The 57,671-nt window shown below is 42.7% G+C and carries 37 protein-coding genes (2 of these 37 only partly in view); 17 read left to right on the forward strand and 20 right to left on the reverse strand.

The genetic code is table 11. The features are described from left to right. The 3 genes from FHW89_RS08330 to FHW89_RS08340 form a co-directional block, all read right to left on the reverse strand. Positions 1-708, reverse strand: partial view of a TonB-dependent receptor gene (locus tag FHW89_RS08330; protein ID WP_172334574.1) — the 5' end (the start) only. 2,733 nt of this gene lie to the left of the window's left edge; the window shows 708 of its 3,441 coding nt (coding positions 1-708); its start codon is at positions 706-708; its stop codon lies off the left edge, out of view. 285 nt (positions 709-993) lie between these two features. Beyond that, positions 994-2,130, reverse strand: a complete 1,137-nt coding sequence (locus tag FHW89_RS08335) for a FecR family protein (RefSeq protein ID WP_172334575.1) — start codon at positions 2,128-2,130, stop codon at positions 994-996. A 778-nt stretch (positions 2,131-2,908) separates the two neighbouring features. Then, a complete protein-coding gene (locus FHW89_RS08340; protein ID WP_172334576.1) occupies positions 2,909-3,487 on the reverse strand; it encodes an RNA polymerase sigma factor in 579 nt (192 codons plus the stop codon). 450 nt (positions 3,488-3,937) lie between these two features. Between FHW89_RS08340 and FHW89_RS08345 the strand changes: the two genes are divergently transcribed. From FHW89_RS08345 to FHW89_RS08390, 10 genes are all read left to right on the forward strand, one after another. Then, positions 3,938-4,480 (forward strand): RNA polymerase sigma factor, encoded by a 543-nt coding sequence (locus tag FHW89_RS08345; protein ID WP_371742436.1) that lies wholly within the window; start codon positions 3,938-3,940, stop codon positions 4,478-4,480. Between the two features lie 113 nt (positions 4,481-4,593). Further along, on the forward strand, positions 4,594-5,730 hold the full coding sequence (locus tag FHW89_RS08350; protein ID WP_172334578.1) for a FecR family protein: 1,137 nt from the start codon (positions 4,594-4,596) through the stop codon (positions 5,728-5,730). 275 nt (positions 5,731-6,005) lie between these two features. Beyond that, positions 6,006-9,617: a SusC/RagA family TonB-linked outer membrane protein gene (locus FHW89_RS08355; protein WP_172334579.1), complete on the forward strand. Its 3,612-nt coding sequence runs from the start codon at positions 6,006-6,008 to the stop codon at positions 9,615-9,617. 19 nt (positions 9,618-9,636) lie between these two features. After that, a complete protein-coding gene (locus tag FHW89_RS08360; protein WP_172334580.1) occupies positions 9,637-11,151 on the forward strand; it encodes a RagB/SusD family nutrient uptake outer membrane protein in 1,515 nt (504 codons plus the stop codon). A 93-nt stretch (positions 11,152-11,244) separates the two neighbouring features. After that, positions 11,245-12,174: an ABC transporter ATP-binding protein gene (locus FHW89_RS08365; protein WP_172334581.1), complete on the forward strand. Its 930-nt coding sequence runs from the start codon at positions 11,245-11,247 to the stop codon at positions 12,172-12,174. An 8-nt stretch (positions 12,175-12,182) separates the two neighbouring features. Then, positions 12,183-14,666, forward strand: coding sequence for a Gldg family protein (locus FHW89_RS08370; RefSeq protein WP_172334582.1), 2,484 nt, complete (start codon positions 12,183-12,185; stop codon positions 14,664-14,666). An 82-nt stretch (positions 14,667-14,748) separates the two neighbouring features. After that, positions 14,749-16,086 carry a DNA mismatch repair protein gene (locus tag FHW89_RS08375; RefSeq protein ID WP_172334583.1) on the forward strand — a complete coding sequence of 446 codons (1,338 nt, stop codon included), beginning with the start codon at positions 14,749-14,751 and terminating at the stop codon, positions 16,084-16,086. Between the two features lie 11 nt (positions 16,087-16,097). Next, positions 16,098-17,432, forward strand: coding sequence for a DNA mismatch repair protein (locus FHW89_RS08380; protein WP_172334584.1), 1,335 nt, complete (start codon positions 16,098-16,100; stop codon positions 17,430-17,432). Between the two features lie 26 nt (positions 17,433-17,458). Then, positions 17,459-18,613, forward strand: a complete 1,155-nt coding sequence (locus FHW89_RS08385) for a TlpA disulfide reductase family protein (protein ID WP_253952198.1) — start codon at positions 17,459-17,461, stop codon at positions 18,611-18,613. A gap of 17 nt (positions 18,614-18,630) precedes the next feature. Then, positions 18,631-21,417 carry a pitrilysin family protein gene (locus tag FHW89_RS08390; RefSeq protein WP_172334585.1) on the forward strand — a complete coding sequence of 929 codons (2,787 nt, stop codon included), beginning with the start codon at positions 18,631-18,633 and terminating at the stop codon, positions 21,415-21,417. 618 nt (positions 21,418-22,035) lie between these two features. Here FHW89_RS08390 and FHW89_RS08395 read toward each other — a convergent pair. Continuing rightward, positions 22,036-22,914, reverse strand: coding sequence for a helix-turn-helix transcriptional regulator (locus FHW89_RS08395; RefSeq protein WP_172334586.1), 879 nt, complete (start codon positions 22,912-22,914; stop codon positions 22,036-22,038). Between the two features lie 359 nt (positions 22,915-23,273). On the opposite strand from FHW89_RS08395, the gene FHW89_RS29115 reads away from it, so the two are divergent. Next, on the forward strand, positions 23,274-23,384 hold the full coding sequence (locus FHW89_RS29115; RefSeq protein WP_172334587.1) for an AbiH family protein: 111 nt from the start codon (positions 23,274-23,276) through the stop codon (positions 23,382-23,384). Here FHW89_RS29115 and FHW89_RS08405 read toward each other — a convergent pair. Next, positions 23,333-23,545 (reverse strand): hypothetical protein, encoded by a 213-nt coding sequence (locus FHW89_RS08405; protein ID WP_172334454.1) that lies wholly within the window; start codon positions 23,543-23,545, stop codon positions 23,333-23,335. The two genes, FHW89_RS29115 and FHW89_RS08405, sit on opposite strands and share 52 nt — an antisense overlap. Before the next feature lie 913 nt (positions 23,546-24,458). Then, on the reverse strand, positions 24,459-25,859 hold the full coding sequence (gene mnmE, locus FHW89_RS08410) for a tRNA uridine-5-carboxymethylaminomethyl(34) synthesis GTPase MnmE (protein ID WP_172334588.1): 1,401 nt from the start codon (positions 25,857-25,859) through the stop codon (positions 24,459-24,461). 594 nt (positions 25,860-26,453) lie between these two features. Between mnmE and FHW89_RS08415 the strand changes: the two genes are divergently transcribed. Together FHW89_RS08415 and FHW89_RS08420 are read left to right on the forward strand one after the other, a co-directional pair. Continuing rightward, positions 26,454-27,512 (forward strand): nucleoid-associated protein, encoded by a 1,059-nt coding sequence (locus FHW89_RS08415; protein WP_172334875.1) that lies wholly within the window; start codon positions 26,454-26,456, stop codon positions 27,510-27,512. A gap of 558 nt (positions 27,513-28,070) precedes the next feature. Continuing rightward, entirely contained in the window at positions 28,071-28,688 is a 618-nt protein-coding gene (locus FHW89_RS08420) for a bifunctional 2-polyprenyl-6-hydroxyphenol methylase/3-demethylubiquinol 3-O-methyltransferase UbiG (RefSeq protein ID WP_172334589.1), read from the forward strand. Between the two features lie 488 nt (positions 28,689-29,176). Here the strand turns inward: FHW89_RS08420 and FHW89_RS08425 are convergent, their stop codons facing one another. The 5 genes from FHW89_RS08425 to proS form a co-directional block, all read right to left on the reverse strand. After that, positions 29,177-31,174: a KUP/HAK/KT family potassium transporter gene (locus tag FHW89_RS08425; RefSeq protein WP_172334590.1), complete on the reverse strand. Its 1,998-nt coding sequence runs from the start codon at positions 31,172-31,174 to the stop codon at positions 29,177-29,179. Continuing rightward, positions 31,158-31,286 (reverse strand): hypothetical protein, encoded by a 129-nt coding sequence (locus FHW89_RS28950; RefSeq protein ID WP_256367770.1) that lies wholly within the window; start codon positions 31,284-31,286, stop codon positions 31,158-31,160. Before FHW89_RS28950 ends, FHW89_RS08425 begins: the two co-directional genes overlap by 17 nt. A gap of 338 nt (positions 31,287-31,624) precedes the next feature. Next, complete coding sequence (locus FHW89_RS08430; RefSeq protein ID WP_172334591.1) at positions 31,625-32,482, reverse strand: TIGR02757 family protein; 858 nt, start codon at positions 32,480-32,482, stop codon at positions 31,625-31,627. A gap of 100 nt (positions 32,483-32,582) precedes the next feature. Next, positions 32,583-33,746, reverse strand: coding sequence for a cystathionine gamma-synthase (locus tag FHW89_RS08435; RefSeq protein ID WP_256367771.1), 1,164 nt, complete (start codon positions 33,744-33,746; stop codon positions 32,583-32,585). 81 nt (positions 33,747-33,827) lie between these two features. Beyond that, the gene (gene proS / locus FHW89_RS08440) at positions 33,828-35,300 is read right to left on the reverse strand and encodes a proline--tRNA ligase (RefSeq protein ID WP_172334593.1); all 1,473 of its coding nucleotides are present in this window, start codon (positions 35,298-35,300) and stop codon (positions 33,828-33,830) included. Between the two features lie 103 nt (positions 35,301-35,403). On the opposite strand from proS, the gene FHW89_RS28630 reads away from it, so the two are divergent. Continuing rightward, positions 35,404-36,279 (forward strand): hypothetical protein, encoded by an 876-nt coding sequence (locus FHW89_RS28630; protein WP_216650517.1) that lies wholly within the window; start codon positions 35,404-35,406, stop codon positions 36,277-36,279. A 103-nt stretch (positions 36,280-36,382) separates the two neighbouring features. Continuing rightward, positions 36,383-37,879 carry an OmpP1/FadL family transporter gene (locus tag FHW89_RS08450; RefSeq protein ID WP_172334594.1) on the forward strand — a complete coding sequence of 499 codons (1,497 nt, stop codon included), beginning with the start codon at positions 36,383-36,385 and terminating at the stop codon, positions 37,877-37,879. Positions 37,880-38,201: 322 nt separating this feature from the next. Here the strand turns inward: FHW89_RS08450 and FHW89_RS08455 are convergent, their stop codons facing one another. The 3 genes from FHW89_RS08455 to FHW89_RS08465 form a co-directional block, all read right to left on the reverse strand. Next, on the reverse strand, positions 38,202-40,871 hold the full coding sequence (locus FHW89_RS08455; protein WP_172334595.1) for a TonB-dependent receptor: 2,670 nt from the start codon (positions 40,869-40,871) through the stop codon (positions 38,202-38,204). 41 nt (positions 40,872-40,912) lie between these two features. Next, positions 40,913-41,578, reverse strand: a complete 666-nt coding sequence (locus tag FHW89_RS08460) for a hypothetical protein (RefSeq protein ID WP_172334596.1) — start codon at positions 41,576-41,578, stop codon at positions 40,913-40,915. Positions 41,579-41,895: 317 nt separating this feature from the next. Beyond that, positions 41,896-42,426 (reverse strand): lipocalin family protein, encoded by a 531-nt coding sequence (locus tag FHW89_RS08465; protein ID WP_172334597.1) that lies wholly within the window; start codon positions 42,424-42,426, stop codon positions 41,896-41,898. Between the two features lie 136 nt (positions 42,427-42,562). On the opposite strand from FHW89_RS08465, the gene FHW89_RS08470 reads away from it, so the two are divergent. Then, positions 42,563-43,357 (forward strand): SDR family oxidoreductase, encoded by a 795-nt coding sequence (locus tag FHW89_RS08470; RefSeq protein ID WP_172334598.1) that lies wholly within the window; start codon positions 42,563-42,565, stop codon positions 43,355-43,357. Between the two features lie 210 nt (positions 43,358-43,567). Further along, a complete protein-coding gene (locus FHW89_RS08475) occupies positions 43,568-44,713 on the forward strand; it encodes a hypothetical protein (protein ID WP_172334599.1) in 1,146 nt (381 codons plus the stop codon). Between the two features lie 40 nt (positions 44,714-44,753). On the opposite strand, the gene FHW89_RS08480 is transcribed toward FHW89_RS08475, so the two are convergent. The 6 genes from FHW89_RS08480 to FHW89_RS08505 form a co-directional block, all read right to left on the reverse strand. Continuing rightward, positions 44,754-46,925: a GH92 family glycosyl hydrolase gene (locus FHW89_RS08480; RefSeq protein ID WP_253952199.1), complete on the reverse strand. Its 2,172-nt coding sequence runs from the start codon at positions 46,923-46,925 to the stop codon at positions 44,754-44,756. 11 nt (positions 46,926-46,936) lie between these two features. Beyond that, positions 46,937-49,216, reverse strand: a complete 2,280-nt coding sequence (locus FHW89_RS08485) for a beta-N-acetylhexosaminidase (RefSeq protein WP_172334600.1) — start codon at positions 49,214-49,216, stop codon at positions 46,937-46,939. A gap of 14 nt (positions 49,217-49,230) precedes the next feature. Then, positions 49,231-50,382 carry an acyltransferase family protein gene (locus FHW89_RS08490; RefSeq protein WP_172334601.1) on the reverse strand — a complete coding sequence of 384 codons (1,152 nt, stop codon included), beginning with the start codon at positions 50,380-50,382 and terminating at the stop codon, positions 49,231-49,233. Between the two features lie 27 nt (positions 50,383-50,409). After that, positions 50,410-53,199 (reverse strand): alpha-L-rhamnosidase, encoded by a 2,790-nt coding sequence (locus FHW89_RS08495; RefSeq protein ID WP_172334602.1) that lies wholly within the window; start codon positions 53,197-53,199, stop codon positions 50,410-50,412. Between the two features lie 271 nt (positions 53,200-53,470). After that, a complete protein-coding gene (locus FHW89_RS08500; protein WP_172334603.1) occupies positions 53,471-54,967 on the reverse strand; it encodes a RagB/SusD family nutrient uptake outer membrane protein in 1,497 nt (498 codons plus the stop codon). 90 nt (positions 54,968-55,057) lie between these two features. After that, positions 55,058-57,671 carry the 3' portion of a TonB-dependent receptor gene (locus FHW89_RS08505; RefSeq protein WP_172334604.1) on the reverse strand. The gene runs 545 nt beyond the window's last position, so the window shows 2,614 of its 3,159 coding nt (coding positions 546-3,159); its start codon lies off the right edge, out of view — the gene reads right to left on this strand; its stop codon occupies positions 55,058-55,060.

Genomic DNA, 57,671 nt, shown 5'->3' on the forward strand with positions numbered 1-57,671 from the left:
AGCCGAACCGGCAAGGGCTGAGGTCAAGTTGCTGGCAGGAATTTTTAGATCCGCCGGCTTGATGGTGGTAACGGAGCCAACAATAGCTTCTTTGCGTTCCTTCCTTCCATATGCGGTTACTACAACCTCCTCAGCATGCTTTACGTCCTCTACAAGGATGACCTTTAAAGTCTTGTTGGTTTGTGTAATTGTAAAAGTCTGACTTAAAAATCCGATGTAAGATACCTTAAGCACCGCACCTTCCTTTACTGTCAATACGAAATTACCATTATTGTCGGTTACCGTACCTTGTTTGGGGTTATCAACCACAGAAACACTCACTCCGGGAAGCAATATGCCTTTCGCATCCCTGACAGTGCCGGTCACAGTGATATCGGCTATCGTTAAAGGTGCAATTAACGATTTCTGTGCCGAAGGTTTTAGCTTAATGACCACTGATTTATTGTTTATGGTATATTCAAGCGGCGTTCCTTTAAGCACCATATTCAATGCATCCTCCATGGAAGTGTTCTCCAGCTCAACGTCGACCTTCGGCAGATCTTCAATCGATTGCGAAGACCAAAACAGATTGTACCCGGTCTGCTTGCTGATTTGGGTAAATACCTTCTTTAAAGTGGTATTTTTGCTTTTTATAGTGACCTTCTGAGAGAAGACTGTAGCGCTGGCATGCATTAAACCAACGAACAGAATCAATGTTGTGATCTTCATAATTAAAAGGTATTTGCGCACATAAGGCCAATACCTACAAGTGTTTAACGTAAAAAAATTATACATTTGTTAAGGCGATAATTGAGTAAAAAATGTGTTCGAATAGCATTTAAGTTTAATTCAGAGCCTATCGATCAGGAGCATGTCCGTGCTCCTGATTCGTTTATTTGATTCCGAATTCCTTAAATTGAATTGAATGAGTGCCGGATGGCTTTTACGTTTGAGTCTGTTTTCTTGTCATAATTTAAATTTAGGGTTAGTAATTGGTTGGTTTCAGTAATCCGGTTATTTGTATTTTCTGCTAACCAGAATGGTATTGCCATCCAGTTTGAAACGCACATTACCCGAATCTTCGATCTGCTTAAGCAACATGGAGATGTTGGCAAAACGGGTTGACACAAACCCATAACGCGCCGTCTTCAACCTGTTGTCGGTAAAAATAATTTGAACATTATACCATCTCGAGATACTTCTCATAATATTCTCAAGTGTTTCATCTTCAAATTGAAAATACCCGTTTTTCCAGGCAATGACATCCTCGATGTTTACATCATCTATTTGAAGCCCGCCATTATCCGTTATAGCCTGCTGCCCAGGTTTTAACAGGATAGTCTTTGAGCCGGCGGTCACTTTGACGGCACCCAGGATTAGGGTCGTTTTTGCAGCATCAATGTCATCATAGGCCTCAATATTAAAATCAGTCCCGATATCCTCAGTTATCAGGTTATGTGTTATCACCTTAAATGGTATATTTTCATTGTGCGTTACACTAAAATATGCCTCACCTGTTAACGTTACGTTGCGCTGTTTTTTGCCGGCAAAACTTACCGGAAATTTGATCGAAGAGGAGGCATTAAGCCAAACCTTCGTACCATCTGAAAGTTCCAGTGGATAAGGTGATTGTTCGCCAATACCAGTAGCAAGCGTGTTATAAACAGTCGATGTATCTCCCATTGAACTTGCAGTCGAATAGGTAATAGCATCCTGATTGTTTAAACCGATGCTAACGCCAGCCTGCTGTGCCAATTGGCCGGACATGCCTTTGGTGAGTATAATTTTTTGCCCATTGGCCAAAGTCAATGTCGCCTGGTTACGACCTGGAACTATAGTTTTTTGTGCCTGCGCTATTTGGCTGTTCTGACTCTTAGGTTTGAAAACTATATAGCCAGTGATCCCAATGGTCATCAATAAAGCAACCGCTGCAGCAATTCTGGGCCATAGCTTCACTAGCTTTGCTCTCTGCTGAACAGGCAGGCGGGTGCCAACCCGTTCTACTGCAGCAATCAGCTGGGCATCAGAAAGCGTTTGTTCATTATCTTCAGTTAACTGCAGATAAAATGTTTCTACAATCGCTTTTTCTTCTTCAGTACATTCACCTGCCTGATATTTTAGCAGAATTTCCTTTAGGGTTGGCTTTGACATGGTTCAATGGGTGTTATGCCCCGATCTATTAACAATACAGTCGTAACTAACGTATGGCCCAAAAAAAAATTAAAATAATTAAAAAGGAGTAAGACTGCGGTTATTCACTCCCCTATCCTAACGCTTTATAATCAGCCTTTAATTACCTGACTCATCAGCTGAAGCTTAAAGCAGGCCGAATTGGCTTATCGCCGTTCTTGCTATTTCGTTGCCTGGATTAATTTCGAGCATTTTTTTTACGGAACCCTATTTCTCTATTCCTTAGTAATGATCCTGCTTAACTGTCATAGAACATTCCTGTTTTTATGATGGCACCGGGTATTGATTTTTAAACCGGGCCAGTTCTTAATGCACACCACCGAAATCGAGCACCGTAGCCCTTCGAGTTGGAAATATACGACTGATGGAAATGAATGAACAGTATATTTTTTTTCATAAGAACGCTAATGGCCATGTCACAACTATTGAGGTTACGCTTGTTTTGGTGACTAGGCACCAAAAACTGTCCAATATCCTTCAGCAGTTGCTAAAACACCGGGAAGTTCTTATCAACTGGAAAAATCCATCGGGACCGGTGCGCAATTACTTACCGGAACGCATAAGCTATAATCAATTGCGGCACATTAACATGAAAAGAATTAGTCTACTTTCAACTCTTTTAAATTTATAAGCTCCGGGAGCTTACAACAAAAAGTAAGACATCCAGAGAAAAAGCTAACATCACATTCCTTTGATATAACCCCACGTTCTTTAAAATTAATCCCGCCATTACTGACAATTACAATAATCTAAACAACAACATGATATAAATCAGGCAACCAAATTTGCTCCGGAGTATCTTCAGCGTGTTATTAATGTGATTTCTTACGGTTTTTTCGGAAATGTTCATCTTATCCGCAATCTGTTTGTGAGACATATGGCAATTACGACTGTATTCGAATACCTCTCTCATCTTGGGAGGTAAAGATGCAACTTCAGACTCAATCATCGCCTTCAGCAGATTAAGCCTGACGCGGTGATCGGTTATAGCTGTACTCTCATCCACGATTTGTTGGTATTTAGCTTCGTAATTATCATGTATGGATTGGTGAGCAATAACATTGAGTATTTTATTGCGTAATGAAACGTACAGGTACCCGGCTAAGTTACTTTCTGGATCAAATGTGTTCCTCTTCACCCAAAGCGTAGTGAAAATATCCTGCATGACATCGTCGGCGTCGTCAGAATTCTTGAGCTTTTTGTAAGCATGCCTGTAAAGTATTCCTTTATATCGATTATAAATTTCTGTATACGAAGCCTCATCACCACTTTTAAGTAGTTCAACCAATTCTACATCTGTATAAGCGTGGTATGACAATGCCAACTAAGTTAGAGAGTGCGGATGATCATTAGGTCAAATCAATTAATGAAATCGCCATGCGTACTATATTCCAGTCCAGTGACTCGCTATCCTGAGTACTTCGTCGAAAATTTTTAGATACGGTATTAATTGGTTATTCCACGGTATTGAACGGACCGTAATTTTAACTGCAAGATTACATAATTTATTATAAACCTATTACAAAAAACGTGCAGTTATTAAAAATCCACATCTGCCGCGAAATGGGCTTAAAACAGTTAGCGCTTTAAAAAGTTCATTTATTTCAATTTGCGCAAAGGATCGGGAGTACCGGCAGACAACTTGAGAAGATTTTGTCATCCTTCAAAAATTTGTATATTGCCTGACGGAGTGTATTATATTTTCGTTAATTTAGTGTGATTTATTTAAAAGTTGATTTCCCTAAGTTCTACTTCCGATCACGATCTCGTGTCCCAGCTCCGCGAAGGTAGTCAGGATGCCTACACTGAGATTTACAATCGTTATAAATGGTTGTTGCATAGTCACGCCTACAAAAAACTTGGCGACCGCGATGCAGCGAATGATTTGATACAAGAGTTATTCACCAACTTATGGACAAAGCGTAAGGACATTTCACTCACATCTACATTGTCGGCTTATTTATATACATCGGTGTATAATCGTGTGATTAACGTGTATGAACATCGGCAGGTGGAAACAAAGTACATCGATTCACTGGTTGAATATGCCAATAACTATGTGGATTCAACTGATTATTTAATACGGGAAAAACAATTTACTGAAATAATTGAAAAAGAAATTGCGTTATTGCCGCCAAAAATGCGCGAAATTTTCGAACTAAGCCGAAAGCGCCATGCTACCCACAAAGAAATTGCCGAAACACTTAACATTTCTGAGGCGACAGTTACAAAACAAATAAAAAATGCACTAAAAATCTTAAAAGTTCGTTTAGGATTAGTCATCTACCTCTTTCTTATCACGAGATTTTAATTTTTTATTGACAAATCTGTCAAATTCAAAAAAATATTTTCAATACATCTACCCTTTGCAGCCCAATTGCCTGTCGTAGTTATTAAACAGGATGAAAATCTTTCAATTTAACCATGCAAAGGGAAGAAGCAATTGATTTAATAAGACGATACAACGCAGGTACCTGCTCCGAAGACGAAAAAAGATTGCTACTAAGCTGGTATCTGCAATTCGAACAGGAAAACCTTCCAAACATTTCAGACGCTGAAAGGCAGGCTGATCTGGAAAAGATATGGGATACACTGCCGGTTCGTCAAAAAGAAATAAGAAAGTTAAGCTTATGGTACCGTGCTGCAGCAGCTGCCATCATTCTTGCTTTCATATCAATTAGTATTTATCTGGTAGTCCGGCCTGGGGATGATCGTAGTCAGCAAACTGCATTACAAAAAAGTAGTGCTATCACGCCAGGAACAGGAAGCACAGTACTTACTTTGGGCGGTGGAGAGCAGATAATGTTAAAAAGCGCCAAGAATGGCAAACTTACCACACAGGGGAATTTTACCATAACTAAAACAGCTGAGGGACATTTAGCTTACGAAGCAAATCAAAAGACTCAAGGTACATCAGAAAATTTGGCCTTTAACTCTGTAACTACGCCAACAGGGGTAACGTTTGAACTCATGCTTTCCGATGGCACCAAAGTTTTGCTTGATGCGGCTTCAAGTATCCATTATCCTGTTGCATTCAATGGAAATGAGCGCAGAGTCGAAATCACCGGACAAGCGTACTTCGAGGTTGCACATAATAAGCTAAAGCCTTTTAAAGTAGTCAGTAACGGTCAAACTGTTGAGGTATTAGGCACACATTTCAACATTAATGCCTATCAAGATGAAGGGATGACTAAAACTACCCTATTAGAAGGTAGCGTTAAAATATCAAAAGGCGAAAAAGTTGCATGGTTGGAGCCTGGACAACAATCGGTTACCGCAAATGCAGACGATAAAATAACGGTAAATAATGCAGATCTAGAAACTGCTATCGCTTGGAAAATGGGCGTGTTTCAATTTAAAAGAGCGGATTTACAGACAGTTATGCACCAGCTTGCACATTGGTACAATATTCAGGTTCTCTATGAAAGTACTATTCCCAAGGTGGCCATTACCGGTAAGGTACCGCGCAACGCAAATGCATCCCACGTGTTGGAGATTTTAAACAAATTGGGTATTAAATTCAGGGTAGACGACAGAAAAATCACAATTCTGCCAAATTGATAATTAACTATTTATTCACTTTAAAAAAAACAGATATGGCAAACATTCTACGACGACAGATTTAAAAGAACAAACAGGGTAATCATAAAAAAACCGCGGGTGTGTTGACGCACAACCACGGCCAGTTTTTGGATTAACCTTTCCGTCCTGAGACGGATAAAAATCGGTATTGAGTACTTTCTATTAATCCAAACATCACAAAGGTAATGAAATTTCTTACAATTTCGACTGCCATGCCCTCAGCATGGCTAAACACTAAACAACTCCTAAGAATCATGAAGTTGTCAACCTTAATTCTATTGATCGGTCTGTTGCACGCAAGTGCAAAAGGTTTCAGCCAGGTTTCACTCAACGAAAACCACGCAAAACTGGCAGATGTTTTGAAAAAAATTGAAAAGCAGACAAAGTATGTTTTCATATATGATGAAGATAAGCTGCAAGTCAGAGACATTGTTGTAAAGGTAGATAACGCAACAATTCAAAACGCGCTTAACGCGTGCTTTCAAAATCAGCCAGTTACTTATTCGATCACAGGTAATACAGTCATCTTAAGACCAGCAGAAACATCAGTTTTTCAGAAAATCAAAAATTTCCTGCTTGGCCCTGTTCATATAAACGGCATAATCACAGATAGCGCTGGAACGCCGCTTTCCCGTGCAACAGTGTCGATCATAAGGAAACGAAATGCATCCAAAACCGACAATAAGGGAACCATCGCTGCGGTATCCATGGAAGCTACTGGTGAGATAAGTTTCGTTACTAATGACGACGGTCGTTTTCAGATAGATGCCGAAGAAGGAGATGAATTGGCCGTGTCATTTGTAGGCTTTCAAACCTACCGGTTTACAGCGAAAACCAACATGCCCTTTCAAAAGATAGCGCTGCAGCGATCTACTTCCTTATTAAAAGATGTTATAGTACATACCGGGTATCAAACGTTATCAAAGGAACGAGCAACCGGATCGTTTTCGAAACCCGATATGCAGGTATTACAAAACCGGTCAAGTACCATGGACCTAGTTGGACGTTTGGAAGGACAAATACCGGGCATGGTTGTCGCTCCATTTTATCCTAACGGGCATACGGTCAATCAGACGACAGGAACTGTTACTCAACAGTCAATCATCCGGGGAGCGAGCAGTATACACTTAAGCACTGATCCATTATATGTAGTAAATGGCGTTATTGTTCCTGATTTTGGCTCTCTAAACGTCGATGATATTGCGGATGTTACCGTATTAAAAGATGCCGCCGCCGCTGCCATTTGGGGTGCAAAGGCAGCAAATGGAGTAGTCGTTGTAGTGACAAAATCGGGTAGTAAAAATCAAAAAATCAAAGTATCGTATCGCGGTTTTATAAACTTTGAGGGCAGGCCTGATCTTGATTACGCGCGTAAGTTTTACTTAAATAGCAGTCAATACATACAGGTTGCCAAACAGATTTTTGACCCCACCGATTACCCTTATAGTCAGCTGAACAGTATCAACAATTATTACGGACCTGTAACACCAAGTCAGCAAGTACTATACAACCAAAACCAAGGCATAATCACAGCTTCCCGTGCTAACGCGCAACTGGACAGCATGTCAAAAATCAACAACAGCAAGCAAATCAGGGATTTGCTGTATCGCAATGCCTTTACTACAAACCATGTTATTTCGGCTTCTGGTGGTACCAACACATACACGGTTTATGGATCACTTGGCTATACTGATACCCATTCCTCAACATTGGGCCAAACCGGCAATTCTTATAAGTTAAATCTCAGTCAGTCGTTCACACCTAATGACCGGTTCTCTTTTTCCTTAATTAGCCAATTGGCAAACAACGTTAATAGAAGTCCAAACGGATTACCCGCAGGCCCTGATGTACTCCCCTATCAATTGCTCAAAGACGCAAATGGCAATAATATCAACATGCCATTCCTGTCAGGTTGGACACCTGAGGTTATTAAGCAGTATTCGGACGCCAGTGGCATTAATTTGGGAACCTATCAGATATTCGATGAACAAAAGTACGCGACAAACAAAACGAATTCATACGAGGTAAATGTAGTTGGAAATGCCACGGTTAAATTCTTTAAAGGTCTCCAGTATTTAGGAACTTACGGCTATTCGATTGCACCTACTGAAATGCAATACATTCAGGACAACCGGGCCTACAGCTACCGCAAACAGTTACTTAACAACACACTGCCCGGCTCTCCCCCTACATACTTAATTCCGCAGGACGGAGAATTTTATCAGTTAGGTAATAATAATCAACGCAATTGGACAGTTCGGAATCAACTGGTTTACAATTATTCAGGAAGAAATGGCAATGACTATATTTCCCTGCAAGGTGGCCAGGAAGCTCGCGAACTTGTCACAGATCAGAATAAAACAACCATTTACGGTTATAACCCCCAACTTGAAAGCTATCCTCTGTTAGACTATAACACGCTAAATCAGGGCGTATTTGGAACACTTGGAGGCTACGGTGGCCACGTTCAACAGCCGTTTTCGGCTGCAAACGTGGTAACAAGGAACAACTCTTATTTTGCCATGGGAAGTTATACACGTGATCACAAATACAGCCTGGATTTGAGTTGGAGGGTAGATCACAGCAACGTTTTTGGCAGCGATGTATCCGCTCAAAACAAGCCTACATATAGCTTGGGCGGAAAGTGGAATATAAAAAATGAGAAGTTTCTATCATCGATAACTTGGATTGACGCATTATCGGTAAGAGGTACTTACGGTATCACCGGTAACTCCCCCTATGTAGGAGCTGCGTCAACAAATGACATCATCTACACTGAACAAATTCCCAACTATCAATATGCTGTCATTGGAGGTCCGGCTTACCAAATTTCCCAGGCAGCAGATAAAGCATTGAGTTGGGAAGCTACCCATACCACAAATATCGGTGTAGATTTTGCGATTTTAAACAACCGTTTAAGTGGTAGTATTGAGTACTACCATAAAAGTACTACAGACTTACTCGGTAGCGCTCCAGTAAATTTTTTCACGGGTTCAACCTCTTCGACAGCAAATCTCGGCGACCTTGTTAATAACGGCATAAACATTGGTTTGAACAGCATAAACATAAACACAGAGCATTTCACATGGCAGAGTGGCTTTGTTTTTGGATACAATCAGAACAAATTGGTTAAATACCAGATTCCTGCCAGTTATGAAAGTTACCCGAGCTTTAAACTGGGTGGTTCTCCTACTATAGGTTTCCCGATTAATTCTTTATTTGCCTACAAATACGCTGGTTTAGACAAGTTAGGCGACCCACAAGTTTACCTCGCCAATGGTAAAATAACCAAAGACCCTAATGTTACAAAAGGAGATGACCTGGTGTATATGGGCACTACCACGCCTAAATTCAATGGCGGCCTGACCAATAACTTCAGGTATAAACAGTTTCAGCTTTCACTCAATATGACTTACAGCCTGGGTGCCGTAATGCGAAGGACGGTAAATCAGTTTTATTCTGGCTTATTGACCACTAATAGTAACCTCGGAGGAAATATAAGCAATGAATTTCTTCAACGCTGGCAAAAACCTGGAGATGAAAACGTGACAGCAATTCCACGCTATTTATCGGTTGAAAACTATGGCATACGTAACCTTCAATATTATGAAGATGCAGATATAAATGTTGTGAGCGCCTCCTATGTGAAGCTTAACGAAGCTGCTTTAATATATAATCTTAGCCCGGGGGCATTACGCTGGCTAAAAATTCAGAGCGCTTCTCTAAGAGTACAAGTCAACAATATATTGTTATGGAAAGCGAATAAATATGGATTAAACCCCGAGTTCCAAAACTACCAGTATGGCACAATGGCTGTACCTGTTGGCCAGCACACGATTACACTTGGAGCCAATGTTAATTTTTAATCATTTAATTATTAAAAAAATGCAAAAAAACAAACAGCTGACAGCGGCTTTCATTGCCCTGTTGTCAATCATAGCAACATCTTGTAAAAAAAGCTTTTTGGAGGTGGTTCCCAAGGGGGATAATATCGCGATCACATACGATGATTACAATAAGTTGATGAACGGATCAAACTTTTATGTTCTGGGCGGCGCTGGTGCCGGTTCTTGGCAACCCGCAGCAATTATGGGCGATGAGGTCTCCGCAGAATCTTATGCCTTTAACTCGCCTGATGGTGGATTCGAAATCGCGCGTTCCTTATTTCAATGGTCAGATAACGTTTTCCCCGCCAACAATCCACCGAATGATTTCAATGCCAATAATCCGCAGTTCCTTCGTAATTTATTGTCAAATATCTATACCCTCAATAAAATCGCAAACGAGGTAACAAATGCTACTGAAGGTACGCAGCAACAAAAGCTTGAGCTCCAGGCTGAGGCAATGGCCGAACGTGCTTTTACAAATTTTCAGTTGATAAATTACTTTACAAAGCCTTACAATGCCGCAACTGCATCGACGGATTTAGGTTTTCCTGTCATCAAAATTGCAGACGTAACCACTAAAGCATTCGAAAGAGGTACAGTACAGCAGTCTTATGACTTTATGATCAACGATTTAACCCAATCCATACCAAACCTTGCGCTTCAACCTGCTATCCGTACCCGGATCTCAAAAGCAGCGGCCGAAGGCTTGCTTGGTAAAATCTATTTGTTCATGGGAAAAAATAGCGAAGCGCTTACAATGTTCAAAAACGCCTTTAATGACATGGCTAAAATGACCACAGCGCCGACACTTTACAACTACAATCAGACCATGGCTGTAGGCGGATCCTTTCTACCATCTAGTGATATGTACGGGCCGAATTCGCCTTTCACCAATGTCACTGATATAACAGAATCTTTGTGGGCTGTAATGACTTACTCGGGGAATGAGAATGGCAGTGGATACCCCGCCGATTTTCTTAGTATACCTACCAGAACTATTGCCTTATTCGACCCATCGGATTGGCGATTAAAGTTTTATTCTAACTTGCAAACAGACTTATCCACTCCCATACCAGGTGGAAGATTGCGTCGCTATAATTTACAATGGGCGCGAATTGGTGTTGAACTTCCGGACTTGTACCTTTTAAAGGCAGAAGCTGAAGCCCGTACCAATGATCTTGCTGGCGCGAAAGCAGACATTGAAACACTCAGGAAAAATAGAATGCCATTAGCAGTCGCCTCCGTTCCGGTGGCAGCTACTGCCAATCAATCTTCTTTTATCAAGTTTATTATAGAAGAACGCACCAGGGAATTTACCCAGGAAGGTGCACGCTGGTTTGATATGCGCAGATTAGCTAATGACCCCATTTACGCCGGCAATCCTGCACCTACGCATGAGGTTTACCAGGACGGTTCTAACGCTACGATTTATACCTTGAAGCCGGCCCGGCTAACATTACGATTACCACCACTTTACTTATCTCAGAATCCGGGCATGCCCGATAATCCATAACAGTCAAAATAATCGTCATATTTTCTAACCCCTTGCCGTAGTGGCTTTAAAGCCACTACGGCAAGGATAATCATGTTCATAATTCAATATAAAATGAAACAAAGCATTGTAAAAATCGAAAATTTATCCCATCGATATAGTAGGGACTGGGCCATCAGGGACATTAATTTCGAGATCGATCAAGTTGGTATCCTTGGTCTTTTGGGCTCAAATGGTGCCGGAAAATCCACTACTATGAACATTCTGTGTGGCGTACTCAACCAAACCGAAGGGAATGTTTTTATCAATGGGATCGATCTCCGTGAAGAACCGGAAGAGGCGAAAAAGTTGTTGGGTTTTTTGCCTCAAAATGCTCCGCTGCACTTGGATTTGACCGTCGAAGAATATTTAACCTACTGCGCAGAGATACGAAACGTACCTAAAAATGAAATCAAACTGGCAGTCGATGAAGTCATGGACAAATGCGGCGTCGCTCACTTTGCCTCGAGACTTTTGCGAAACCTGTCGGGCGGATACCGCCAGCGCGTTGGAATAGCACAGGCGATCATCCATAAGCCGAAGCTGGTTGTTTTGGATGAACCCACTAATGGACTTGACCCTAACCAAATTCTGGAGGTACGAAAGATTATTAAGCAAATCGCAGAAGAACGCGCAGTTATATTTTCAACTCACATTCTTTCGGAAGTGCAAGCGATATGCAAGGATATAAAAATGATTGAAAGTGGACGGATGGTATTTGCCGATACTATGGAAGCATTCAATAATTACATCCTACCCGACAGCATGTTGGTTTCCATGGACAACCCGCCATCTGCCGAAGTCTTGAGTGCAATTCCCGGAATAACTGCAGTTGAGCCGCTAAATGACAAGAGCATAAGGCTCCGATTTAAAGCTTCACCGGATTTATCTAAAAAGATCATCGCCATGGCCGTTCAGCAAGGTTGGCAACTTAGCGAAATCATGTTGGAAAAAAGTTCGTTGGACGAAGTTTTCGCCCAGCTATCAAATAAAAAATCAAATTAATACGAAACATGAGAAAAACACTCAAAATAGCAAAACTTGAGCTTTCCGTCCTCTTTTATTCACCGGTAGCCTGGTTAGTGCTAGCCATATTTATGATTCAGGGTGCCATTAGCTTTTTAGGCACTTTGCAGGTTACTCATACGAGCTTATCCTTGGGTTATCAGACGATGCCGATCACTAAATCACTTTTTGGTGGAACGAACGGGTTATTTACAGGAATGCAGGGAACCCTCTATTTGTATCTTCCTATCTTAACAATGGGCCTGATGAGCCGGGAAATTAGCAGCGGGTCTATAAAGCTGCTATTATCCTCGCCGGTAAAACTCAGACAAATAATCTTGGGCAAGTATCTCGCCATAATAACTTATGGGCTGGCACTAATAGCGATACTTTCTATATTCAGCTTAATAGGTGCTGTATTTATAAAAGATGCTGACCTGGGCCTGATATTCTCGGGGCTTGTCGGTCTTTACTTGTTGATCTGTACATATTCAGCCATCGGACTGTTTATGTCATGTTTAACGAGCTATCAGGTGGTTGCAGCTATAAGCACCTTAGCCATATTTACGGTACTACGCTACGTAGGTACATTGGGCCAGGACATCGATTTTATAAGGGACTTGACATATTTCTTATCTATTTCTGGACGTACCGAGAAAATGATTTCGGGACTCATCACCACGAAAGATATTTTTTATTATCTGATCATCGTTGCTTCATTCCTATCTCTATGTGTACTACGCATGAAAGCGGAGCGCGAATTGAAGCCGTGGACGATAAAAGCAGGGAGGTACGCATTATTAATTTTCACGGCGCTCCTATTGGGCTACCTGACCTCGAGGCCTGTTTTTACTGGTTATTGGGATAACACAGCAGGAAAATCACTTACGATTACTCCAAATAGTCAAACCATCGCTAAGCAGATCAAAGGGCAACTAAAAGTTACCACCTATGCAAATATGCTGGATCGAAACATTTGGGCAGTGTTGCCGCAGTATCGGAATACTGATTTGGGCAGGCTGGAACAATTTAAAAGGTTCATCCCGGGTATGGACGTTGACTATGTCTACTATTATCAAAAACCCGTGGACACAAATTTCAGGGACTACAGGTTTAATCCAAATCTTAACGGTGTACAGGATATAGAAAAGATTGCGGATAAGATGGCCACGAGTATGGGAGTTGACCGTCAGCTATTTATCCCACCAGGTCAGATCAACAAAATGGTCAACCTGGAGCCGGAAGGTTATTTGCTGGCGAGAAAGTTAGAGTATAAAGGCAAAAGTACTTTCCTGAGATTTTATACTGGTGACAATGATCCATATGCCAGCGAAGCCGAAGTATCGGCCGCCTTAAAGCGTTTGCTAATGGCCGCTCCGAAAATTGTATTCGTTACGGGCAACAAAGAAAGAAGCATCGATAACAATGCGGACAGGGATTACAGGCAGATCAGCTCAGTTAAACCTAGGCGAAAAGCGTTGGTCAATCAGGGTTTTGACGTAGATACCATCAATTTAAATACACAGGTTATCCCAAGCGACGCAAATATTGTTGTTTTAGCGGACCCTGTTACTCCGCTCAGCCCTATAGCCCAGCTAAAATTAATTAGCTATATCGATAATGGCGGCAATATGCTGATAACCGGTGAACCTGGCCGGCAAGATATACTTAACCCAATATTACAACACGTTGGTGAGCAACTCAAAGCGGGACTGTTAGTTAAGCCTGACAAAAATACTACACCGGGTTTTATTAATGCTCAAATTCCCGCTAATGCAGCAAGCATAGATTCAAATTTAGCAAGGATGCAAAAAGGTGGAGGCACCATATCGATACAAGGTGCAGCAGCCGTTGAAACTGTGACATCGGGAAGTTTCAAAGTCGAGCCGTTATTATTGAGCAACTCCGGAGGCTGGAACAAGATCCTTTCAGGAGATAACGTAGGAAAAAACGTGGGACAAACAGCCAAAGAACCTCCTGTTTCCAAACAAGCAACCGAAAGCGCCACAGCGGTTGCTATGCCACAAGGTGCCGTCGCCGCCACCGCTGCCATGCCGGTGAACAATGTAGTGTCACCTGTCAAGCCTATGATGACTACCAAACTCGGTTCTGTTGATCTGTCGACAGCGGATCTAAGTTTTAACGCATCATTAGGCGATCAGAAAGGTATTTTTCCCGTTGCAGTGTCGCTGACAAGGTCTATAAATGGTAAACAACAGAAAATCGTGATTTCAGGCGATGCTGACTTTGTTAGCAACGGAGAGTTATCACGAGGAAGAAGCAGGTTCAACGAATATTTCCTTCAAGGAGTTTGCAGATGGTTAAGTAACGGTGCGTTCCCTGTTGACATTATCAATACACCAGCAAAAGACATAGATCTAAAAATTTCAAGCGGGCAGATGACAGTATTAGTATGGTTATGTAAAGGTCTTATCCCCGGAATGATAGCCCTGACCGGCGTAATAGTACTGTTTAGAAGAAGAAGAAAATAGTGGTCAATAATAGTTAATGATACGGTATCTGGAGGTGGCTTGCATTTAGCCGTCTCCATTTACCGGAAGTTTATAAGATATCATGAATTTTCACACTGACAAGCAAACCCTCGATGACCTTAATATATTGGCAAAGCCAGGTAGTGATTCTATTTTCAGTCTCTTCAATAATACCTGCACTAGAGGCGGCGCGGAAATATTAGAACAGTACTTTCTTTATCCATTGACAAATAAGGAACAAATTAATAACCGGAGTCAAACCATGCAATTTTTTAGTACCGGTAGGCTCAGCTTCCCCTTTAAAACAGAGGACTTAGACAGTGCGGAAATATACCTGAGTATGACAGATCAGCGCACGATGCTCTCCTCCCGGGAAAATAATCTGGCGCAAAAGTTCAGTCAGCTCTTAGCGGCCGACGGCGACTATAAACTGATTGTCAATGGAATTAATGCAATTATAAGCATTTTACAAGACTTGAATAATTTCATTAACCGCATCCGGCCGACAGCTCAGGTAACTCCATATCACACCACTTTGGAAAAAATAGCCGAGTTGCTAAACTACCCGGAGTTAAAAATTTTACTGGAAGTCAAACAAACAGACAAACCTCCCTATGCAAGAATGATAGCCTATGATGATCTATTCAGATCCAGGTTTCGACGTCAAATAAAGCAAATCTTGACTGATATCTATCAACTGGACGTATTTATGTCCATTGCTATCGTGGCATTGAAACACAACTTTGTATTTGCGGAGGCAATAGATAAGTCTGAACATATTCTCCACCTATCGGATGTTTTTCATCCTCTGGTAAAAAATCCCGTTACCAACAGTATCCAACTTGGCACTGATAAAAATGTCGTGTTCTTGACGGGTGCGAACATGGCCGGAAAATCAACATTAATGAAATCAATAGGCATTGCTTTATACCTTGCGCATCTGGGCTTTCCTGTTGCGGCTGCACAAATGAAATTTTCAGTGCGTGATGGCATTTATACCACTATTAACTTACCTGACGACCTTGGCGCGGGGAACAGTCATTTTTACGCGGAAGTTCTGCGGGTTAAAAAAATAGCCAAAGAACTGGCGTCCTCTAAGAAACTCTTTGTCATATTCGATGAGCTTTTTCGAGGCACTAATGTTAAAGATGCCTATGAAGGCACTATTGCCATTACAAAAGCATTCGCCGAAAAACGCAGCTCAATGTTCTTAATATCTACCCATATTGTTGAGGCAGGCGAGATATTAAAAACACTGTGCAAAAATATCAAGTTCGTTTACCTCCCTACTCGTATGAACAACAACGCACCAGTGTATACCTATAAGCTGGAATCAGGCATTACCGCTGATAGACATGGCATGGTCATTATCAATAATGAGCGAATTCTTGAAATTATTAGAAGCCGAAACAACAAATAAGCCTTTCCCCTATGAACTTTTTTGCAGACATACAGACGCTGAATGATTTAAACATTACTGGCCGCTTTAAAAATAATTCTGTTGCTCGGCTATTTGACGAAGTAATTACTTCAGGAGGTAGAAAACTTATGGAGCAAATGTTTCAGGAGCCGCTTTTGAACCCAGACGACATCAACAAACGAAGCGGAATTTTTAGATACTTCGCGCGCCAGGGCACCCTGCTCCCATTTGCAGGCGAGGAACTGGAAATAATGGAAAATTACCTCAGTTCGGTTGGTAGCAATAATCTTATATCGACCGTTGTAAATGTGATATCTAAAAAGGTGCTGGAAATAGCAACTCAGGATAATGACTATGCAATGCTCGAATCCGATATAAGCAAAACCATCGATATCTTAAATCGATTTCGAGATTTTGTAGAGAAATTGGATCATGAAGTAAGCCCGTTTTCCGATCAATTGAATAGTATAAGAAATCAGCTTAGCCAACAAAAATTAAAGTGGATTGGACAGGAACGGGGAAATGCCAAATTTCCACTGGTAAAGCTGATACGTTATGATTACTATTTGCGCACGGAATTACGCGAAGCAATGACCAGCCTAATGGACGTGATATTTCAACTGGATGTTTACATTGCTGTAGCAGGAATAGCTGTAAAAAAGGACTTTCGTTTTGCCAGGGCCCAGCCAAAGAGCAACAACAAACTGACGATAACCGGACTCTATCACCCCACTGTCGAAAATGCGGTAAAAAACACCGTATCGTTACATCAAGAAAGCAATGTACTGTTTCTGACCGGTGCCAACATGGCCGGTAAATCGACATTGATGAAATCTCTTGGAATTAATATCTATCTCGCGCATATGGGGTTCCCGGTAGCCGCGGAGGATATGGAATTCTCCGTTAAAGACGGGCTTTATTCATCTATAAACGTACCCGACAATCTAAGTATGGGCTATAGCCATTTTTACGCGGAAGTATTGAGAGTCAAAACGGTCGCTGAAAAAGTGGCGGAAGATAAAAGCTTAGTTGTGATTTTCGACGAGCTTTTTAAAGGTACCAACGTAAAAGATGCCTACGAGGCAACATTTGAAATAACCAAAGCATTTTCCGAAAACCGGGATTCCTTTTTTGTAATCTCTACGCACATCATTGAAGTAGGCGAAGAGTTAAGACGGCATTGTGAAAATTTCAATTTCTCCTATCTGCCAACTACGATGATTGGCTCAACAATGTCTTACACCTATAAACTAAAAGAAGGCATCACAGCCGACCGCCACGGTATGATGATTATTGAAAACGAGAAAATTCTCGACATTATCAGGCACGACGAAACCCAGGAATAACAACATAAAACAACTAAAAAACGAATTTGACAAAACTATTAGAAGATATGAAAAGAATGTTTATATGGATATTGACCATCGCACCGGTAGTGGGATGGTCGCAAAGCTCCAATTTTGTATTGGAAGGAAAAGTTGGAGCGTACAATGCTCCGGCAAAATCTTTTTTAATATACTTTGTAAACGGAAAGCAGGTAGTTGATTCAGCCGCTATTACAAAAGGTATATTTAAGTTTTCAGGGACAGTAACAGAACCGCTTCAGGCACAACTGGTGTTAGATCATTATGGAGAAGGGTTAACCCGTTTAGGCAGGAACGCCGATGCAACAACGCTTTATCTTGAAAAAGGAAATATTGCCGTTGCTGGTAAAGATTCGGTAAAGAATGCCTCAATAAGCGGTTCAAAGGTAAATAATGACAACAATAATTATAAGCTAAGCATTGCTAAAGCTGAGGAAGCGGTAAAAGTTATAAATGCTGAATACTTTGCCGCACCCGCTGCAAAACAAAAAGATCCAGCGTTTATCGCAGGCTTAAAAACAAAGTTTGACGAGGCCGTCGCTAAAGGAAAAGAACTGCAAGTCAAATATGTTGAGCAAAATCCTGACTCGTACGTAAGCCTAATGGTTTTAAAAGACCTAGCCGGAATGGATATAAATGTGCCTCTAATTGAACCACTGTACAACAATTTATCCGCAGATATAAGAGGAACGGTTGCCGGATCAGCATTTTCAAAAGCAATCAATTCCGCACGTAGTACGTCCATAGGTGCTATGGCACCTTTATTTACGCAAAAGGATGCGAACGACAAGGACGTATCATTAATGAACTTTAGAGGAAAATATGTATTACTCGATTTTTGGGCGTCCTGGTGTATTCCGTGTCGTCAGGAAAACCCCAACGTCCTTAAGACCTACAATAAATATAAAACCAAAAATTTTACGGTGCTGGGCGTTTCGCTCGACAGGCCGGGAAAACGAGAGGACTGGCTGGCAGCAATCAAAGCAGACGGATTAGACTGGACACAGGTATCCGATTTAAAGTTTTGGGATAACGAAGCAGCGAAACTATATAACATCAAAGGTATTCCTCAAAACTACCTGATAGACCCCAACGGCAAAATCATTGCTAAAAATCTACGCGGTGATGATTTGGATAAAACGCTGGCCACTTTATTGAAATAAAAAAATCAAACGTTGGTATGAACACAAAATTAATTTTAACAGCAGGCCTGATTGGGAGCATTTTTTCTACGGCTCACGCACAAAATATACCTTTAGATTCCGCTGTTCGCACCGGTACACTAAGTAATGGTTTTACCTATTACATTCGTCATAATGAGCAACCTAAGAACCGTGTAATTTTTTACCTGGCCAATAAAGTCGGTTCAGTCCTGGAAGACGAAGATCAGCGCGGCCTTGCTCATTTTATGGAACATATGAGCTTCAACGGCACAAAAAATTTCCCCAAAAATGAACTGATAAATTATCTACAAAAAGCAGGTGTCCGATTCGGCGCGGACATCAATGCCTATACGGGATTTGATGAAACTGTATATCAGTTGCCATTACCATCAGATAATCCAGAAATCTTAAAGAATGGCGTTGAGATTGTACATGACTGGGCCCATGGCGCATTACTTGATTCCGTAGAGATTGACAAGGAACGAGGCGTTGTTCTGGAAGAAAAGCGCTTGGGAAAGGGAGCGAGCGAGAGAATGCGGAGATCCTATTGGCCGATAATATTGAACAACTCGCGCTATTCGCAACGAATGCCAATTGGTTTAGATACCGTATTGAATAATTTTAGGCCGCAAACTATCAAACGATTCTATAACGATTGGTATCGACCTGATTTACAAGCTTTGATCGTCGTTGGAGACATAGACGTTGACCAAATGGAAAAGGTCATTAAAGCTAAGTTTGCCGATCTTAAAAACCCCGTTAACGAAAAAGCAAGAACGCTATACAAAGTTCCTTTAACAGGCAAAAATGAATTTGTAGCAGTCACTGATCCTGAAATGACTGCTACAACTGCTGATATAATAATTAAGTTCCCGGAACTGCCTTTACATACGATCTCTGATTATCGGGCAAATATCGTACGGCAACTTTTCAACAATATGATGGGGCAACGATGCGGTGAATTATTGCGGCAATCAGATCCGCCATTTTTATCTGCAAACGCCGCTGTGGGTGGCTTTTTAGGTGGCTTGGATAATTATGACATAAACGTTACTGCTAAACCTGGTGATCTGGAGAAAGCAGTTAAAGCCATATGGCGCGAAAATGAACGCGTGAAACGGTTTGGTTTTACACCGACCGAACTACAACGTGCAAAAGAAAGCTTTCTGAATCGATACAAATTGTCATTGACTGAAAAAGATAAAAATCCGTCAGAAAATTACGTGAGAGAATATTTGGATTATTTTTTACACGGCACCGCATCTCCGGGAATTGCTTATGAATTTAATCTGGCGAATAAAGAGATAAACGGAATTACACTTGATGAAATCAACACATTAATAAAAACAATTAATAAGCAGACGGATCGTGATATTCTGATCATGGCTCCCGATAAAGAAAAGAAAAATCTACCCGACAATCAACTGTTTAACAATTGGCTGACAATTATTGAGGCGGATAATATTCTGCCGTACAAAGATGAATTTAGTAAAGAAAGCTTATTAAAGTCTATCCCTGCAACAGGAAAGATAGTCAGTGAAAAAAAGGATGATCACAATGGTATTATTACACTTCTGTTGAGTAATGGCATTAGGGTATTGCTAAAACCGACAGATTTTAAAAACGATCAAATTATTTTTAGCGGGTTTGGGCCTGGTGGAACGTCGTTGTATGGCGATTCGGATTTCCAATCTGCCTCAGCTGCTAACGTTATACCTTCTTATGGGGCAGGCAATTATAATACCACCCAATTAGGCAAGTACCTGACCGGGAAACAACTGATTGTTCAGCCGTTTATTGCCGAACGTTCGCAGGGAGTCAACGGAAGCACAGTTAAAGAAAACTTAGAAGATGCATTGCAATTGACGTATGCCTATCTCACTGCCCCCCGAAAAGATTCCTCGATGTTTAACGGCTTGATGATCCGCTCAAAGGCAGGTATTGCGAATCGCCTCAATGACCCCAACAGCGTCTATCAGGATACGATCAGCGCGATATTGGGCAATCACAACTTACGCAGAACGGGACCTTCACTGGCAAAATTAGAACAGGTTTCCCTGGACCGGGCGTATTCAATCTATAGAGAGCGTTTCGCCAACGAAAGCGGTTTCGTATTCGTGTTTATTGGCAGCATCGATATGCCCGCAATCAAACCACTCATAGAGAAATACCTGGCTAGTTTGCCCGCAAGTGGAAAAAAAGAGGAGGCAAAGGACTTGCACATCAATGTTCCAACCGGTATCATCAAAAGAACGGTATATAAAGGCACGGAGCAAAAAGCAAGTGTAACATTAGTGTTCACTGGTGCTTTTGATGATACTATGGAAAATAAACTTGTTCTGGATGCTTTGAAAGAATCATTACAAATCAGGTTGATAGAGAACTTGCGTGAGGATGAGGGTGGCGTATATTCTCCATCTACAAGAGTTTCCACTGTCAAGTACCCGCGAAGTACCTACAACTTGACTATTACGTTCGGCTGCGCTCCCCAAAATGTTGACAAACTCATAAACTTAACATTGGGTGAGGTAGAAAAACTTAAAACGACAGGGCCGTCACAAATCAACCTTGATAAATTTAAAGCCGAAAACCAACGAACCTTTGAAACCAGTTTAAAAACGAATGGGTTTTGGCTAACATACTTATCCGGACAGATTCAAAATCGTGAAGATTTAAATCAAATAGATGACTATGCAAAATTGCTAAATTCGATCCCCCCCGAAAAAGTCAGGAAGATGGCTAATGATTGTTTAACCGGCAAAAACTACATTCAGCTGGTCCTTATGCCTGAAAAAAGTAAATAGTAAGACCTCAAGTAAATTGATGTGCCCATACATTGTATAATGCATCATAAGACAACCTTCGCTAAGACGAAGGTTGTCTTAGTGGTCGAGACAAAGCGTAAGCTAACTTTCATTTAAAATATCTTGGAATCCAAATCACGAGCCTGGTCCAACGCTGTACGATTTTCAATGATAATCCCCTTCATTCACGGGAGATTCATCAAAACTGATATGGTTGTTGGTAGCCCGGCCTATAAAATCTTCAGCCGTTCTTACTAAGATTAGTTAAAAGTTAAAAAAGCATTCCGTGAAGAGAATGCTTTTTTTTACATCTAAAATACCTCGCAAGAGGTACATGGAACTACCGGGATTGATTAGACCCAAGAACGCTGCAAAATCTTCAACAATCGAAATACCCTACCGGCAGATAATCCATATTTTCCACTAAGCTGTTTTATTTTTAACTTTAATTAATTAACTTTCAATGACTTAAATTCAAATAAAGCAGAGAATAAGGTATCGTCAAAACTTTTTTAAGAACCTGCAAATTAGAAAAGTTGTAAACGACTCATTTACTTTGGCGGATCACACATCGATTTTCTCGCGTGCCTTCCCAAAATTCAACCAAGAAACGGTTGTTCACAATGGCGAGAGGACTGCCACAGGTTCCTTTAACGAAGACGGTGATACATTATATTTACGTTTAAAAGCCCTGGAAAAATGAGCGACACTTGCAAAGCTGGCATGTAAGCTCGCATCACTAACGTTCATGCCTTCAACCTCGATTAAATCTCTCGCATACTCCAATCTGCGATTTAGCAGCCATCGGTGTGGCGAAGTATTATATATTTTTTGGAATTCACGTTTGAACGTTGCCAGACTTCTTCCTGCCTTATATGCTAATTCCTCCAGCGTAAGATTCTCCCGGTAATACCCCTCTACAACCTTATTAAGGTCGATCGCCTTGTACGTGGTAAAATTCATGAATGAAGAAAGCAGATCGGGGTTGGTATCCGAAAGGTTGAAAAGTAATTCAAAAAGCTTATTTTGAAGAAACGATGAATGTTGCGATAGATCACTATCAAACGCGACCAAAACCGATTGAAGAAAAATCTGGATTGATCTGTTGTAAGATATTTTACTTACCGATTTGCTTTCGTTTCTTTTTCGCCGCCCAATCCTTTTATGGAATAAAAAGTCTTTGATCAGCTCATCTTTGAAAAAAAACATGAGACTTTCGAATGGCTTACCGTCACCATTCACGTTGCCGATCTTTTCGTAATGGAAGCTGTGCGTTCGCTGGACTAACAAGCCTTCGCCTTTTTCTACAAACAATGTATCGTTACCGAAACTTACTTTGTAACGTCCTTCCAGAACAAATAATAACAAATGCTGACTAACTAACAGATCACTTTTGGCGAATTGTTTAGCCGAACACGATTCAACTACCGTTGCACCATCTATTTCCAATGACCGCAAATGATACGGCTCACGGGACAATTCATCTGGGAATTTCATAATATGTCATTTAGAAGCTGTAAAAACGTCGAGCAGGAGAAGAAATATTTTATGCAAACTTTTGAAAAATAAATTGGTCTGACTGTAATATCATTACAATTTATATGGATACAACCTAATAATATAACGATATCAGGTATATGACAGGTTGCCTTCAATATTATTTTTAAACAAAATGTTTGTTTATGAATGTCTAATTTGTACTTTAAAACTTGGCCCAACCCTTATCTTTCATTCGGCTTAATAATATTGTAATTTGGATGCAGATCAATTGGCAGCTTAATTTTTATATCATCTACAGTAATAGCACAAACAACTTTTCCTGATAAATTAATATCTTTCCTTTCCTGAATATCAGAATGAAACGACTTATACTCATAGGCAACGGATTCGATCTCGCGCATGGCATGCGAACCGGCTACAATGATTTTATCAAAGCGTATGTCACCTCCTGCCTTAAATCTTCATAGGCGATGCAATGGTAAACCAATCGCCTCCTCCTGTACAGGGCATAGTTAACGGTATCATGGGGCGTAGTAAGTGCGTCGAGAATTTTTGCGCCGACCCAAATGGCGCCGCCAAGAAGCAGCAGGCGTTCAAAGGGAGTTTTGTTCTGTAGATATTCTTCCATGTTTTACAATTAGGGGAGATTAAAGTTACCTAAAAATATGGAGCAGATATTCATTATCCTGAATTGTGTTAAGCCCAATCAGAATGCCCACCAGCCGAATGGCAATAAGTCATAAGCGGTAAACACCAGCTAAGCATTTTGGGATCGCGCGGACACGTAAAACTATCCCTTATCAAAAAGGGATGGTTGAATTTATCAAACAGTGATTCCGTCATTTTATCGAAACCACGAGGACAAAATCATTGAAACTGATCACCACGTTCAACACCGCGCAAAATGAAGAACCGTCGCTCAATGACTGCTGAGCGCCAATCCGCCACAACTGATCCCGGATCACTTCGGCATTTCGTTGGAACAGGCTGCATCGCTTGGCAAACTGGAGATTTCGCTGAAATTGACCACCTGATTCCGATTTAAAGTGACCACCCATTCCGGATTCAAAGTGACCAGGGTATTCCGGATCAAGCTGACCACCCCATTTTTGTAACGATGCTTTAGATACTGGCTGTGCTGTTTAGGACCTGATCAGGCTCGCCGATGAAGAAGTGAATTGGGAGCCTGATCGCGTATGCGAAATCGCCCTTAAAGCCGGTATTAAAGTGATGGGCGATGATCTCCGCAAGAGATATGCGCTCACATGTCCAGGTGCTTCAAGCTTCTAAGAAAAAGCACGAGCAGTACCAGACTTATTAAAAAAGGTAAATAAGCTATCTTTGTTTTATGCTGTTAAAGCATCTGCTGCATTTCTTTGCCAGCAAAATAGGTGGTCAGTTTGCCACGGAATAGGGTGTAACATATCTCCGAAACGCCCACCAATTATCCAAGAATTTGGACAAGTCGAAATACGATAAATTATTAACAATGAGAAGTTTAACTGTCTGGAGTTGTCACTTACTGCCGAGGTTTGACGGCATTATTTGCCGATACAAAACTTACTGAATATATTATCCAGCAGATCATCCGTAGTAACGGCGCCGGTTATTTCACCGAGATAATGAAGGGCCTGCTTGATGTCCATCGACAGGAAATCTGAGGTGATGCTGCCGTCGATGCCACCTAATACCCGAATCAGCGCATCTTCTGTTTTTTGCAAAGCCTCTAAATGGCGGATGTTGGTTACCAGGGTTTCATCACCACTGAGCTGATCTTTGATTGCTGTGCCGTAGATCTTATTTTTCAGGTCATCTATATGCAGTTTTTCTTTGGCCGAGATAAAGATGGTCTGCAGATCTGGAAGACCGGAAGTCAGGAAAAATTCCTGGATGCTTTCCGACTTTTCCTTTCCTTCTAACTGTATCAAATCCATTTTATTGGCAACCAACAGCATGGCTATACCAGGGCTTTGCAAGCTTTCCAGGTCATTTTTTAGTTCTTCAAGCGTAATCTGATCCGCGTCAAAAACATAAATGAGCAGGGCGCTTTGGCTTATTTTTTCCATGGTACGCTGTACCCCTATCTGCTCAATAGCATCGGTAGCCTCGCGGATACCGGCTGTATCTATCAGCCTGAAATTGATACCTTGTATGTTCAATACTTCTTCAATAGTATCGCGGGTGGTACCTGGTATGTGGCTCACAATGGCTCTTTCTTCGTTCAACAAGGCATTAAGAAGGGTTGATTTACCCGCGTTTGGCCTGCCGGCTATTACCGTGTTCACGCCTTGTTTTATAGCATTTCCCAACTCGAACGACTGGATCAGCCTGCCTATAATTCTGGTGATATCCACTATCAATTGTTTGAGCTGGTCGCGATTGGCAAACTCTACATCCTCTTCGGCAAAGTCAAGCTCCAGTTCAATAAGGGAGGCAAAATTCACCAGCTGCTCCCGCAAACCTTGCAATTGGTTGCTAAACCCACCCCGCAATTGTTGTAAGGCTACCTGTTGGGATGCTTTAGAGTTAGACGCGATCAGATCGGCTACAGCTTCGGCCTGCGAAAGATCGAGCTGACCATTCAGGAACGCCCTTAGGGTAAATTCGCCGGGTTTGGCACTCCGTGCACCTCTTTTGATGAACAGCTTGATAATACTCTCCACAATATATCCCGAGGCATGACAGCTAATCTCCACCACATTTTCGCGGGTATAGGATCTGGGTGCCACAAACAGCGATACCAGCACCTCATCCAGCATTAGGTCGCCATCCATGATATGGCCAAAATGGATAGTGTGCGAGGCCTGTTTGGTCAGGTCCTTGCCTTTCCATACGCTGTTGGCTATGTTGATAGCATCCAGGCCCGAAAGGCGGATCACCGCGATTGCCCCTATCCCGTTTGGCGTAGCCAGCGCTACTATAGTATCTTGTAAATTGTCCATGGCGAATAGTCGATGGTCCATGGAAATTATCAGCAGCCACAGACCAGGGCACAAATTTAACACAAATAAATCGCACCCGATCGACGGGCCTGCTATCGGCCTCAAGCTTTTACCTTTTAATGGCTAAAAAACTTTTTAAACCTTAATTTTTAACACTTTTTTGCTCAAAAACGGGTTAAAAACTGCCATTTTTTTTTTCAAAAACATCGATTTTAACATTTTTTAACAAATTTCAGCATGATTTTTAACGCGCTTTTAAAACTTTAAAAAGTATTAAATATTTGATTGTCAAATAACTAAATCAAAACAGAGCATTTTTTGATCTGTTTTTCTCCTTAACAAAACAGCCCGGCTCTCTTATTTGGAGAGCCGGGCTGTTCGCTTGTTATAAAGATACGAAATTACCGTGAGAGTGGCAAATGAAATGTTCATGGTTCATAGATGATAGTTCATAGTAAAAATACTCCATAGGTTAGTAATCACAGTCGATGGCTGATAGACCATGGTTCAGCGTAATTATTTTTTACCATGAACTATGAACCATCATCTATGAACTATCAACTACGCCGTAAAACCCCTACCTTCGCAGCCATTATGGTAACTTTTTTTGAAGCTTCGCTCGATACTATTTCGGTGCATCATGTTGGCAACCAGTCGCAGGAAGAGATGTACGCCCTCTCTGATCAGCCCCTGGAACTTAAGGATGATATTATCCCCAACCTGCTAATGCAGTATTTTTTAAAACCATTTGAAAAAGCCAACGAAGTATACCACCTCATGCACAGCAGCGGTAACCTTTCATTGAACGAGATCCACCACTTTGCCTCACAGGCTTTTGAGGACCGGGAAAAGTTTCATGAAGCATCCGAGCAGATAGCCAAACACCTGTACAAAACCACCACCCATCCCAACATTAAAGGTGGCGAGCTGTACGTGGTTTATTTTAACGATGTACAAATTGAGGGCAACCCGCTGGATGCCATTGGTATTTTTAAATCGGAAAATAAGGAAACCTACCTTAAAGTTTACCCCGATAAAGGTGGCTTCCAGGTTGATTATGAGCAGGATGCCATCAACATCAACAAGCTGGACAAAGGCGTGCTCATCTTCAATATCGAAAAGGAAAATGGCTATAAAGTAGTGGTGGTTGATAAAACCAATGGCGGACAGGACGCTGCCGTATTCTGGAAAGACAACTTCCTGCAACTCCGCATCCGTAACGATAGCTTTAACCAAACCAACAATACCCTGGGCATCTACAAAAACTTTGTAACCGAAAAACTCGACGAGCAGTTTGAAATGAGCAAGGCCGATAAGATCGATTTGCTGAACCGATCCATGAAGTATTTTAAGGAGAAGGATGAGTTTAATATGGACGAATTCTCGAACGAAGTAATCGGTAACCCCGAAGCCATCGAATCGTTCAAAAGCTTCAAGAACCAGTACGAGCAGGAGTTTGACAGCCCCATTGCCGATAACTTTGTGATATCAGACAATGCCGTAAAAAAGCAGGCCCGCGTTTATAAAAGCGTGCTCAAACTGGATAAAAACTTCCACATTTATATTCATGGCGATAAGGAATTGATTGAAAAAGGTTTCGATGATGGCCGCGCCATGAACTATTATAAAGTTTATTTTAAGGAAGAAGCGTAAGATTTCAATTAGTGAATTATTGATTTAGTGAGTTAGTGATTCCTTTACTTGCGCTCGTTTGCAACGAGTGCAAGATTGAATTAGCCGGAATTGAGGTTTTTAAGTAAGATAGATCAGTTTCTATACCATCCGGTAAGGAATTTTCCAAACCCCATCGGGGTTAAAGCTTTGTAGAAAAATTTCAATTGCAATTCAGTGCCGTAGGTACTGTACTCAGGTTGCATACCTACGGCATGCTCGATATCTATTTTTTGTTTTCTACAAAACTTTTACTCCTACGGAGTAGCCTTTAGAATCGAATAATCCAGATCTTTTATATCGAAGTCATGCCAAACTTGTTGCGGCATCCCATGAGCAAGGTTTACAGCATGGTGGTTAACTCACCATATGGGATCCTGATACAAGTTCAGGATGACAGATACCTCATCCCGGAAGTCATGCCGAACTTGTTTCGGCGTCCCATCAACAAGGTGTACAGCCTGTTCTCTCAGGATGACATTGCGTTAACAAGGCAAATAGTTATTTGCTGTAAATTGCGCGTCAATAATTTAAAAGATCATGGCAAACGAAAAACCGGAGTTTTGGGAAGCGGCCTTTGGCGAAAAACAAGAGATGTGGGGTTTTGAACCTGCAAAATCGGCTGTATTGACCAAGTATCTTTTTGTAAGCAAATCGATAAAAAATATCCTGATCCCAGGCATCGGTTATGGTCGCAATGCACAGGTTTTCAGAGAAAACGGCATCACGGTAACCGGTATCGAGATCTCCCCAACAGCTATTGACATGGCCCGGAAGCATTACGGAACGGATATGGTGATCTACCATGGTTCTGTAACCGACATGCCCTTTGATGATCACCGGTACGACGGTATATTTTGCTACGCCCTTATACATTTGCTTGACAGCGGCGAACGCGAAAAATTGATCAGCGATTGCTATAGTCAACTGTCGGCAGGTGGCTATATGGTATTTAGCGCAATCTCCAAAGAAGCCAACACCTACGGCCAGGGCAAATTCATCAGCCAGGATCGTTACGAGATATTTGCCGACATGAAAATGTTCTTTTACGACCGGGAAAGTATCCAGGCCGAGTTTGGCCAGGCCGGATTATTCGAGATCACGGAGATCAGCGAGAGCCAGCCATTCTTTTTAATCAAGTGTAAAAAGGGGGAATAAGTTAAGGTGATTGTGCCTATGCTTTTCAGTTCCCTCCCCACGGGAGGGGCGCGACGGATTTGCGTGATGGCAGGGAGGGGTTTATGTACCAGGTGAGTTTAGTTTCATAAAGTATCGGGCGATGAAACCTCTTCCCCCCTTCCCGAGGGAAGAAATCGCACTATTTCTCCGGCTTTTGATCTTTGGTAAATGAAAGACTTACGAAGTTTTTGAAACTGCGTAAGTCTTTTTATATCCGGTCAGGTCATGCCGAACTCGTTTCGGCATCCCATAAGCAAGATGTACAGTATCTTGGTTAGCCTGTCCTGTGAGATCCTGAAACAAGTTCAGGATGACATTTTTTAATTCCACCAAGGGAGGGAAATAATATCACAAAAGGGGTCACCCTGAGCTCCGTCGAAGGGTTGAGCGCAGAGGCCTCCCCACATGCTTCGACGGGGCTCAGCATGACAGCCTTACTTACACGTCATCACAAACACACATAAGCATCAGCTCACTTCCAACACACCGTTACTGTAACTAACCGACTCTACCCTTTTCAGATGCACATTACTCACCGGTTTTACTACCAGCGGTATTTTTTCTATCCGGGTTTCGCTCGTATCCAAACCAAAAGCTTTGGCTTCTGACTGGGCCAGTTTTTTGATGGCGAAATAACTATTGAGGATAAATGCCTCCGAAGTGCTGAACAAGTTATTGTACGACAGGAATTTCTCCATGATCACAAACCTGAAATCGGCAGCTATTTTGTATTTGTTCAATGATTCGTACTGACTGGTAATGTCAATTTCCTTACGTTGCACCATGTCCTCCACTACATTTCTGAACAACACGTTCACTCTTGGCTGTATCCGGAAACCTAAGCGGAATTCGATACGGATTACTTTACCGGGCTCTATCTGGTCAACGCTGTATTCCATGGTATAGGGTTCGTCGGTGCGTTCAATGTGCACAAACCAATAGGTATCAGCACGTTTGGGCCGGCGGCTCATGATGGAGTAAATGATCTTTTCTTCTATCTGCTTACCATTGTTGGCTTTGGTAAGATAGATGAGGTGCGTAGCGTATTTGTTTACCGTAGTATCAGCGCTCAGCGCATTGAGCAAGGGCAGTTTTTCTTTAATGTCGATAAAATTCAGGAAGCGGTTATTGATCTTACGGGCCTTAAACCAAACATACATGGTAAATATCAAACCAATTTCAAAACCTACGAAGAACAACCGGTGTATAATTTTCACGGCGTTGGCCACAAAAAACGAGAATTCCACCGTTAAAAACACGCACAATATCATGGTGACTATCCATACCGGCCAATGTTTTACGTAGCGCATAAAGTAGTACATCAGTATAGTGGTACTGAGCATGGCAATAGTGATGCTGAAACCATAGGCGGCCGTCATGGCGGCAGATGTTTTAAAGTACAGCGATACCAGGATACAGCCCACGCACAGGATCCAGTTGATGCTGGGGATATAAATTTGTCCGCGTATGTTGGATGGGTATTTGATGGTGATGCGCGGCCAGAAGTTCATACTTACCGCTTCACTGATCAAGGTGAATGAACCGCTGATCAAAGCCTGACTGGCAATAATGGTAGCCATAGTAGCCAGCGCCACGCCGGGAATCAGGAACTGGTGTGGTACGATCTCAAAGAAAGGATTAACACCGGTAAAATCCTTGCCTGGGGCTTGCGCCAAAACCCAGGCACCCTGCCCCAGATAGTTTAAAACCAGGGTAGTTTTTACAAAAATCCAGCTTACCTGTATATTTTTACGTCCGCAATGGCCCAGGTCTGAATAGAGCGCTTCGGCACCGGTGGTACACAAAAATACCGCGCCCAGCAGCCAGAAACCTTTGGGATGATCCATAAGCAGGCGCGCACCGTAATATGGGTTTAAAGCTTTAAATATAGATGGATGGTGTATTACCTGCATAGTGCCCAAAACGCCCAGCATCACAAACCAAAGCAGCATAATAGGCCCAAATGCCGAGCCCACCACCTTGGTACCAAACTGCTGAAAAAAGAAGAGCAGGATAATAATACTGATCACGATGATCAAAATAAGGTTATTACCCGGCACAATAACGTTTGAGAAAGCAGGCACCAGGTTAAGCCCTTCAATAGCCGATGTTACGGATATGGGCGGAGTGATGATACCATCGGCCAGCAAGGTACCCGCGCCTACAATAGCAGGGATGGCCAGCCATTTGCCATAGCGCCTTACTAACGCATACAGAGAAAATATACCGCCCTCGCCTTTGTTATCGGCCTGCAGGGTGATTACGATATACTTAAAAGTGGTTTGAAGGGTAAGTGTCCAGAAGATACAGGATATAGAGCCCAATACCAATGCCATATTCACCTTGCCGCCCTCTACCAGTAAGGTTTGGAAAACATACAACGGCGAAGTACCTATATCGCCAAAAATAATACCCAGGGTAACTATCAGACCCGCGAAAGAGAGTTGCTTAACGTGCGAATTCATTCAATGAGATAAAAAAAGAGGGGTTGGATATGATACCTGCGAACGCTGCCGGGGAGATGGCTGCCAATTTTTTATTCTTAGGATCGGCAGCTAAAGAAAATAACAGCATCATACGTTAATTTGATTGATGATTCGCTATAGCCAAAATGCGTGCCGGGAGGTGTTTTATTTTGATAAAGATTTATATAACAGATACATAGTCAAAAACGCACAATTTTAACCTCCATTTAAAACCTATCATTTTGATAGGTTTTATCATTTTGAGAGGGTAATTAGGAAGGTGTTTTTTGTAGAATCTTAGCAATTTTCCTCTCTCTACGTCATTGCGAGCGTAGCGTGGCAATCCCCAATTAGCAAAGCCGCCCTGCATAGTTAGGGATTGCCACGCTACGCTCGCAATGACGCACGGAAGTTAATTGGAGGATATGCAAAATATGACGCAAAAACAGTCTAAAACTGCACACCCCAGCGTTCTTCGATCCCTAATCCAAACAGGGCGAAATCATATTTTACGGGATCTGTAGGGTCAAATTCACGCAGGCGGGCGGTGAGTTCGAGGGCGGTTTGCCAGTCGGTTTGTTTGCGGGTGATGAGCAGGAGCTTGCGGGCTACACGGTCTACATGCAAATCAAGCGGACAAATGAGATCGGCCGGTTTAATACGGTTCCAGATACCAAAATCAACACCGCTATTGTCCTGGCGCACCATCCAGCGTAAAAACATATTCAACCGCTTACAGGTTGATTTTTGCGAAGGCGACGACACATGTTTTTTGGTACGGTGCGGGTAATCGGGCAGGGAAAAGAAATAGGAACGAAAGTGGTTAAGGGCTATTTCAGCATCAATATCTCCATTTCTGTCATCCTGAGCGATAGCGAAGGATCTATCAGCAGACAGATTCTTCGTTTCACTCAGAATAACAAACTCTTTTATAGCTGGGGGCAAAAACGCATCCTCCAATGATTCAAACCTTTCATAATGATACCTGAAAAAGGCGATGAAATACAGGGTATCGATATCGTTAAAGGTGCGATGCTTAAAGCTGAGCAGCTTTTTGAGGTCGACTTCCTCATGGTTGGTGATAAAATCATAAGGGGCACCATCCATGAGGGCGATGAGCTCCTTACATTTTTTGATGATGGTAACACGCTGCCCCCAGGATAAAGTAGCGGCCCAAAAACCCATGATCTCGATGTCCTGCTTGCGGGTAAACAGATGCGGGATGGATATCGGGTCGTTCTCAATAAAACCGGGCTGGTTATATTGGGCTACTTTGGCGTCGAGGAAGGCTTTTGTATTTTCGATCATAATTTAGTATCAAGTAGCGAGTATCAAGTATCAAGTATCAAGTACAGAACCTTTGATTGTATATTCAAAAATCTTGATACCTGATACTAACTACTTGCTACTAAGAAAGCGCTTGTTTCAAATCGTCCAGCAGATCTTCGATATCCTCAACCCCTACGCTCAGGCGTAGCAGGTTGTCAACTACACCGGCTTTTTCACGTTCGGCTTTGGGGATGGAGCCGTGGGTCATGCTTACGGGGTGATTGATCAGCGATTCTACACCACCTAATGACTCGGCCAGTGAAAATACTTTGAATGACGATGCGATCCGGAAGGTTTCCTTAAGATCAGCTCCCTTAAGTACGATAGAAATCATACCGCCAAAATCCTTCATCTGCTTTTTGGCGATACTGTGATTGGGATGATCTGTAAAGCCTGGCCAGTATATTTTTTCGACCTTGGGATGCGTTTTCAGGAATTCGGCTATCTGACGGCCGTTCTCGCAATGGGCCTTCATGCGCAGGTGCAGGGTTTTGATACCACGCAGCACCAGGAAGCTATCCATTGGGCCCGGGGTAGCACCACAGGCGTTGTAAATGAACCATAGTTTTTTGTACAGTTCCTCGTCGTTCAGCATCAGGGCGCCCATCACCACATCGGAGTGACCGCCGATGTATTTGGTTACGGAATGCATCACCACATCGGCACCCAGGTCGATTGGATTTTGCAGGTATGGCGAAGCAAAGGTATTATCCACTACAAAAAGCAGACTTTTCTCTTTGGCTATCTTACCTATCGCCTCAATATCCACAATTTGCATGGTGGGATTGGTAGGCGTTTCTATCCAGATGAGTTTGGTTTTATCGTTGGTATATTCGCGGATGATCTCAGGGTTCGACAGGTCCAAGAAATGGAACTTAATACCGTAATTAGCAAATATCTTGGTGAAGATCCGGTACGAACCGCCGTACAAGTCGTTCCCGGTGATCACTTCATCACCCGGGGCCAATAGTTTCATCACCGCATCGGTAGCACCCATGCCGCTTGAAAAAGCGAGTCCGAATTTGGCGTTTTCCAATGCCGCCAAACAATCCTCCAGTGCCTTACGGGTTGGGTTGGTACCGCGCGAGTACTCATAGCCCTTATTATCACCCGGCGATTTTTGCCAATAGGTTGATGTCTGGTATATCGGCGTCATGATAGCGCCGGTAGTTGGATCGGGCTCCTGCCCTGCGTGTATAGCTTTTGTTGCGAATTTCATAGTACGTGCGTTAGCACGGTCCATAGTCGATAGTCAATGGACCATAGTAAAAAATAAATCACTCATAGCTATGGACTATCGACCATTGACTATGGACTTCCTCACCTAATAAGCCCTTGCAAACAGTACCCGCTGTGTCGACGGTTTGCCGGTGAGGATACATTTGCCCGCTTCCTGTTTGTTATCCAAAGGTATGCAACGGATTGTCGCCTTAGTTTCCTCTTTTATCTTTTGTTCGGTTTCTGATGTGCCATCCCAGTGAGCGCTCAGGAAACCTGGCTGCTCATCCAGCAGGCGTTTAAACTCGTCCCAGGTATCTACTTCGATGGTATTTTCGGCCCGGAAATCGAACGCTTTTTTGTAGATGTTGTTCTGGATCTCTTCCAGCAGGCTTTCTATTTTCTGGGCCAAACCTTCCTGCGTAGTGGTTTCCTTGGTTTTGGTATCCCTGCGGGCCAGCTCAACAGTACCGTTCTGCATATCGCGGCTGCCGATGGCTACGCGCAAAGGCACGCCTTTCAGTTCGTATTCGGCAAATTTGGCTCCCGGACGGTGGGTATCGCGTTTATCAAATTTCACGGAAATACCTTTCGCTTTCAGCTCCTTGGTCAGGCCTGCTACGTAAGCGGCAATATTGTCCAGCTCTTCGTCGTGCTTGTAAATAGGCACAACTACTACTTGTATAGGCGCCAGTTTTGGTGGCAATACCAGTCCGGCATCATCGGAGTGCGCCATGATCAGCGCGCCGATCAAACGGGTGGATACACCCCATGAAGTTGCCCAAACAAAATCCTGAACATTCTCCTTGTTGGTAAATTTCACATCAAAAGCCTTGGCAAAGTTTTGCCCCAGGAAGTGTGATGTACCGGCCTGCAGGGCTTTACCATCCTGCATCAGGGCCTCAATACAATAGGTATCCAAAGCACCTGCAAAACGTTCGTTGGCAGTTTTACGGCCTTTTACTACCGGCAGCGCCATCCAGTTTTCGGCAAAATCGGCATATACGTTCAGCATTTGCTCGGTTTCGGCAATGGCTTCTTCTGATGTAGCGTGCGCGGTGTGGCCCTCCTGCCATAAAAACTCGCTGGTACGCAGAAATAAACGGGTACGCATTTCCCAGCGCATCACGTTGGCCCATTGGTTTACCAGGATAGGCAGGTCGCGGTATGATTGTATCCAGCCCTTATATGTGTTCCAGATAATGGTTTCGGATGTGGGGCGGATGATCAGTTCTTCTTCAAGCTTAGCTTCTTCATCAACAATGATATTACCTGCACCATCGTTTTTTAAACGGTAATGAGTAACCACGGCGCATTCCTTGGCAAAACCATCCACGTGGCTGGCCTCTTTACTAAAAAATGATTTGGGTATCAGCAGCGGGAAATAGGCATTCACATGCCCGGTATCTTTAAACATCTGATCCAGTATGGCTTGTATCTTTTCCCATATCGAATACCCGTACGGCTTAATGATCATGCAGCCTCTAACCGGCGAATATTCTGCCATGTCAGATTTTATAATCAGGTCATTAAACCATTGCGAATAATCTTCGTCTTTACTAATAACACCTTTGCTCATATTGATTGGAATATATAATTTTTGACTTGTGCGAATATTGTATATTGCGCCAAATTTATAAATTAAAAAGTTATTTGAACTCGAACTTTTCACATACCTGCATATGAAACGGAACATTGCTATAGGAATTTTTCTGATCGGCGCCATGGCGTTGAGTTCCTGCTCCACCACAACCAAGCTTGTCAATCCGGAAACCAGTGATGATGTTTATTTTTCAAATGCAAAGGCGGGCGATGAACCTACTTATGCCGCGGCTGATAATTACAACCCCAACGTACAGCAAAACCAGGAATACCTGGATGACAACGATGATTATTTTTATTACGATGATTACGCGTCGCGCATTAACCGTTTCAACTACTTCTCTCCTTTTAGCTTTTATGACAATTTATACTACGGTTACAGCGATCCATATTATAACAATGGCTTTAATTTAGGCTTTAACTATGGCCCCTGGGGCTATGGCTACTCTCCTTACGGCTATGGTGGCTGGGGATTGGGTTATGGTTACAGTGGATGGGGTTATGGATATGGTGGCGGATACTGGGGCGGATATGGTGGCTATTACGGTGGTGGCTATCCCGGCGGTTACTGGAGCAGCGGTTACTTTACCTCTGGCAGACCACGGCCTAACCGCGGACCAGGCATTCCATTTGGCAGTGGAGGAGGTGGGCGTGGTCCAATTGGCGTACCCGGCAACGGCTTACCAGGCCGCACACAACCGGGCAGCGGCATAGGCTATATACCCGGTGGCCGCGGCACAAACAACAACTATTCGCGACCGGTCCGTACAGATGCCCGTCCATCGCGTCCGGGCTATCAACAAACCAATGCCGATAATGCCCGACCAGTACAGCAACCACAGTATCAACCGCAGGTTGATCGTTCCTCTTCGGCTCCTTCCAACAACTCTGGAGGTGGCTCCAGAAGTTCAGGCGGCGGTGGTGGTGGCGGTGGCGGCAGACCAAGCAGACCATAAATTTTATCAACCTGAAATTCCATGAAACGATCATGAGTATCGCTTTTAAAAAATGTACAATTGCTCATAATCGTTTCATCACCCAAAAAAACCGATCACACCGATGAAAATAAAATACTTACTTAGTGTAATCGCTATAGTAGCTATTACCAAAAATAGTTTTGCGCAATACTCCCAGGACGTAGTCCGCTATTCAACCTTTCAAAATGGCTCTACATCACGTATCAAAGCCATTGGTAATGCCGGTACGGCTATAGGCGGCGATTTGAGCTCTATTAGCGGCAACCCCGCCGGTTTGGGCTTTTTCACCCACTCAGAATTTAGCATAACGCCCGAATTTAATGGTTCAAAAGTAAAATCCAATTATTTTGGGCAAGCCAATAATGCCAGCAAAAGCAGCGGCAATTTAAGCAATGCATCCATTGTGCATTATCAGCAACTTAACCGCCCAAAAGGGAGTGATAAAAGCAAGGGCTGGCTCAGCATCAATTATGGCGCAGGCTACAGCCGCACCAATAACTTTTATGAAAACATGGTTTACAACGGAAAAAACGCGGCCAACTCCATATCCGATTATTATGCAGGTACGGCCAATAACCATCCGGATGACCCACTCGCGCAAGCGGCCTATAGTGATCGTTTAATCGATAAGTTTGCCACCCCTCAGGGCTTTGATTTCGGCAGTACCATTAATGTCCCCGTAAACCAAACAGGCACCATTTCGCGGGTAGGCGGTCAATCGGAGTTTAATTTAGCTATGGGGGCCAATTACAGCAATAAATTATACCTGGGTGTGAGTGTGGCTATAACCGACCTCAGATATGATTATTCCCGTCAGTTTATTGAGGATGGCACCGCATCTATAATACCCAATGGGGGCGTTAATGGTGTTACAACCCCTTTCAGGTCTAACTACATACAAAATCAGTCAACCAGGGGTTCGGGTGCTAACATTAAGCTGGGGATTATTTACAAACCCGTTGAAGCCGTACGTTTAGGTTTCACCTTCACCTCTCCTACCTTTTACAGTATCAACGATGTAACTACCGAAGGATTGGCCACTTCCATTAATGGAAGACCAAACCAGCCTTATAATTCAGGTAATTATGAACTAAACTACAATATGCGTACACCGCTTAAATTAACAGGCGGGGCCGCTTTTTTTATTGGCAAATATGGTTTTATCAGTGGTGATATAGACTATGTTGATTATAAAACGGCCCATATCAGTAGTATCCCAGATGCTGGCTATAGCAACATCCCTGACATAACAGACATTAAAGCTAACTATCGCTCTGCCGTTAACGTACGTGTGGGTGCCGAAGCCCGTGTAACCAGTATGTTTTATTTACGTGGTGGATACAGCCAGCAAGGTAGCCCGTTTAAAAATAATACCAGTGCAACAGATGTAAGCAGTGATATCAAAACGGTTAGCGGTGGTATAGGCATAAGATTTGGCCAATACTATGTGGATGCCACTTACGCACACGTTACCGGTTCCGAAGCTTTTTCACCGTATCTGATCAATAATGGCAACCCGACGGCTAATTTTAAAAAGACAAATGATAACGGCTTTTTGACTTTAGGGTATCGGTTTTAATAAACATCCACAATGACCACCTATAGAATAATCGGTATAGTATTGATTGTTATAGCAATAGGGATGTTTTTTCTTGAGGCCTCCCTGTTTGCATATCAAGGCCCACCACTAAATCCAATTGTAAGTAAAATGGGAGAATATTCTTTCTTTTGGTGGTTGCCTACACTGATTGTGGGCCTAGGTCTGACCTTTGGCTCAAAAAAGAAGGATAGGTGATATGTAGCCAGTGATCGGTGTTATCGCCGTATCACTTTCCTACACTTATTCCGGCTATGAGATAAATGGTGCGGTGATAGCACCGACTATAAGCTTAATAGATTGATCATTTCAAATGTCCAAACTTACTTATTCTGTAGGTAAGGCTCAGCAGTACAAATTGGCTTAGATAGCTTGTTTTATTATTAACTATGCTATTATCTATAATACTTTGACTTATTTTATTCCCCTGGTTCAATATATCAGATGCTTGTAGTCTTAGCATCAGTTTTTGTTTTAAGAAAAAACAGGAGGCCGTCGCGTCAACAATAAATGGATTGTTTGCGCCAATATTAGTATATCCATGAATGAGGCTTTTACTTGCTGCAAGATTTAAGGTCACATTTTTAAAAAAGGTAACATTTTCATTTAGTGCAAACACCCATCTGGTCACGGTAGTAGTTAATCCTTCACCTATTATATAATGATTAAAACTTGCTGTATAATTAACAGATGCTTCGGTGTCGGTATGTTTAAGGGTATTAGTTATTTTAATAGTTTGTGAAAAATTACGGGAAAAATTAAACGCTTTGTTGTTGTCGGCATAAACTACCTGGCGGGCAAAGTTGGCATTTCCGTAAAAGCTGGTTTTTAAAGCAGCAGCAGAAATTTTTATTGGCATGGAATATCCATAACTGGCGTTGAGCTGGTATTCTCCACTGGCATTTAAAAAATGGGTTTCCCGCCTTAATAAATTCAAGGAATCCGTAATAATTAGCGAGTTGCTGACTATTTTGTTTTGGATAACTGATGCCGATAACGCTGCATTAATTATGCGACGAGAATGATTACCCCAATGCTGAAAGTTAAATTCTAATCGATTATTAAATGAGGTTTTTAGATTAGGGTTTCCAATAGTAATATTTTGTATATCCCGGATATCCGGCACAGGGTTCAATTCTTCAATTGAAGGAGCCTGGCTGTTACCAGAGTAGTTCGCTTCCCAGGTTGTGCTTGTACTGGGGTTGTAACTCAAAGTAAAAACTGGTGAGAAATTATATATAGCTTGTTTAATCTTATTTTCACTTCCTGGAGAAAAAGTCGATAACGAGTTCTTTTGTCCACTTATACCTTGCGTCAAGCTAAACTTCTGTCCGGTAAAACGGTAATTTATACTTATTTTTTGAGTTTGGGTTGTGTTCTCGAGATGTTGATTAAGTGAATCAAGCCCTAATCTCAAGAGAGATGGATATACATCGGTTAGCTGGATTGTTTTTTGTTTGTTTGTTGAAACCTCATAATCGAGATCAAGGCTGCTTCTGGATGTTAATGGTTGCACAAAAGATACAGTTAAGTCTGTTGCGTTAACCTTTAAAAATCTATTAGTTAAGGTATTAAATATGGAGTCGTTTTTAAGGCTGTCAACCGTATCATACTCTTTGATATTTCTGTTTACTTGCTCTGCGTTATTGTTGTTATTAGATTTATACTGAAAATTAATCATAATTAACGGCCCCCGTTTACTCAATTTTCTGCCTATTGTGGCATCAATATTTTGCATGGGGTTTTCACTTTTACTGTAACTACTTGAGACTAATTTTTGATTAATTAGGCCAGTTTGCAGAGAATTGGATGTAAAATTATCATTAGAGTTACTTTTAGACAAACTTAGGTTTAGTTTAATATATGTTTTTTTGTCTCGTTGATATTTTGAGTTAAGGTTAAATGAATGGGTATTATTTTCTGCAAATGAAGTGCTGTTAATATCATTTTTTATAGTACCCAAAGAATTTATAGTTTCTGAAAATGTACTGTTTTGGGCACTTGATTTGGAAACGTTTAAATTATAAAAAGCGCCAATTTTTAAATATTTACTAATATGATCGCTATAATTCAAACTAGCTTGATTTGAGTTATTTGAGCCAAGCACGTTTGATGCCGTCCTTAAATTTATTGAGCTTGAAATTTGTTTTGATTCTTTCCAATAATTGCCAATTGCATTTGTAGCTACCTGTTTGCCCGGCCCTCGACTGGCAGTTATATTTCCAAATATTCCATTATTTTTACCTGGTTGGGTTACCAAATTTAATAATTTATAAGACGGGCCTTTTTTAATACCTAAGAAAGCACCATCATCTCCAAAATCATTAATAATTTGAACTTTAGAAAATATGCCGGCGGGTAACTGCTTTATAAGTTCCCTGGTGTTTCCTGAAAAAAAATCCTCCCCATTTACACGGAGTTTATATATGACCTTCCCCCCTGAAGACAAATAACCATTTCTATCTATCTCTAAGCCAGGTAGTTTTTTAAGAAGATCTTCCATCAAATCATCATCATTTACCTCAAAAGAAGAAATGTTATACTCGATAGTGTCCCTTTTTAATACAACGGGGGGAGCCTTTTCTTTGATGACCACCTCTGCCAGCTGTTTCTCATCGGCGTTTAATTTAATTGGCTCTAAACTAAGTAATTGGGTATGATTTTCTATTAAAAACACAGCATTAAACCCTACAAACCCGACGTGGCTTATTTTTAATTGAAAACTACTATAAGAATTAGTCCTTTTAAAAATAAAACCGCCTTTTTCATCACTCCTGGTTTTTAAGGTATCAGAACCAATGATCAAAGCAATATTAGCATCACTTATTGGAGATGCCTTAGAATCTATTATAACCCCTTCTATCCTATACGTATTTTGGGCATACGCTGAATTTAATAACATGCATAGCGCAATCAATAAAACTACTTTGCAATACATATCATCAGGCACAATCAAAAAAACACCACTGGCCAAAGCCGGTGGTGTTTTTTTTTGATTCTTTCAGTGGTATTTTATTAATTTTTGTCTACATTGATATACGACACTTTCCCATCTAAACCATTATGCTCGTGATAGGTAACCTTTACATATTCATCTTCAAATGACTTCTGATAGCTGTTTATTTGATAAAAGTCTGTAGGAGGGATCGCTTTTTTTACAAGAATTTCAATCCAATCATCATCTGTTTGAGCAGAAGGGTTGTCATAAAATGTTATCAACCGCCCCGCAAACATGCCACTTATTTTCAGTGACCTGGTTTCGTCATTTGCCGGAGCCTTCGTATTTTCATATTCCAGGCCGTCATTTCCATGCACAATGAGGTGTAAGAACAGGTCACCCTCACTATATCGGAATCTTCCTTTAGCAGTTGCGTTATAAGGCAGCACGATGTCTCCATTGTCAACGATATCTCCTTGTGCAAAGTTCTCCTCATACAATATAATTTCAAGACCTTTATTTGTAGGATTACCATTTGGAATAAACTGACCGCGGATTAACGAAGCCGGGTCCGGGACATGTCTGCCGATGTCTCCTCCTCCTCCTCCTCCTCCGGAACCTGGGTCGCCGCCTCGGGGTGGTGGAGTGTCGGTTCGGGGTGGTCTGGTTTGTGCGTTTGAGGCAGGTGCTAAACATAAATACAGCAGAGCTGCTAAAGTAAGTGTAAGTAATTTTTTGTACATGCGGATTATGATAAGTATAACTACAAAATTAGTTGGCAAAGATAGAAAAACATTGCAATGTTGCAACGTATATAATATATTTTTTATATATAATATATATTTTTTTATTTGAGAGGCATTTATAAACAATCGCTGTCAGTTTACACGGTGATTGGTGTTATCATCATACCAATTTCTACCGTTATTCTGGCTATAATATCATGATGCGGGGATAACGCCTACCATAATCTGAATGATAAAAAAAGACGCATGTGATGCGTCTCTACAATACAAAATGTAGAGGCGCGTTACATGCGTCTTCAGCTAAAATACATTTATCATATTGCCGACACATCAGCAATTTGATCTGTTTTTACCAGCTTACGTACGTCGAAACCTTTATTGGCAGCGTTTACCACCAACTCATTATATGTTTGCTCATCCAGCGTGGGGCGGCGGCTCAGTATCCATAAACTACTGCGGCTGGGGTTACCAACAACAGCGTAGCTGTAATCTTTAGCCAGATCAATAATCCAGTATTTACCCCTGAAAGGCCAGAAGAACTCCACGTCGAGCTTGGCGTTAGTACGATCGGTTACAAAGGCCCTTCCTTCTTTTACTTTCAGGTCGCCATCCTGGATACAACGGTTTTTGACGATGAGTGAACCGTTCTCGGCCAGTCCATACGTTGCCGATGTGCACATACATCCTTTTTCAAAAGCTTTTGGGAAGGCAGCTATTTCAAACCAGGTGCCTAAATATTTTTTTAGTTCTACGTATTTAACAGTTTCTAAAGGCTTACACCTGGCTTGCAGGGCCAACGCGGTTAAACCTAAAACCACAGATGTTGCTAAAATCTCTTTTTTCATACAACAACAACGATTATAGCCCTCAAAAAGTTTAAGCCAAAAACGCATATTTAGTACAATTTCCTGCTTTAAATATTTAATTACCTTTGCGCCAATTCATTAAAACGAAACTCCCGGACAAGCCATGGTGCAGAAGATGAACATCAGTATTTTAGGTTGCGGCTGGTATGGCCAGGCACTGGCAAAGGCCCTGATCAATGCAGGCCACGCGGTGAAAGGTTCTACCACATCCCAACAAAAAATGTCAGCCCTGGCTGCTGATGGTATTGCCCCCTACCTGGTGAGCTTTTTACCCGGTGATGAACACTATGACGATTCATTTTTTACCTCCGATGTACTTTTTATCTGTATCCCCCCCAAAAGCAGGAGCGGCGAAGGACCCGGGTTTATTGATAAGGTACGGGGAATTATCAAGGCCATCAAAAAGCATAGTGTAAAAAAGGTGGTATTCATCAGTTCAACGGCGGTGTATGCTGATATAAACGCGGAGGTTGATGAGTTAAGTGATCCGCAACCCAATATAGAAGCAGGCAGGATATTACTACAAGCAGAAGATCTGTTCAGAGCCGAAAACACATTTAAAACCACAATTATCCGCTTTGCGGGATTGATCGGACCTGGGCGTGACCCAGGCAGGTTCTTTGCCGGTAAAAAAGATATTGCCAATGGCAGGGCACCGGTTAACCTTATTCACCTGGATGATTGTATCGGTTTGAGTATGGCTATACTTGACCGGCAGGCGTTTGGCTATTTGTTCAACGGCTGTTCTCCTCATCATCCGGCCAAGTCTGCATTTTATACTAAAGCAGCTGTTAATTCAGGCTTGGAGACTCCGGAATTTATTGATGAGTTGAAGGAGTGGAAAATGGTACGGAGTGTACAGGTAGAGGCGATCTTGGGGTATGGATACAAAGCAGCACCAAATGCATGATCCTTTTCTGCATTTGGGGAAAATTGAATTATCCTGGTTACTGCAACAACATGCCTCACCTAAATCTTACATATTTAGCTATTCGTTTTCCTGGCGAGGCTTTGATATTTATCTGCAAATTATTGTATTTTGTTAGCTTTTTTCTTATATATGTAAGTACAATTTACATTCTTTTACGCTCCTTAATAGACCTTATCAATTCATTTTTGCATGGAGAATTTATTTTCTGGCATATTAAGTTCAATTAAATATTACTTCAAAGCTATACGACTATTTTGGAAAGGCGAAATAGGAATTTATTTTTTATTGTTTAGGGATAATGTAGAATTCTCCGAGATTAAGAAATATACGTTATTACTATTATCTTTTTTCTTTTTTTATGTTATTGGTTTAACAATTGGCACTGCCGATTTTATTTTGGGGTATCAGGTCGTATCTAAATCATATAACCTGTTTGTAAGTAATCTGTTAACCAATAATAATTATAAAGACAATTTCAAGTTATTATTATCAATAGTGCTGATTTTAGAATTTCTTGCATTTATTTTTGCAAAGAAAAAAGACAGAGCACTACTTTCCAGATATAATTTCTTATTGGCCTCATGGACGTTTTCTTTTATGAGCTTTTTGGTAATTATTGCATCCATCTTCGGCTCTGTATTACATTGGCTAAATGCTTCTGAAAATGTCCGTGATATTACAATCGGGTTAGTTGTAATAGTTAGCTTCATATTTGTGCTCGGTTTATTTATTTCACCGTGGCTAGCACTATCAAAAGCAAAAAAAAGAGGGGTTATCAGTGAGGGCCTTGAAGGGTCGGGGGCGTTATTAAATATACTAATCCCTGTTATCATATTTTTTCTGTTAAAGGGTGTATTCAAAACACCTGAAATACAAAACAAAGTATATTTTTTAAATGGGGACAAAAGCACACTTAATTTGCAATTAAAGCAGTTGGATCAATTTAAGTATTCCATTCAAACCACTTTTATTATCGAGAATGATCATACAGAGAATTATATTTTAAAACCAGGCGAGAATAATTATTTCATTTTTTGGAATATAGTTGATGCAAATGAAAAAACTGATACTGCCTATAGTGATACTATCATGTTACGGAGCCTCGATGCAAATCAAGTTAATATCGCCCCTAAAACACCTCAAAAAATTAATCTAACAGGTTATATCACTGCGCACGAATATTATAAGTTAAAATATTTAAAGAATAGCACAGTGGAAAAACTTATACATCTAAGTATTAAGACTGTGAATTTAGAGAATATTCAGTTAGCATATGTTCCTTTAACTATAAAGGAAATTAGTTTTCTTGATAGCTTAAAAACAATAAAAAAGTAAAGATTTATCCTATTTCCGCACATTCCTCGTTTTTAGTTTTTTAAATCTTCGGCTTTTCACCCATCACAAAAACCAACCGCCCGCCTTTTAAAATATCAAAGTGCCTGATATAATTTTTCAGATAAGGTTTACCATTCAGGCTGATGCTTTGCACGTATTTATTGGCCTTTGATAGCCCTTTGGATTCGATAACAAAACTTTTGCCGTTAGTTACGCTAATGTTTATCCTGCTCAGTTGCGGCGCACCAAAAACGTAGCGGCCATCAGCAGGATTAACGGGATAAAAACCGAGGGCCGTAAAAATATACCAGGCCGACATTTGGCCGCAGTCATCATTGCCCGAAAGGCCATCGGGTTTGTTCTGATAAAACTGATCGGCTATCTGGCGTACCAGGCGTTGGGTTTTGTAGGGTTGCCCAGCAAGTGTGTACAGGTAGGCTACGTGATGATTGGGCTCATTACCATGGGCATACTGCCCTATCAAGCCGGTAACATCCAGCGTGGAACCTTTGCCAAATACTTTGGAGCTCATGCTGAACAAGGAATCGAGCTTAGCGGTGAAAGGCTTATTCCCACCCATGAGTTTGATCAACCCGGGAATATCCTGCTGTACCGACCATACATATTGCCAGGCATTGCCCTCGGTATAATCGCCGCCGATAGCCAGCTGACCGCTATCCAGGTTGGCAAAGGGACGCACCCAATCGCCATTAGCTAAACGGCCCCGCATCAGGTTGGTCGATTTGTCAAACAGGTTCATATAATATTTTGATCGCTTGTTGAAATAATTATAATCGTCTGTTTTATGCAGGGATTTGGCCAGTTGCGCGGCGCACCAATCGTCATAAGCGGCTTCCAGCGTGCGGGAAACGGCCTCGCGTTTTACCGAGTCTGAAGGCAGGTAGCCGTAACGCGTATACGTATCCCAGTTATATTTAGGGTTTTTATGATTGGTAAGCGAAACTTTAATAGCGGCAAATGCCTGCTCCCGGTCAAATCCTTTAATGCCTTTTAGCGCGGCATCTACTATGGCGGGCACCGCGTGATTACCGATCATGGCGAAGCTTTCCTTGCCCCATAAAGTCCAAACGGGTAATAGTTTGGCGGTATTAAAATGCTGCAGCATGGTCTCGATGATCTGCCCGTCTTTATCCGAACACATCAAAGTATAATATGGCTGCGCGGCCCGGTAAGTATCCCATAGCGAAAGGGTGGAATAATACACCTTATCTGCCGATTGATGAACTTCACCATCCGCACCACGGTATCGCCCATCTGCATCGGCGATATTGTTAGGTTGGATGAGGGCGTGGTAAATGCTGGTATAAAAGGCTGTTTTTTGAGCTCCGGTGCCTTCGGCTTTCATCCGGTTGAAATAGCTTTCCCAAACTTTGGAGGCCTCGGCTTTAACCTGGTCAAAAGTTTTGTTCAGTGTTTCGGCAGCCAGGTTTTTGCGGGCACCATCGATGCTTACGCCTGATATTGCCACTTTAACTTCGATGGTCTCGCCGGGTTGGGTATCAAAGTCGACTATCAAACGGCGATGATCCTCATCAATAAAATGCGAACCGGTAAAAGCCTTGCTAAACTGCGCGGTGAAATAAACTTTCTTTTCCACCCATTGACTGCTGAAGGCATACCCGCTGACAGTTGTTTTTGAATCGATAGAGATACTGCCTTCGGATACATGCTCTTTCAACTCTTCGGCATTCTCCACCAGGCCACTTTGTATATCAATAAGCAGGTGCGATTGCCCGGCTTTGTTAAAGGTGTAGCGGTGCAAGCCTGTATGCGCAGAGGCTGTAAGCTGTACTTTGATGTCGTGATCATCCAGCTCCACTTCATAATAACCCGGCGAAGCTTTTTCCTTACGGTGTGAAAACCTGCTGACGAATTGTTGTGGCTCCTTTCCCTGGAATGGGAAGAACAGCACATCGCCCAGATCAACTCCGCCTGTGCCGCTTAAATGGGTATGAGCAAAGCCGGTGATGGTGCTATCTTCATAACGGTAACCCGACGAATAATGCCAGCCGAAGTTGCCGGTTTCCGGGCTCAGCTGCACCATACCAAACGGCACCGTAGCCCCTGGAAAGGTATGCCCTGTAGCGGAAGTGCCAATAAACGGATCAACATACTGGCTATAGCCCTGGGCATGAGCTGCAGCTATGATCAGGAATGCCACTACAGTTAAACTCCATTTTTTCTGCATCATACTGGTATGATCTATAAAAGAAACAGGTACACCGCCGGATCAAGCAATTTACCGCCGGCATCTTTCAACGAAAATAAGGTTTGTTTGCTGTTAGCCTCAGTGGCGGTGTAATATCCGCTAAACTCATAAAAACCTTTTTTAAGATGGAGCACAGCTTTCTGCGGTTCTACATACCTGTTCTTTTCACCCCTGATCACCGGTTCATTATCCAGGTATAGGGTTGGACTTACCTCAAAGCCCGATGTCAGTTCGTAATCGCCCTCCGCATCAATCTTAATCATACCGCTGAATTTAACACAGGTGATGTCCCCATCAGTTACCGGCATTATCATGGGTGTGCCCGTTGTTATCACCATCATGCTAACCGGTGGAACCGCCTCCAGTTTGGCGTAGTTGATCTCTTTGGCTTTGAAAATCTTATAGCCCAAACCTGGTTTCAACTCTGCTGTATAAACTTCCCGGGACTTAATTTTCACATGTTTAATAATCGCACTTTGAAATATGTGCTGGGCGTTCAGGTTCCAGGTGGTAAAAGTTTTGAGCTGGATACTATCCTTAAGCGGAACATCAATATTTACAGGAAACGCCACGGGCCTGGCTGTGCTATCAGGCATTTTACCGTTGAGCGAGTATCGCACCTGCGCACCTGACAAAGGGTACTGCAGTGTTTGTTTAAATCGCTCGGCATTGGTAAAAACATGATCGACGCCAACAATATCGGGCAGGCGCGCGTTGAGGTTCCATAGTTTAAAATAAGGATACTGTTGTTTCATTTTGTACTCAAAACGGTCGATATTCTTATTCTCTTTGATGCTCCAGGCCAGTTCGGCGACGGCCAGCGCACGGGGGAACACCATGTATTCCAGGTGCGGGGCATTGGGTATCTTTTCAGTCCAGATGTTCCCTTGGGCTCCTAAAATATAAGCGGCTTCGGCGGGTGTCAGCTGGCTCGACTGCGGTTCATAGTTGTACACCATTTGCCAGGTAACCGGCGGGTTCCAGCCTATGGGTTCCAGTTGTTCATTGGCCTGTGGCGCGTCGAAATACATATAGGGCAGTGGCGTCATGATCACATGGTGATGCATACGGGCCGCTTCAATACCACCCTCTTCGCCCCGCCAGCTCATTACTGTTGCCGATTCGGCCAGGCCGCCCTGCAATATTTCGTCCCAGCCTACCAGCTTTTTGTTTTTGGAGATCAGGAATTTTTCAATGCGTTTAATAAAATAGCTTTGCACTTCCTTCTCATTCTTCAAACCTTCTTTCCGCATCAGGGCAACGGCTGTGGGGCTTTTGAGCCAATCGACCATCTCGGCTTCATCGCCACCAATGTGCACATACTGATTAGGGAATAGCGCGATCACCTCGGTCAACACATCTTCCATAAACTTAAAGGTATACTCGCTGGGGTCGAGCATGCGCACACGGTGTTTGGCGCCTGTGGAATCTTTACAACCCAACTCGGGATAAGCAAATATGGCTGCCTCACTATGACCCGGCATTTCAATCTCGGGCAAAATGGTCACAAACCGGTCCTGCGCATATTTGAGCACATCGCGGATCTCGGCTTTGGTATAAAAGCCATCGTTACCGCCATCAACCAGGTTATCCAGTTTCCGGAATTTCCCTTCTTTAGCATAGTAGGCTATTTTGGCGCCCATTTCGGTCAGTTTCGGGTATTTATCTATCTGGATGCGCCAACCTTCATCATCGGTTAAATGCCAGTGTAATACATTCAGCTTATAATGCGCCATAACATCGATGTATTTCTTCACCTCATCCACCGTAAAAAAATGGCGGCATACATCCAGGCTTAAACCACGCCACTGAAAACGAGGTTCATCGCTAATAGCACAAACGGGTATCTGCAAAGGCTTGATGCTAACCTGTGGCAGCAATTGGATAAGTGATTGCACCCCATAAAATATCCCGGCTCCTTTACCCGATACGGTTATTTTACCTGCGGTAACACTCAGCGCATACGCCCCGTCTGCTCCTTTCAGGTTACTGCTGATCAATCTTATACCCGTTGATGGGGGGATCTGGGCGTAAACCTTCAGCGCTAACTGTAGTTTATAATATTGTGCCAGGTAGCCTTGCAGGTATTTACCTATCGCGGCGCTTTCTTTGTCAACTCCGATAACAGCTTTTCTGTTCAACACAAAATCGCCTTTTTGCGTTGTTAAATGCAGCGGTTGCGGAATGACATGTATTTGAGCAGTTGTTGTTTTTGTATTTAAACCCAAACAGGTAATTACTAAAAGCAGATATATTTTGCTGAAACGAATCATAAAAGAATGTAGGTTTAAATTTTAACCGTGATATTTTTCCTGTATAGGATCCAAACTGGTATAAAGATGATGATCACGGTAAAGATAGCCGAAATAAGCGAGGCATTCTCTGGCGAAAAATTGGGCGTAAGCAGGTGAAAATACATGTACGACCAGATATTGGTCTTATGGCCGTTATCCTTAACCGGGATAATAGATATAATAGCAGGGATAACATCGGCCAGCACATAAGCCGCTATAGCATTGCGCCCAAAAGCCAGGAATGGCGGCAGCAGTTTTTTATAACCCTTTACATCGATGAACCAATAAGACACGGAGAGAATAATGATGGCCAGCCCTGCGGTAAATAATACAAAGGAGCTTGTCCACAAAGATTTATTGATGGGGAAAAACGTGTTCCAGATCAATCCGGCTACGGCCAGTAAAGCTCCCACATTCGTCAACCGGAGTATTTGACTGCCGGTTTTTAGTTTATCGCTTTTGAGCCAGATACCAGTAAGCACACCGATTAAACAGGTGCCGATAGCTGGGATCGTACCCAATAAACCCTCCGGATCCCAGGTTTTGGATGCACCCCAGAGATGATTCGGGGTAAATACCAGTCTATCGACCCAGGCACCCAGGTTGGTTTCGGGGTTAAGGCTGGCAGGCCCGAAACCAGGCACAGGCACCAGTGTCATGAGCAGGTAATAGCCAACTAAACAAATGGCGGCAATAATTATCTGCGTACGGGTATTGGTTTTAATGTACAACACCGCGGTAATGCCAAAAACGATACCAATACGCTGCAGCACGCCGGGAAAACGCAAATGGCTGAACTGAAAATCGCCAATGAGCGGTAGGCAGATCCCCAGCAATACAATAATGACGGTACGGCGCAAGATGGACAGCATCAGCTTAGGATGTGCCGTAGTGTCGGTTTTTTTGGCCTGCATGGCATAAACAATGGATACGCCCACCATAAATAAAAAGAAGGGAAAAACCAAGTCGGTTGGGGTGCAGCCATTCCATTTGGAATGCTCCAGTGGCCAGTAAATATGGCTCCAGTCGCCGGGATCGTTTACCAGTATCATAGCCGCTACGGTAAATCCCCTGAAAAAATCGAGCGAAAGTAAGCGCGGGCGACTGATACTGGTGGCCTTATCGCCAACGATGGTGTTTGCCATATTTTTATTCTCTGTTGATCAACAACCTTAATTCACGTGCTTGCCAAAAGTTTTCAGCGTATATACAAAATGGTAGGTACCCGAGCCAATATTTAAATGCTCATCGTTACCTATTTTTTGGATTCCGGTAATTTCCTTTATGGTATTGATATCGAGGCCGCCTTCGGTGATCTGATCGGTTACGGATGGCAGCACGATCTCGGCAGTGGTATTGGGCGGCACAATTACGTCTAAGGTAAATATACCATTATCAATGCTCCATGCCGATTTTACTTTGCCATATAAAGTTTCCAGCTCGGCCTGGGCACTGGTCAGTTTGCCGCCCGGATGCGGCGAAATAATGATCTTATGAAAACCCGGTGAATTTTCGTCGGTATTGATACCTGCTATCACCCGGTACATCCAATCGCCAATGGCGCCATAAGCATAGTGGTTAAACGAGTTCATTTCCGGGTCTTCAAAACTGCCATCGGGCTTGATGCCGTCCCAGCGCTCCCAAATGGTGGTAGCGCCGTGTTTTACCGGGTACAGCCATGATGGGTACGACTCCTTCATCAGCAGGTCATAAGCGATATCGGTATGGCCAAAACGACTCAGTACATGGCAAATATAGGGTGTACCCAAAAAGCCAGTGGTGATATGTTCGTCATAATCCTGTATGTTGTTAACCAACCTTTTTGCCGCCGATTCCCTTAAATTCTCGGGCAGCAGATCAAAGCTCAGGGCCAGTACATAAGAAGTTTGCGTACCGGATATCATCCGGCCATTGGGTGTAACATACTCGCTTTGGAACGCTTTTTTGATATTGTACAGCAGTTGGGTGTATTTCTGCACGTCATCACCCCTTTGCAAAATTCTGGCCGCGTTGATCAATAACTGGGTCGAATAGGCGTAAAATGCCTGTGCTATCAGGTTTTTATCGGTAAGCGCGGCGCCATCAGCATAATTGGTTCCGGCGTAAAAGAGCCAGTCGCCAAAGTGGTTACCGGTATCCCAAAGATAATTGCGGCTATGCATCTGTATATAGCCTACCCAGGCTTTCATACTTTCATATTGTTGTTGCAGCACCTGCTTATCGCCATAGGCCAGGTAAATAGTCCAGGGTGCAATGGTGGCTACATCGCTCCAACCCGAAGCTGCCGACGAGACGCTATCCAACACATTGGGTATCACATAAGGCACAGCCCCATCTTTATGCTGATCGGCCGAAAGATCTTTTAGCCATTTGGTAAAAAAGCCGGCCACATCCATGTTGAAGGTGGCGGTACGAGCAAAGGCCTGTGCATCGCCGGTCCAGCCCATGCGTTCATCACGCTGCGGGCAGTCCGTTGGTACATCCACAAAGTTGCCTTTTTGCCCCCACTGTATGTTATGCTGCAGCTGATTAACTAATGGATTTGAAGTGGAGAACTTACCCGTTTGCGCCATATCGGAGTATACGGCATAGGCGGCCACGTTGGTAGAGTCAAGCGGACCATTATAGCCCACCACTTTCAGATACCGGAACCCCTGGAAAGTAAAATGCGGCTCGTAGCTTTCGGCGCTATCACTTTTAAATACGTAGGTGATCTCCTGTTTAGCGGTTCGCAGGTTTTTGGTGTAAAAATTTCCTTTCTGATCAAGCACCTCGGCATGAAAAAGGTGGATGGTATCGCCGGTTTTGGCTTTCAGCTTAAATTGCACCCAGCCTACCAGGTTTTGTCCAAAGTCGATCACTTTTTCGCCGGCAGGTGTGGTTAACACTTTGAGCGGCAAAAACTTCTCATGTTTTTTTACCGTTGGGCCGATGGTGGTGATGAGGTTACTTTTGATGCTTTCATCCGTTTTTACGGTATCCCAGGTGGCATCCTTATACAAAGGATCCGTCCATCCGTTCTTTTCCTTGCGGGCATCATACACTTCACCATCAAAAAATGAGGATGAGCGGATAGGGCCATAAGCCACCTTCCAGCTTTTGTCTGAGGTGATGGTTTCGCGTTTGCCGTTGGTATAAACTATCTCGAGCTGATAGAGCAGGGCCAGTTTTTTGCCGTAAACATTCTTTCTGCGATTGTAAGTATAGCCCCGGTACCAACCATCGCCAATGGTTACACCTGTGGCATTATCCCCCCTCCGGAGCAGCGAGGTAACATCATATACCTGGTATTGCAGGCGTTTGTTATAGCTTGTCCAACCGGGAGCAAAATAATCATTGCCCACCCGCTTACCGTTTATCTGCGCTTCAAATACGCCATGCGCGGTGATATATAAATGTGCAGCACGTATTTTATGATCAAGCTTAAATGCTTTTCGGAACATAGGGCTCGGGCCGCCGGTAGTATCAGACAGATAATTATCCTGGATCCATTTGGCCGACCAATCCTCCTGCTTCAGTAAACCCATTTTCCAGTAGTTCACCATGCTCCAGGGTGTTACCTGGTTTTTATTGTTCCATACCCGCACCTGCCAGTAGCACTTTTCGCGCGAGGTAAGCATCGGACCGCCATAATACACATGCGCCGACTCATCCGAAGGCACCTTGCCCGAGGTCCAGATGAGGTCTTTACCCTTGGTTAATGATACCGCATTGGTACCCACCCTTATCTCGTAATAAGTTTGTTGTATGTTACGGTCTTGTGTGATCAGTTTCCAGCTCATGCGTGGGTTGGCCGCGTCAACAGCTATGGGGTTAACCTTATACTCACATATTAAATTATCAACCCTGAAAGTCACAGGCGCATTTTGAACCTGTGCAAAGCCCTGGCGACAAATAAAAAATAATATAACGGTACTCAGGTATACTTTTTTGAGCAGGCCTGTTTGGGCTATGTAATTCATGCTACTAAATATAGCTTAAGAACGGTTTTTGTTTGTATATATCTCATATTTTTTAACCGTAAAAGTAAATATGATGTTACAGAGAGATTCAAGATAATAAGAGTCAGGAATCAAGACTTCGAAATCAGGAGTCAAGGATCAAGATACAAGAATCGGGACAAAAGCCCAAACCATCTTGTTATTTATTTTCCTGCCTGACTCTTGATTCTTATATCTTCACTACAATTTTCCATCTCTTGATTCCTGACTCTTATTATCTTGACTCTCTTTCTCAATGTCCCAGCTGCCCCTGGGTTAACGGATATTGGAAAAGCAGGCGAATATTGGTATATGCTGCCGAATTAATATTCCAATACGGCTTTTTAATTTCCTTTTCCCGGGCACCATGGGCCGTCATCACCGCTACAGCCTTGCCGGTACGCAGGAGGTCAAACCAGCGGTGGTTTTCGAAACACAGCTCAATTTGCCTTTCATGCGCTACCGCCGTGCGAAAATCTTCCTGGCTGGCCACGTTTAATGTGGCATCGGCATTACCCGCGGTTTTATCTGGTAGGCCTGCCCGTTCCCTCACCAGGTTTAAATATCTGAAAGCATCACCTCCACCTGAAAAACCCTGTTCATTGAGGCATTCGGCCAGCATGAGGTAAACATCGGCATAGCGATAAACCGGGAAATTATTGCCGGTTATGCCTTTAACAGCGCCTACACTCTGGTATTTTTTAATATAAGGCATGGTGATACCATATTGATCAGATGTAAATGTTTCATCAACAGAGGCTGCCCGTCTTTTATCATCAGGCTCATAAGCATCCAACAGATCCTGTGTAGGGATATTCCAGCCGTTTTGCGCGCCATTATCCAGGGTGTGTCCGGTTACAGAATCATCATATACATCCCAGGGGGCAAACGTATCGATAAAATCACTCCCCAGCCCGTTTGGCCCTTCGATATATTGGATCTCAAATATCGATTCGGGGCCATTCTCTTTATTGATATCAAAATTATCGGCATAGTTGGCATTCAGGCTATACACATTGGAGCTAATAATACTGCGCAGTAAAGGTACTGCCAGATCAAATTTTTTCTGGGTCATGTATACCTCAGCCAGCAAGGTTTGGGCAGTGCCTTTGGTTACCCTGCCTTTATTACCCAAGCCCGCATAACTAAGTGGTAATTTAGCTATAGCGTCATTGGCATCGGCAATTATCTGGGTGTATATATCGGCGGCATGGGCTTTGGTTGCTACTTTATAAGCATCGCTTACCGATTGCTGTTCAGTTAATACCAGGGGCACATCGCCAAACATGCGCACCAGGTTAAAATAATTAAATGCACGTAAAAAACTAGCTTGCCCGCTTATAGTATCTGCCACGGCTGGAGGCAGCTTGGCAGCAGGCAAACGAGCCAGAATTACGTTACACCTACCTATTCCTGTAAAACTTGAGCTAAAAAAAGCACCAACCATATCATTATTATCCAACTCCCTGAATTCATCAATTTCTTCTTTATTAACACCTGACCTATCGTCGGGATCAAATTCATACGATGTATTATCAGATCGCATTTCGCCCATGGCCCAAAAAGAACCTGTGTACAAGCCTTGCAAAGGTGCATAAGCCCCGTTAACAGCCTGCGTAAACTGGGCCGGTGTTTTATAAAAATTAGTATTGTTTTCGTAATCGGTGGGTTGAAGGGAAAGGTAATCCTTTTTACAGCCGGCTACACCCGCAGCGGTAAGGATCAAAAAAAGATATATGTATTTTTTCATGTCTTCGGTTATTTGTTTATCCGTTTATCGGTTCATTAGTTCATTGGCTTACAGATCCTTACTCTTTGCTCCAAGAATCCTTATTCCTCACTAAAAGGTTACATTACAACCTATGGTATATACAGCAGAGATTGGGTAACCTGTAAAATTCACATTTGGCGAAAGTGACCTGTTACCATCCTGCCCTTCAATGCCTACTTCGGGGCTACCGCCTCTGTAACCGGTTATCAGGATAGCATTCTGCGCGCTGAAATAAACCCTGAAATTTTTGCTGAACTTAGTCTTGAAATTGTACCCCAGATCGATATTCTTAACCATGAGGTAAGAGTTGCTCTCGACCCAATAGGAAGGGTATTTATCACGGGCCAGATCTGTATTAACAACCGTGGTTGGCAAAAGCCCTGCACCCGGCTGCTGTTCGGATCGCCAGCGTTGCATAACAGATTGCTCTACATTAAATACGCCATCCAGGTTGGTGGTGAACTGCTTGTATACATCAAATATGTGCCCGCCCACTGAACCGGCCGAAATAATGTTCATATCAAAATTTCTGTATGACAGGTGATTGTTAAAACCGAAAGTAAATTTTGGCCAGGGATTACCGATAGTGGTTTGATCCTTACCGTCAATCACTCCGTCGCCATTTACATCCTTGTAGCGGATGGTGCCTACTGCTTGTCCGTCAAAATGCGGATATTTATCCAGCTCTGCCTGGTTTTGGAAAATGCCTTCAAAAATGTATCCGTAAAATTGTCCGAGCGGCAAGCCAACCTTAGTTATATTAGTTGGATTATCATTGGGCGGAGCATCATATATCTGCTGGGTTGGGCCCAGGCTCAATACCTTGTTACGGTTAAAGGATATATTCATATCGGTGCTCCAGTTAAATCCGCTGCCGATGATATTTTTAGTGGTTAAAGTAAACTCCCAGCCCCGGTTGCGCACGTTACCCACATTGGTTAGGGCATTATCATAACCGGAAGCTATAGGCAGCGGAATATATTGCAGCATGCGTTGTGTGTAACGGTTATAATATTCGGCTATTAAATAAATACGGCCTTTGATAAGGGAGATATCCATGCCAATATCCAGCTGGCGCGTGGTTTCCCATCCAAGCTGTTGATTTCCAAGAGATGTTATAGATTTTCCTGGAGCCAGCGACCCTCCAAACGTATAATTAGTGGATTCAATCGGAGGGAAAAAATCATAGTTACCTACATTGTTATTACCGGCAAGGCCATAACTGGCCGTAAATTTCAATTGATCAATAAACCCTGTTTTGGGAAAAAATGATTCATCAGAGACACGCCAGCCTCCGGATACGGATGGAAACGTACCCCATTGATGTCCTTGGGCAAACCGGCTCGAACCGTCGCGCCGGATAGACGCACTTAACAAGTACTTATCCTTATAGGCATAGTTTACACGGGCTATCAATGATAACAGGCGCCACGATTGATCGGTATTATTATCCGGCGGGGCGGTAATGGTAGTAGCAGCTCTGATCGACCGAACTACATCATCCGGAAAATCGGTACCAAAAACAAAGCGGTTGTGATCTGTTTCCTGTTGGATAGAGTAATCGCCAAATGCGGTTAATGTATGATTGCCCCATGTTTTTTTATAATTAATGGAGTTTTCATTTAGCCAGTTAAAAGAGTTTACCGAGGTAGAGGATGCAATAGCTTTTGCCTGAGTTCCATCGACATTATGGTTATTGAAGGCTCCCAGGAACGATGGCCGGAAATAATCCTGTGATTTGGTTTGATAATCAACACCAAAAGTCGACCTCAGGGTTAAACCCGGGATGATCCGCCACTCTGCATAGGTATTGGCAAGCCCTCTGAATTCGTTACGTTTATTGGTAGTATTCACCAGCTCACTTACCGGGTTGGCGTTCTGGAAGGTACCCGGCGAACCTACCACATTGGTATAGGAGCCATCGGGTTGTTTTACCGGAATAAGCGGACTTTCCAGGTAAGCCTGACTCAAAACGGCTGAAAGGAAGTGCCCATCTGTTTCCTGCAGATCCCTAAGGCTATAGGTAGGCGCGATGCTTAAGCCAACGGTTACGTTTTTGGCCAAATCGGCATCTATAACTCCCTTTAAGGAGTATCTTTTAAATCCGGTATTCAATACTGTACCCCGCTGATCAAAATAGCCTAATGAAAACAGCGACCGTGCTTTTTCGGTACCATTAGCTATGGTAACATCATAATTTTGCATGGGCGCTACACGGGTAACCGCATCAAACCAATCGGTACCTTTGCCCAGCGATGCCGGATTTTTATATTCATCCGGTATCGGATTATTAGTACCATTGGCCTTGTTGGCATCTTCTATCGCTTCTGTACGCCATTGCGCGAATTGAGAAGCCGTCATCATTTTAAGCTTGCTTTTAGGCAATATGGTCTGGATGCCGGTAGATGTATTTACCGTAACTGTTGATTCGCCCTTCTTAGCCCTCTTAGTGGTGATCAGGATAACGCCATTCGCACCGCGCGAACCGTATATGGCTGTTGAAGCCGCGTCTTTTAGTACGCTGATGTTCTCGATATCATCGGGGTTAATGGTACTCAGCGGATTGGAATACTGATCAAAGCCCGGCGAGATCGGGAAGCCATCTACCACATACAGCGGATCATCACCCGCACCTACCGAACCCGCGCCCCGGATATTAACGGATACGCCACCACCCGGAGTA

Origin of the sequence: Mucilaginibacter sp. SG564, from assembly GCF_013149275.1 — a bacterium.
In the GTDB taxonomy this organism is placed as follows: Bacteria; Bacteroidota; Bacteroidia; order Sphingobacteriales; family Sphingobacteriaceae; genus Mucilaginibacter.

Bases quoted from the DNA above. Each gene is read 5' to 3' on its own strand.
- FHW89_RS08395 (WP_172334586.1), bottom strand. From the start codon at position 22,914: ATGAAATTCCCAGATGAATTGTCCCGTGAGCCGTATCATTTGCGGTCA.
- FHW89_RS08485 (WP_172334600.1), bottom strand. From the start codon at position 49,216: ATGATTCGTTTCAGCAAAATATATCTGCTTTTAGTAATTACCTGTTTG.
- FHW89_RS08450 (WP_172334594.1), top strand. From the start codon at position 36,383: ATGAAAATAAAATACTTACTTAGTGTAATCGCTATAGTAGCTATTACC.
- FHW89_RS28630 (WP_216650517.1), top strand. From the start codon at position 35,404: ATGAAACGGAACATTGCTATAGGAATTTTTCTGATCGGCGCCATGGCG.
- FHW89_RS28950 (WP_256367770.1), bottom strand. From the start codon at position 31,286: ATGATGCTGTTATTTTCTTTAGCTGCCGATCCTAAGAATAAAAAATTG.
- mnmE (WP_172334588.1), bottom strand. From the start codon at position 25,859: ATGGACAATTTACAAGATACTATAGTAGCGCTGGCTACGCCAAACGGG.
- FHW89_RS08355 (WP_172334579.1), top strand. From the start codon at position 6,006: ATGAAGTTGTCAACCTTAATTCTATTGATCGGTCTGTTGCACGCAAGT.
- FHW89_RS08430 (WP_172334591.1), bottom strand. From the start codon at position 32,482: ATGATCGAAAATACAAAAGCCTTCCTCGACGCCAAAGTAGCCCAATAT.
- FHW89_RS08465 (WP_172334597.1), bottom strand. From the start codon at position 42,426: ATGAAAAAAGAGATTTTAGCAACATCTGTGGTTTTAGGTTTAACCGCG.
- FHW89_RS08425 (WP_172334590.1), bottom strand. From the start codon at position 31,174: ATGAATTCGCACGTTAAGCAACTCTCTTTCGCGGGTCTGATAGTTACC.
- FHW89_RS08380 (WP_172334584.1), top strand. From the start codon at position 16,098: ATGAACTTTTTTGCAGACATACAGACGCTGAATGATTTAAACATTACT.
- FHW89_RS08470 (WP_172334598.1), top strand. From the start codon at position 42,563: ATGAACATCAGTATTTTAGGTTGCGGCTGGTATGGCCAGGCACTGGCA.
- FHW89_RS08480 (WP_253952199.1), bottom strand. From the start codon at position 46,925: ATGATGCAGAAAAAATGGAGTTTAACTGTAGTGGCATTCCTGATCATA.
- proS (WP_172334593.1), bottom strand. From the start codon at position 35,300: ATGAGCAAAGGTGTTATTAGTAAAGACGAAGATTATTCGCAATGGTTT.
- FHW89_RS08335 (WP_172334575.1), bottom strand. From the start codon at position 2,130: ATGTCAAAGCCAACCCTAAAGGAAATTCTGCTAAAATATCAGGCAGGT.
- FHW89_RS08415 (WP_172334875.1), top strand. From the start codon at position 26,454: ATGGTAACTTTTTTTGAAGCTTCGCTCGATACTATTTCGGTGCATCAT.
- FHW89_RS08500 (WP_172334603.1), bottom strand. From the start codon at position 54,967: ATGAAAAAATACATATATCTTTTTTTGATCCTTACCGCTGCGGGTGTA.
- FHW89_RS08460 (WP_172334596.1), bottom strand. From the start codon at position 41,578: ATGTACAAAAAATTACTTACACTTACTTTAGCAGCTCTGCTGTATTTA.
- FHW89_RS08405 (WP_172334454.1), bottom strand. From the start codon at position 23,545: ATGGAAGAATATCTACAGAACAAAACTCCCTTTGAACGCCTGCTGCTT.
- FHW89_RS08370 (WP_172334582.1), top strand. From the start codon at position 12,183: ATGAGAAAAACACTCAAAATAGCAAAACTTGAGCTTTCCGTCCTCTTT.
- FHW89_RS08390 (WP_172334585.1), top strand. From the start codon at position 18,631: ATGAACACAAAATTAATTTTAACAGCAGGCCTGATTGGGAGCATTTTT.
- FHW89_RS08420 (WP_172334589.1), top strand. From the start codon at position 28,071: ATGGCAAACGAAAAACCGGAGTTTTGGGAAGCGGCCTTTGGCGAAAAA.
- FHW89_RS08475 (WP_172334599.1), top strand. From the start codon at position 43,568: ATGGAGAATTTATTTTCTGGCATATTAAGTTCAATTAAATATTACTTC.
- FHW89_RS08490 (WP_172334601.1), bottom strand. From the start codon at position 50,382: ATGGCAAACACCATCGTTGGCGATAAGGCCACCAGTATCAGTCGCCCG.
- FHW89_RS08435 (WP_256367771.1), bottom strand. From the start codon at position 33,746: ATGGACCGTGCTAACGCACGTACTATGAAATTCGCAACAAAAGCTATA.
- FHW89_RS08350 (WP_172334578.1), top strand. From the start codon at position 4,594: ATGCAAAGGGAAGAAGCAATTGATTTAATAAGACGATACAACGCAGGT.
- FHW89_RS08375 (WP_172334583.1), top strand. From the start codon at position 14,749: ATGAATTTTCACACTGACAAGCAAACCCTCGATGACCTTAATATATTG.
- FHW89_RS08495 (WP_172334602.1), bottom strand. From the start codon at position 53,199: ATGAATTACATAGCCCAAACAGGCCTGCTCAAAAAAGTATACCTGAGT.
- FHW89_RS08360 (WP_172334580.1), top strand. From the start codon at position 9,637: ATGCAAAAAAACAAACAGCTGACAGCGGCTTTCATTGCCCTGTTGTCA.
- FHW89_RS29115 (WP_172334587.1), top strand. From the start codon at position 23,274: ATGAAACGACTTATACTCATAGGCAACGGATTCGATCTCGCGCATGGC.
- FHW89_RS08365 (WP_172334581.1), top strand. From the start codon at position 11,245: ATGAAACAAAGCATTGTAAAAATCGAAAATTTATCCCATCGATATAGT.